The 56,910-nt window shown below is 70.6% G+C and carries 40 protein-coding genes and 13 pseudogenes (1 of these 53 only partly in view); 38 read left to right on the forward strand and 15 right to left on the reverse strand.

Annotated features, from left to right (window positions below; translation table 11 throughout):
- Positions 1-27 precede the first annotated feature (27 nt).
- The 5 genes and pseudogenes from ACHMXE_RS26910 (at position 28) to ACHMXE_RS26930 (ending at position 4,983) form a co-directional block, all read left to right on the forward strand.
- Positions 28-738, forward strand: coding sequence for an SDR family oxidoreductase (locus ACHMXE_RS26910; protein WP_395352398.1), 711 nt, complete (start codon positions 28-30; stop codon positions 736-738).
- Between the two features lie 15 nt (positions 739-753).
- Positions 754-1,216: pseudogene (locus ACHMXE_RS26915) on the forward strand (PaaI family thioesterase).
- A gap of 92 nt (positions 1,217-1,308) precedes the next feature.
- A pseudogene (locus ACHMXE_RS26920) lies at positions 1,309-2,328 on the forward strand (NADP-dependent oxidoreductase).
- Between the two features lie 29 nt (positions 2,329-2,357).
- Positions 2,358-4,008 (forward strand): annotated as a pseudogene (locus ACHMXE_RS26925) (isovaleryl-CoA dehydrogenase).
- Between the two features lie 36 nt (positions 4,009-4,044).
- Positions 4,045-4,983 (forward strand): glutathione S-transferase family protein, encoded by a 939-nt coding sequence (locus tag ACHMXE_RS26930; protein ID WP_203201068.1) that lies wholly within the window; start codon positions 4,045-4,047, stop codon positions 4,981-4,983.
- A gap of 604 nt (positions 4,984-5,587) precedes the next feature.
- Here the strand turns inward: ACHMXE_RS26930 and ACHMXE_RS26935 are convergent.
- Positions 5,588-7,795 (reverse strand): annotated as a pseudogene (locus ACHMXE_RS26935) (ExeM/NucH family extracellular endonuclease); the annotation flags it as partial.
- Between the two features lie 203 nt (positions 7,796-7,998).
- Between ACHMXE_RS26935 and ACHMXE_RS26940 the strand changes: the two are divergent.
- Positions 7,999-8,904, forward strand: a complete 906-nt coding sequence (locus ACHMXE_RS26940; RefSeq protein ID WP_395352400.1) for an SDR family oxidoreductase — start codon at positions 7,999-8,001, stop codon at positions 8,902-8,904.
- Between the two features lie 134 nt (positions 8,905-9,038).
- Here the strand turns inward: ACHMXE_RS26940 and ACHMXE_RS26945 are convergent, their stop codons facing one another.
- Together ACHMXE_RS26945 and ACHMXE_RS26950 are read right to left on the reverse strand one after the other, a co-directional pair.
- A complete protein-coding gene (locus tag ACHMXE_RS26945; RefSeq protein WP_395352402.1) occupies positions 9,039-9,518 on the reverse strand; it encodes a DUF1772 domain-containing protein in 480 nt (159 codons plus the stop codon).
- Positions 9,515-10,000: a hypothetical protein gene (locus ACHMXE_RS26950; RefSeq protein WP_395352404.1), complete on the reverse strand. Its 486-nt coding sequence runs from the start codon at positions 9,998-10,000 to the stop codon at positions 9,515-9,517. Before ACHMXE_RS26950 ends, ACHMXE_RS26945 begins: the two co-directional genes overlap by 4 nt.
- A gap of 1 nt (position 10,001) precedes the next feature.
- Here ACHMXE_RS26950 and ACHMXE_RS26955 point away from each other — a divergent pair, with 1 nt between their 5' ends.
- The gene (locus tag ACHMXE_RS26955; RefSeq protein ID WP_395352406.1) at positions 10,002-10,409 is read left to right on the forward strand and encodes a hypothetical protein; all 408 of its coding nucleotides are present in this window, start codon (positions 10,002-10,004) and stop codon (positions 10,407-10,409) included.
- 29 nt (positions 10,410-10,438) lie between these two features.
- On the opposite strand, the gene ACHMXE_RS26960 is transcribed toward ACHMXE_RS26955, so the two are convergent.
- A complete protein-coding gene (locus tag ACHMXE_RS26960; protein WP_395352408.1) occupies positions 10,439-10,642 on the reverse strand; it encodes a hypothetical protein in 204 nt (67 codons plus the stop codon).
- On the opposite strand from ACHMXE_RS26960, the gene ACHMXE_RS26965 reads away from it, so the two are divergent.
- Positions 10,623-11,123 carry a TetR/AcrR family transcriptional regulator gene (locus ACHMXE_RS26965; protein WP_395352410.1) on the forward strand — a complete coding sequence of 167 codons (501 nt, stop codon included), beginning with the start codon at positions 10,623-10,625 and terminating at the stop codon, positions 11,121-11,123. The genes ACHMXE_RS26960 and ACHMXE_RS26965 overlap by 20 nt on opposite strands.
- Here the strand turns inward: ACHMXE_RS26965 and ACHMXE_RS26970 are convergent, their stop codons facing one another.
- Positions 11,124-12,074, reverse strand: a complete 951-nt coding sequence (locus ACHMXE_RS26970) for a LysR substrate-binding domain-containing protein (protein WP_395352412.1) — start codon at positions 12,072-12,074, stop codon at positions 11,124-11,126. It lies immediately after the preceding gene.
- 127 nt (positions 12,075-12,201) lie between these two features.
- Between ACHMXE_RS26970 and ACHMXE_RS26975 the strand changes: the two genes are divergently transcribed.
- The 10 genes from ACHMXE_RS26975 (at position 12,202) to ACHMXE_RS27020 (ending at position 24,138) form a co-directional block, all read left to right on the forward strand.
- A complete protein-coding gene (locus tag ACHMXE_RS26975; protein WP_395352414.1) occupies positions 12,202-12,912 on the forward strand; it encodes an FMN-dependent NADH-azoreductase in 711 nt (236 codons plus the stop codon).
- 166 nt (positions 12,913-13,078) lie between these two features.
- Positions 13,079-15,892 carry a diguanylate cyclase domain-containing protein gene (locus ACHMXE_RS26980; protein ID WP_395352416.1) on the forward strand — a complete coding sequence of 938 codons (2,814 nt, stop codon included), beginning with the start codon at positions 13,079-13,081 and terminating at the stop codon, positions 15,890-15,892.
- Positions 15,893-16,160: 268 nt separating this feature from the next.
- Positions 16,161-17,597: an MFS transporter gene (locus ACHMXE_RS26985; protein ID WP_395352833.1), complete on the forward strand. Its 1,437-nt coding sequence runs from the start codon at positions 16,161-16,163 to the stop codon at positions 17,595-17,597.
- A 264-nt stretch (positions 17,598-17,861) separates the two neighbouring features.
- A complete protein-coding gene (locus ACHMXE_RS26990) occupies positions 17,862-18,038 on the forward strand; it encodes a hypothetical protein (RefSeq protein WP_395352418.1) in 177 nt (58 codons plus the stop codon).
- Positions 18,039-18,211: 173 nt separating this feature from the next.
- On the forward strand, positions 18,212-18,637 hold the full coding sequence (locus ACHMXE_RS26995) for a hypothetical protein (RefSeq protein ID WP_395352420.1): 426 nt from the start codon (positions 18,212-18,214) through the stop codon (positions 18,635-18,637).
- Positions 18,595-20,319 carry an alkaline phosphatase family protein gene (locus tag ACHMXE_RS27000; protein WP_395352422.1) on the forward strand — a complete coding sequence of 575 codons (1,725 nt, stop codon included), beginning with the start codon at positions 18,595-18,597 and terminating at the stop codon, positions 20,317-20,319. The genes ACHMXE_RS26995 and ACHMXE_RS27000 overlap by 43 nt, the downstream gene beginning before the upstream one ends.
- 178 nt (positions 20,320-20,497) lie before the next feature.
- The gene (locus tag ACHMXE_RS27005) at positions 20,498-21,898 is read left to right on the forward strand and encodes a cytochrome-c peroxidase (protein ID WP_395352424.1); all 1,401 of its coding nucleotides are present in this window, start codon (positions 20,498-20,500) and stop codon (positions 21,896-21,898) included.
- Positions 21,895-22,527: a hypothetical protein gene (locus ACHMXE_RS27010; RefSeq protein ID WP_395352426.1), complete on the forward strand. Its 633-nt coding sequence runs from the start codon at positions 21,895-21,897 to the stop codon at positions 22,525-22,527. Before ACHMXE_RS27005 ends, ACHMXE_RS27010 begins: the two co-directional genes overlap by 4 nt.
- A gap of 38 nt (positions 22,528-22,565) precedes the next feature.
- Complete coding sequence (locus ACHMXE_RS27015; RefSeq protein ID WP_395352428.1) at positions 22,566-23,219, forward strand: hypothetical protein; 654 nt, start codon at positions 22,566-22,568, stop codon at positions 23,217-23,219.
- 13 nt (positions 23,220-23,232) lie between these two features.
- A complete protein-coding gene (locus ACHMXE_RS27020; RefSeq protein ID WP_395352430.1) occupies positions 23,233-24,138 on the forward strand; it encodes a 2OG-Fe(II) oxygenase in 906 nt (301 codons plus the stop codon).
- On the opposite strand, the gene ACHMXE_RS27025 is transcribed toward ACHMXE_RS27020, so the two are convergent.
- Both ACHMXE_RS27025 and ACHMXE_RS27030 read right to left on the reverse strand, forming a co-directional pair.
- Positions 24,113-25,171 carry an aldo/keto reductase gene (locus ACHMXE_RS27025; RefSeq protein WP_395352432.1) on the reverse strand — a complete coding sequence of 353 codons (1,059 nt, stop codon included), beginning with the start codon at positions 25,169-25,171 and terminating at the stop codon, positions 24,113-24,115. The two genes, ACHMXE_RS27020 and ACHMXE_RS27025, sit on opposite strands and share 26 nt — an antisense overlap.
- A 33-nt stretch (positions 25,172-25,204) precedes the next feature.
- Complete coding sequence (locus tag ACHMXE_RS27030; RefSeq protein WP_395352433.1) at positions 25,205-26,395, reverse strand: MFS transporter; 1,191 nt, start codon at positions 26,393-26,395, stop codon at positions 25,205-25,207.
- A 102-nt stretch (positions 26,396-26,497) separates the two neighbouring features.
- Between ACHMXE_RS27030 and ACHMXE_RS27035 the strand changes: the two genes are divergently transcribed.
- Complete coding sequence (locus tag ACHMXE_RS27035) at positions 26,498-27,460, forward strand: LysR family transcriptional regulator (protein ID WP_057594799.1); 963 nt, start codon at positions 26,498-26,500, stop codon at positions 27,458-27,460.
- Here the strand turns inward: ACHMXE_RS27035 and ACHMXE_RS27040 are convergent.
- From ACHMXE_RS27040 to ACHMXE_RS27050, 3 genes and pseudogenes are all read right to left on the reverse strand, one after another.
- Complete coding sequence (locus ACHMXE_RS27040) at positions 27,409-28,200, reverse strand: fumarylacetoacetate hydrolase family protein (protein ID WP_395352436.1); 792 nt, start codon at positions 28,198-28,200, stop codon at positions 27,409-27,411. The genes ACHMXE_RS27035 and ACHMXE_RS27040 overlap by 52 nt on opposite strands.
- 13 nt (positions 28,201-28,213) lie before the next feature.
- A pseudogene (locus ACHMXE_RS27045) lies at positions 28,214-29,190 on the reverse strand (Bug family tripartite tricarboxylate transporter substrate binding protein).
- A 194-nt stretch (positions 29,191-29,384) separates the two neighbouring features.
- Positions 29,385-30,628, reverse strand: a pseudogene (locus ACHMXE_RS27050) (pyridoxal-phosphate-dependent aminotransferase family protein).
- A 131-nt stretch (positions 30,629-30,759) separates the two neighbouring features.
- On the opposite strand from ACHMXE_RS27050, the pseudogene ACHMXE_RS27055 reads away from it, so the two are divergent.
- From ACHMXE_RS27055 to ACHMXE_RS27070, 4 pseudogenes are all read left to right on the forward strand, one after another.
- Positions 30,760-31,468: pseudogene (locus ACHMXE_RS27055) on the forward strand (GntR family transcriptional regulator).
- A gap of 31 nt (positions 31,469-31,499) precedes the next feature.
- Positions 31,500-34,573: pseudogene (locus ACHMXE_RS27060) on the forward strand (FAD-binding and (Fe-S)-binding domain-containing protein).
- 72 nt (positions 34,574-34,645) lie between these two features.
- A pseudogene (locus ACHMXE_RS27065) lies at positions 34,646-35,870 on the forward strand (YbfB/YjiJ family MFS transporter).
- A gap of 352 nt (positions 35,871-36,222) precedes the next feature.
- Positions 36,223-36,441: pseudogene (locus tag ACHMXE_RS27070) on the forward strand (methylated-DNA--[protein]-cysteine S-methyltransferase); the annotation flags it as partial.
- Here the strand turns inward: ACHMXE_RS27070 and ACHMXE_RS27075 are convergent.
- Both ACHMXE_RS27075 and ACHMXE_RS27080 read right to left on the reverse strand, forming a co-directional pair.
- Positions 36,438-36,758 carry a hypothetical protein gene (locus tag ACHMXE_RS27075; protein WP_395352438.1) on the reverse strand — a complete coding sequence of 107 codons (321 nt, stop codon included), beginning with the start codon at positions 36,756-36,758 and terminating at the stop codon, positions 36,438-36,440. The pseudogene ACHMXE_RS27070 and the gene ACHMXE_RS27075 sit on opposite strands and share 4 nt — an antisense overlap.
- 148 nt (positions 36,759-36,906) lie before the next feature.
- Positions 36,907-37,944 (reverse strand): annotated as a pseudogene (locus tag ACHMXE_RS27080) (PLP-dependent aminotransferase family protein); the annotation flags it as partial.
- 63 nt (positions 37,945-38,007) lie between these two features.
- Between ACHMXE_RS27080 and ACHMXE_RS27085 the strand changes: the two are divergent.
- Positions 38,008-39,687: a M24 family metallopeptidase gene (locus ACHMXE_RS27085; RefSeq protein WP_395352440.1), complete on the forward strand. Its 1,680-nt coding sequence runs from the start codon at positions 38,008-38,010 to the stop codon at positions 39,685-39,687.
- A 98-nt stretch (positions 39,688-39,785) separates the two neighbouring features.
- Positions 39,786-40,184: a hypothetical protein gene (locus tag ACHMXE_RS27090; RefSeq protein ID WP_395352442.1), complete on the forward strand. Its 399-nt coding sequence runs from the start codon at positions 39,786-39,788 to the stop codon at positions 40,182-40,184.
- Here ACHMXE_RS27090 and ACHMXE_RS27095 read toward each other — a convergent pair.
- Both ACHMXE_RS27095 and ACHMXE_RS27100 read right to left on the reverse strand, forming a co-directional pair.
- Positions 40,177-41,411: pseudogene (locus tag ACHMXE_RS27095) on the reverse strand (MFS transporter). The gene ACHMXE_RS27090 and the pseudogene ACHMXE_RS27095 overlap by 8 nt on opposite strands.
- Positions 41,412-41,552: 141 nt before the next feature.
- Positions 41,553-42,452, reverse strand: a complete 900-nt coding sequence (locus ACHMXE_RS27100; RefSeq protein ID WP_395352443.1) for a LysR substrate-binding domain-containing protein — start codon at positions 42,450-42,452, stop codon at positions 41,553-41,555.
- 78 nt (positions 42,453-42,530) lie between these two features.
- Between ACHMXE_RS27100 and ACHMXE_RS27105 the strand changes: the two genes are divergently transcribed.
- The 3 genes from ACHMXE_RS27105 (at position 42,531) to ACHMXE_RS27115 (ending at position 44,707) form a co-directional block, all read left to right on the forward strand.
- Positions 42,531-43,733 carry an MFS transporter gene (locus tag ACHMXE_RS27105; protein WP_395352445.1) on the forward strand — a complete coding sequence of 401 codons (1,203 nt, stop codon included), beginning with the start codon at positions 42,531-42,533 and terminating at the stop codon, positions 43,731-43,733.
- Entirely contained in the window at positions 43,730-44,353 is a 624-nt protein-coding gene (locus tag ACHMXE_RS27110; RefSeq protein WP_395352447.1) for a pyridoxamine 5'-phosphate oxidase family protein, read from the forward strand. The genes ACHMXE_RS27105 and ACHMXE_RS27110 overlap by 4 nt, the downstream gene beginning before the upstream one ends.
- Positions 44,354-44,467: 114 nt before the next feature.
- The gene (locus tag ACHMXE_RS27115; protein WP_395352449.1) at positions 44,468-44,707 is read left to right on the forward strand and encodes a hypothetical protein; all 240 of its coding nucleotides are present in this window, start codon (positions 44,468-44,470) and stop codon (positions 44,705-44,707) included.
- Between the two features lie 6 nt (positions 44,708-44,713).
- Here the strand turns inward: ACHMXE_RS27115 and ACHMXE_RS27120 are convergent, their stop codons facing one another.
- A complete protein-coding gene (locus ACHMXE_RS27120) occupies positions 44,714-46,012 on the reverse strand; it encodes an MFS transporter (protein ID WP_057597463.1) in 1,299 nt (432 codons plus the stop codon).
- A gap of 282 nt (positions 46,013-46,294) precedes the next feature.
- Here ACHMXE_RS27120 and ACHMXE_RS27125 point away from each other — a divergent pair, with 282 nt between their 5' ends.
- From ACHMXE_RS27125 to ACHMXE_RS27170, 10 genes and pseudogenes are all read left to right on the forward strand, one after another.
- Positions 46,295-47,104 (forward strand): SDR family NAD(P)-dependent oxidoreductase, encoded by an 810-nt coding sequence (locus ACHMXE_RS27125; RefSeq protein WP_203201041.1) that lies wholly within the window; start codon positions 46,295-46,297, stop codon positions 47,102-47,104.
- 17 nt (positions 47,105-47,121) lie between these two features.
- Positions 47,122-47,991: a CmcJ/NvfI family oxidoreductase gene (locus tag ACHMXE_RS27130; RefSeq protein WP_395352451.1), complete on the forward strand. Its 870-nt coding sequence runs from the start codon at positions 47,122-47,124 to the stop codon at positions 47,989-47,991.
- A 32-nt stretch (positions 47,992-48,023) separates the two neighbouring features.
- On the forward strand, positions 48,024-49,319 hold the full coding sequence (locus tag ACHMXE_RS27135) for an LLM class flavin-dependent oxidoreductase (RefSeq protein WP_395352835.1): 1,296 nt from the start codon (positions 48,024-48,026) through the stop codon (positions 49,317-49,319).
- Between the two features lie 70 nt (positions 49,320-49,389).
- Positions 49,390-50,607 (forward strand): multidrug effflux MFS transporter, encoded by a 1,218-nt coding sequence (locus ACHMXE_RS27140; protein ID WP_395352453.1) that lies wholly within the window; start codon positions 49,390-49,392, stop codon positions 50,605-50,607.
- Positions 50,607-52,046 carry an MFS transporter gene (locus ACHMXE_RS27145; protein WP_395352455.1) on the forward strand — a complete coding sequence of 480 codons (1,440 nt, stop codon included), beginning with the start codon at positions 50,607-50,609 and terminating at the stop codon, positions 52,044-52,046. Before ACHMXE_RS27140 ends, ACHMXE_RS27145 begins: the two co-directional genes overlap by 1 nt.
- Before the next feature lie 20 nt (positions 52,047-52,066).
- Positions 52,067-52,711: a paraquat-inducible protein A gene (locus ACHMXE_RS27150; RefSeq protein WP_395352457.1), complete on the forward strand. Its 645-nt coding sequence runs from the start codon at positions 52,067-52,069 to the stop codon at positions 52,709-52,711.
- Entirely contained in the window at positions 52,708-53,421 is a 714-nt protein-coding gene (locus ACHMXE_RS27155) for a paraquat-inducible protein A (protein WP_395352459.1), read from the forward strand. The genes ACHMXE_RS27150 and ACHMXE_RS27155 overlap by 4 nt, the downstream gene beginning before the upstream one ends.
- Positions 53,418-55,069, forward strand: a pseudogene (locus ACHMXE_RS27160) (intermembrane transport protein PqiB). The gene ACHMXE_RS27155 and the pseudogene ACHMXE_RS27160 overlap by 4 nt, the downstream one beginning before the upstream one ends.
- On the forward strand, positions 55,066-55,698 hold the full coding sequence (locus tag ACHMXE_RS27165) for a membrane integrity-associated transporter subunit PqiC (RefSeq protein WP_395352461.1): 633 nt from the start codon (positions 55,066-55,068) through the stop codon (positions 55,696-55,698). The pseudogene ACHMXE_RS27160 and the gene ACHMXE_RS27165 overlap by 4 nt, the downstream one beginning before the upstream one ends.
- Before the next feature lie 91 nt (positions 55,699-55,789).
- Positions 55,790-56,910, forward strand: partial view of an MFS transporter gene (locus ACHMXE_RS27170; protein WP_395352463.1) — the 5' portion only. 475 nt of this gene lie beyond the right edge of the window; only the first 1,121 of its 1,596 coding nucleotides appear in the window; it begins with the start codon at positions 55,790-55,792; its stop codon lies off the right edge, out of view.

The raw sequence follows: 56,910 nt of genomic DNA on the forward strand, positions 1-56,910 counted from the left end.
GCGGCTCGCGGCGGCCTGGGCCTGCAGATGGCCCATGCGCTCGGCGAGGCCGGCGCGAAGATCATGCTGAGCTCGCGCAAGGCCGACGATCTCGAGCAGGCCGCGGCCGAGCTGCAGGCCGCCGGCATCGACGCGCGCTGGATCGCCGCCGACTGCGCGAAGGAGGAGGACACCCGTCGCCTGGCCGAGGAAACGCTGCAGCGCCTGGGCGCGATCGACATCCTCGTGAACAACGCCGGCGCGAGCTGGGGTTCGCCGGCCGAGAGCCACCCGGTCGAGGCCTGGGACAAGGTGATGAACCTCAACGTGCGCGGCGATTTCATCCTGTCGCAGCACGTGGCCAACCAGTACATGATCCCAAGAAGAGCGGCCGCATCATCAACATCGCCTCGATCGCGGGCCTCAACGGCAACCCGCCCGAGATGCAGACCCTGGCCTGACAACACCTCCAAGACCGCGGTCATCGGCTTCACGCGCACGTTGGCGGCCGAATGGGGCAAGTACAACATCACCGTCAACGCGATCTGCCCGGGCTTCTTCATGACGAAGATGGCGGCCGGCCTGATCAAGTCGCTGGGCGAGGAGAAGATGGCCGCGCAGGCGCCGCTGGGCCGCCTGGGCGACGACGAAGACCTCAAGGGCCTGACGCTGCTGTACGCGAGCGATGCCGGCAAGCACATCACCGGCCAGTGGCTGGCGGTCGACGGCGGCGTGAGCGTGGTTCTCGGCGCGGCCTGAACACGTTCTGAAGCAATGACCCAAGACTCCGACGACATCAACATCTGCTCGTACACGAGCCAGATCCCGTTCGCGCGCCACCTGGGCTTCGAGCTCGTGAAGTTCGAGAACGGCGAATCCGAGATCCGCTACACGGCCAAGCCCGAGCACCTCAACACCTTCGACGTGACGCACGGCGGCGCCTGCATGACCTTGCTCGACATCAGCATGGCCGCGGCCGCGCGCAGCGTGACACCCGAGACCGGCGTGGTCACGATCGAGATGAAGACCAGCTTCATGCAGCCCTCGGTCGGCCCGCTGCACGCGCGCGGCACGCTGATCCACCGCACCGCCACGCTGGCCTTCACCGAGGCCAAGATCTACGACGAGCAGGAGCGCGTGTGCGCCCGATGCCACCGGCACCTTTAAGTACGTGAAGCGCCGGCTGCCGACCGGTCCGGCGAGCGCCAACGCGATGCGCCCGCCGTCGACCGACTGACGGCGAACAGTCCAGGGGCGGCGGACCGCGTTCCGCCGCCGCAGTCCGAAGGCGCCTCGCGCGCCGCCAACCAGCTTCCAGGAGAACCGACCATGCCGACCAACAAGCAGCAGATCCTCGACAACCGCCCCGAGGGCGAAGCCGTCGCAAGCAACTTCAAGCTCGTGACCGCGGAAACCCCGGCGCTCAAGGACAACCAGGTGCTGGTGCGCCACCACTGCATGAGCCTCGACCCCTGACATGCGCGGGCGCATGAACGACGCCAAGAAGCTATGCCCAGCCGCAGCCGCTGAGCCAGGTGATGCAGGGCGGCACCGCGGGCGAGGTGGTCGAGAGCAAGCATCCGAAGTACGCCGTGGGCGACAAGGTGGTGGGCTTCGGCGGCTGGCAGGAGTACAGCGTGGTCGATGCCTCGCAGCCCGGTGCGCTCAAGAAGGTCGACACCACCCACGTGCCGCTGTCGCACTACCTGGGCGCGGTCGGCATGCCGGGCGTGACCGCCTGGTACGGCCTGGTCAAGATCATCGCGCCCAAGGCCGGCGAGACCGTGGTCGTCACGGCCGCCAGCGGTGCCGTGGGCAGCGCCTTCGGCGCGCTGGCCAAGGCGCGCGGCTGCCGCGTGGTGGGCATCGCGGGCGGGCCCGACAAGTGCAAGTACGTGACCGACGAGCTCGGCTTCGACGCCTGCATCGACTACCGCCAGCATCCCGACGTCAAGACCATGAGCGCGGCGCTCAAGGAAGCCTGCCCGACGGCATCGACGGCTACTTCGAGAACGTCGGCGGCTACACTTCTTCGACGCCGTGCTGCTGCGCACCAACGCCTTCGCGCGCGTGGCGCTGTGCGGCATGATCGCGGGCTACGACGGCCAGCCGCTGCCGCTCGCGAACCCCGCGCTGATCCTGATCAACCGGCTCAAGGTCGAGGGCTTCATCGTCAGCGAGCACATGGAGGTGTGGCCCGAGGCGCTGGCCGAGCTCGGCGCGCTGGTGGGCAGCGGCAAGCTCAAGCCGCGCGAGTCGATCGCGCAGGGCATCGAGGCCGCGCCCGAGGCCTTCCTGGGGCTGCTCAAGGGCCGCAACTTCGGCAAGCAGCTGGTCAAGCTGATCTGAGGCACTGAAAAAACGCGAAGGAGCCGGCCATGGACGCGACCCACGAGGTATTCAACCAGCCGGCGCCACTGGCCGGCTACAACCTCTTCGACACCAACCGGCCCCTGCGCGATGCGTTGAACTTCAATGCGCCGCAACTGCCGACCGATGCGTTGCGGCAACTGGGCGAAACGCTGGGCTCGGCCGACATGCAGACCCATGCGCGGCTGGCCAATGTGCACACGCCCGAGCTGCGCACGCACGACCGCTTCGGGCGGCGCATCGACGAGGTCGAGTTCCATCCGAGCTACCACCTGCTGATGAAGGCGGCGGTGGGCGCGGGCCTGCACGGCACGCCGTGGCGCGCCGAGCCCGGCGCGGCCGCGTCGCCCCATGTGCTGCGCGCCGCGGGCTTCATGCTCTTCACCGAGCTCGAGCCCTCGATGCTGTGCCCGATCTCGATGACCTACGCGGCAACGCCCGCGCTGCGCGACAACGCGGCCGTGCATGCCGACTGGGGCGCGAAGCTCGGCAGTCTCGTGTACGACCCCGCGCTCAAGCCGGTGGCCGACAAGGCCGGCGTGACCATGGGCATGGGCATGACAGAGAAGCAGGGCGGCTCCGACGTGCGGGCCAACACCACCAAGGCCGTGCGCGCGGACAGCGATGGCTGGGGCGAGCGCTACGAGATCACGGGCCACAAGTGGTTCTTCTCGGCGCCGATGTGCGATGCCTTCCTGGTGCTGGCGCAGGCGCCGGCCGGGCTCAGCTGCTTCTTTCCTGCCGCGCGTGCTGCCCGACGGCACGCGCAACGCGATCCGCATCCAGCGCCTGAAGGACAAGCTCGGCAACAAGGCCAATGCCAGTTCCGAGGTCGAGTTCCACGGCGCCAGCGCCTGGCTGGTGGGCGAGGAGGGGCGCGGCATTCCGCAGATCCTAGAGATGGGCACGATGACGCGGCTGGACTGCGCGCTCGGCACCAGCGGGCTGATGCGCCAGGCGCTCGCGCTGGCTTTGAACCACACGGCGCAGCGCAGCGCCTTCGGCAAGCCGCTGATCGCGCAGCCGCTGATGCAGAACGTGCTGGCCGACATGGCGCTCGAGAGCGAGGCCGCCACCGCGCTCGCGATCCGCCTCGCGCGTGCCTTCGACCGGCCCGCCGACGAGCACGAGCGCCTGATGGCGCGGCTCCTGACGCCGGTCGCCAAGTTCTGGATCTGCAAGCGCGGCAGCCTGCTGGGCCAGGAGGCGATGGAATGCCTGGGCGGCAACGGTTACGTGGAGGAGGGCGGGGAGGGCGTGATGGCGCGCGTCTACCGCGAGATGCCGCTCAACTCGATCTGGGAGGGCGCGGGCAACATCATGGCGCTCGACCTGCTGCGCGGCCTGCGCAAGGGCGACGCGGTGGCGGCGCTGGCGCACGAACTGGCGCCCGCGCGCGGCCAGCATGCGGCGCTCGACCGCCTGGCCGACGCGCTGCCCGCGCGCATCGAGGCGATGGCCTCCGAGGTCGAGGCGCGTCGTCTGGCACAGGACGTGGCGCTGGCCGTGCAGGCTTCGCTGCTCGCACAGACCGCGCCGCCAGCGGTGGTGGGCGCGTTCTGCGCCTCGCGCCTGGGCGGCGACTGGGGCCATGCCTTCGGCACGCTGGGCGCGGGCACCGATTTCGATGCGATCGTGCGGCGCGCGCAGCCGGTCTAGAAGAACACTGTCTCCCTCTCACAAGGAAAAACCACGATGGCCGATCTGATCCTGCACCACTACGCCACTTCTCCCTTCTCGGAGAAGGTGCGCCTGATCCTCGGCGCCAAGGCGCTGCCGTGGAAGTCGGTCTTCATCCCGCCGATCATGCCCAAGCCCGACGTGGAGGTGCTCACGGGCGGCTACCGCAAGACGCCGTTCCTGCAGATCGGCGCCGACATCTACTGCGACAGCGCGCTGATCGCCGACGTGCTGGAGCACCTGCAGCCCGCGCCCACGCTGTACCCCGAGCCCGAGAAGGGCATGTCGCGCATCCTCGCGCAGTGGGCCGACACCACGCTGTTCTGGGCGGCGATGGCCTGGAACCTGCAGCCCAAGGGCGCGGCCGAGGTGTTCGCCAAGGCGCCGCCCGAGGCCGCCAAGGCCTTCGGCGAGGACCGCGCGAAGATGAGCGCCGGCAACATGACGCGGCTGCGCCCGGCCGATGCCACCAGCGCCTACAAGTCGTACCTGCGCCGGCTGTCCGACATGCTCGACGACAAGCCCTTCCTGCTCGGCGAGGTGCCCAGCATCGCCGACTTCTCGGCCTATCACCCGCTCTGGTACACGCGCCGCATCGAGGCGGTGAAGGGCATCCTCGACCTCACGCCCGCGGTGGTCGACTGGATGAACCGCATGGCGGCCATCGGCCATGGCACGCCCGAGAAGTTCGGCGCCGACGAAGCCATCGCCGTGGCCAAGGCCGCGACGCCGCATTCGCTGCTGACCGACAGCACCTTCCAGGACGACCACGGCATTCCGCTGGGCAGCGCCGTCACCCTGCGCGCCGAGAGTTTCGGGCTCGAGGAAACGCCGGGCATCCTGGTGGCGGCCACGCGCACCCACTACTCGCTGGAACGCACCGGCGAGCGCACGGGGCGGGTGCATGTGCACTTCCCGCGCATCGGCTATGTGCTGAAGAAGGCCGAGGGCTGAATCCGCCGGGCCGACCGAGCGCCGGCCCGGCGGTCCCGGTCAGTTCACCGTGTGCGAGCCCAGGCCGTCCGAGGTGTTGATCGGGAAACCGTCCCACTGCTGCGCCGGATCGAAGGGCAGCAACGGATTGCGGTCGCCGGCCTTGACGGCGGGCTTGCGGCGCAGCGTCTGGTCGAGCGTGCTCACGCTGCCGCTCTTCCATTCGGCGCCGGGGTCCACGCCGACCTGGCCAATGCGGTCGATGACCGTGCCCGACTTCTCGATCGTCAGCGCATCGTCGCCGTTGTAGTTGACCACGCTGCTGACGAGCGAACCCGCGGGCTTGAAGGGGGCAGTGGCGCCGCTGTTCGACAGCACCAGCGTCGCGCCCGCGGCCAGCGTGCCGCTCGAGCACCTGGGTGTTGGTCGCGGTGCTCGCGCCGTTCGAGTACAGCTTGACGGTGTAGAGGCTCAGATCCAGCGCCGCCGCGGTCGGGTTGTAGAGCTCGATCGCCTTGTTGTTCGAGCTGCCCTCGATGTACTCACTGAAGAACAGGTCGGGCGCGCCGGGCGGAACCACCACGATCTTGCTGACGGCGACGGTTCCGGAGCGCGTGGCCGTCTGGCCCGCCGAGTTGGTCAGCGTGATGACGACGTCGAAGCTGCCCGCGGCCGCGTAGGTATGGGTCACCGTGCCGGCGCCCGGCGCGGTCGTCGGTGCGCTGCCATCGCCCCAGTCGACCGAGAGCGAAGTCAGGGTGGCGCTGCCGCCGGGCAGGGCTTCGGTGATCGTCACGCCGTAGCTTTCGCCGGCCCTGGCGGTCGCGGGGATCGTGCCGCCGAGGATCGGCAGCGTCACCGCCGCATCGGCCGCGAGGTTCAGCCCCACCAGCACCGGGTCGTGGTCCGAGGCGCGGAACGGCGTCGGCGCATAGCGGTCGTCGGTCGTGAAGTCGGTGTTGTAGTCGAGCGCGGTCGGCTCGTCGGCATTGATGTGCCACACGCCCACGCCCGCGACCTGCGCGGCCAGCGAGCCCGAGGCATAGGCATGGTCGAGCGCGCCGGTCTCGCCGCCGAACACGTAGGTATAGCGGTCGTTGGCGGGCATGCGCTTGAGCAGGCTCTCGTTGCCGGCCGACTCGAGCACCTTCGTCGGGTCCTCGAGCAGGTAGCTGTTGAAGTCGCCCATCATCAGCACGTCGGCTTCGCCCTGCGCCTTGAGCTTGGCGACGAAGCTGTTGAGCGCCGTCGCCTGTTTCGTGCGCGCGAGGTTGAAGCAGCCCTGGCCCAGGTCGATGTCGCCCGTGCCCGGGCAGCTGCCCTTGCTCTTCAGGTGATTGACCACGAACCAGAAGCCGCCGTGGTTGCCCACCGCGCTGAAGCGCTGCGCCAGCGGCGGCCGGCCGCTGGGCGCGACGTACTCCGTGAGGTCGGTGCCGGTGGGGAACACCAGGCCGCCGACACGCTGCACCTTCGCGGGCTTGTAGAGGATGTCGACCTTGATCGCGTCGGTGCCGAAGCTGCCGCTGCGCACCGAGGCGTAGGTGCCCGCGCCCAGTTTGGCATTGAGCGCGGCCACGAGGTTGTCGGTCGCCACGTCGGTGTTCTGGATCTCCATCAGGCCGATCACGTCGGCATCGAGGCCCGCGATGGCGGCCACGATCTTGGCCTGCTGGCGGTCGAACTCGGCGCGGTTGTTGGCGCCGCGGCAGTTGCCCGCGCTCGGGGCCTCGCTGCCCAGCGTGCAGCCCTGGCCGGTCTGGCCCGCGGCGTTCTCGCCGTTCTGGAAGGTGGTGAAGTAGTTCAGCACGTTGAGGCTCGCCACCTTCAGCGCGCCGCCGACCGCGGGCGCGGTGGCCGGGCGCGGATTGGCCTGCGCGAAGCTGGTCGCCTCGGTCGGCTGGATCCGGTAGGCCGCGAAGTTGTGGCTCAGGATGCCCGTGACCTTCTGCGTCGTGTCGCCCATGCGGCGCGTGCCCTCGTTGCCGGCCGCGCTCAGGTAGGGAATGGGGTTCGGGTTCTGGCGCGAGCCGCCGTCGTCGAGCACGATGCGCGCGAGCAGGTTCTGTTCGTGCGTCGCGGCCGCATTGCCGTTGGTGGGATTGAACTGGCGTCCGTTGAGCGCCAGCACCAGTTGGCCGTAGCGGCCCAGCTCGAACAGCTCCGACACGGCCAGCGGCTGCGCGATCTCGACCAGCATGCCTTCGTAGCGCTCGAGCGTGGATTCGTCGGCCACGGGCAGCGTGATCGGCGTCGGCGCGATCGCGAGGCCCGAGCCGCAGATGGAAACCGCCACGGGCTTGTCGCTGCTGCCCGCGATCTGCGTGAGGCTGTCGGGCTTGGCACCCGCACCCGCGGTCTGGCCGAACTCGGTGACCGTGCCCGAGACCTGCACGTAGTCGCCGACCGCCACGCGCGTGGCGTTGGCTGGCGCATAGACGAAGAGGCCTTCGGAGGTCAGCGGATCGGCATCGGGCACGCGCGACTGCACGAAGAAGCCGTTGAGCCGGGGATCGCCGGTGCCGGTGGCCTGGAAGTCGCCGACCACCACGCCGCGCACGGTCACGGCCTGCTCGGCCATCGGGCTCAGGTGGCCCGTGCCCTGCACGGCGGGAATGGCCGCGAGCGGCGCATCGGCCGGAATCGCGGCGGCGCAGGTCGGTGCCGGCGGCGGTGGCTGCACGGGCGGCGGCGCGGTGTCGGTGGGCGGCGGGGGGACGAAGGGGAAGACACCTCCGCCGCCACCGCCGCCGCCGCACGCGCTCAACGCGACGACCGCTGCGAGTACCAAAGTTCGGAGTTGCCAGGCCGGCCTCGGCACTGCGTGGATCATGGGTGTTCTCTCGATGGATGAAGGACCGGCGAGCGGGCTGCGGCGGTTTATAGGCAGCTTGTATGTAGCTTCGGAGACATCCTTCGGCCCCGTCGGCCCATGCGTAAACCAAAGGCTTCGCGCTGCGTCGCACGAACGACAGCCGCGTGCGCGCCGACGCGCTCTAATGCTCGGCGCAGAGCCATTCCAAAGGAACGTATCCAATGATTCAGGACTTCAAGGGCAAGACCGCCGTGCTCACCGGCGCGGGCTCGGGCTTCGGACTCGAATGCGCGCGCATCGGCGCGGCGCGCGGCATGAACCTCGTGCTGGTCGACGTGCAGCAGGACGCACTCGACAAGGCGCAGGCCGAGATGGAAGCGGCCGGCGCGCAGGTGCTGGCGCGCAAGGTCGACGTGTCGGACGCGGCGCAGATGGAAGCGCTGGCTGCCGCCGTGAAGGAGCGCTTCGGCGCGCCGCACTTCGTCTTCAACAATGCCGGCGTGGGCGCGGGCGGCCTGGTGTGGGAGAACACCGTGGCCGACTGGGACTGGGTGCTCGGCGTCGACCTCTGGGGCGTGATCCACGGCGTGCGCCTGTTCGTGCCGATGATGCTCGAGGCCGCCGCGAAGGACCCCTTGTACCGCGGTCACGTGACCAACACCGCGAGCATGGCCGGCCTGCTGACGCCGCCGAACATGGGCATCTACAACGCCGCCAAGGCCGCGGTCGTGAGCCTCACCGAGACCATGTACCAGGACCTGAACCTGGTCACCGACCAGATCGGCGCCAGCCTGCTGTGCCCGTACTTCGTGCCCACCGGCATCACCAGCAGCGAACGCAACCGGCCCGACGCGCCCGCGCAGAGCGAACTCACCAAGAGCCAGCTGATCGGCCAGGCCATGAGCAACAAGGCGGTGAGCAGCGGCAAGATCACGGCGGCCGAGGTCGCGGCCAAGGTCTTCGAGGCGATCAGCGACAACCAGTTCTACGTCTTCAGCCATCCGAAGGCGCTGGGCAACGTGCGCAGCCGCATGGAGAACATCGTCTCGATCACCAACCCCGCGGACCCCTTCCTCGAGCGGCCCGAGATCGGCGCCAAGCTGCGCGAGCAGCTGCGCGCGCCTTGAATTCGGACGGCCGAACGCAGAAGGAATACCAAGGAGCGCAGAAGTCGCAGAAGAACATCCATTTTTTGGTTGTTCCTTCTGCGACTTCTGCGAAACTCTTCGCGTCCTCTGCGTCCGGCTGCCCGCTCCCGCTTTCAGCCCGCGGCCTGCCGCAGCGCCACCGTCACCAGCACCGCCGACGACAGCGTGGCCGCGGCGGTGCGCACGCTGTTCCACAGGGTCCAGGTCTCGAGGTAGCTGTGCCACGGCACCTCGGTGGGCGCGGCGGCCAGCTGGTCGTTGAGCGGCACGTTGAAGACCATGGTCACGCCGAAGCAGCCGACCAGGTAGAGCAGGGCGCCCAGCAGCACCAGCTGCGAGTCGGTCTGCGCGATCGAGAACAGCGACCAGATGGCAAGCCCGATGCCGAGCACCGCCGTGCCCATGAACAGCACCATGAAGCTCGGCGTGATCACCGTCACGTTGATCGCGTTCATCGCGCGCATGCCCTCGGCCGGCGGCACGCGCGCCAGCGCGGCCATGATGAAAGACGAGAACGCGTAGAACATGCCGGCGACCAATGCGCTCGACAGCGCGCCGGCCAGCACCAGCGCGGTCAGCAGCTTGCCGCTCACGACGCGGCTCCCCAGACGCCGGTGGGCGCGGTGCGCGCGAGGTAGTCGGCGAAGCTGCGCGGCGGCCGGTCCAGCGCGCGCTGCACGCCGTCGGCCACCGGCGTGTTGCGCCCGTCGAGCACGGTCTTGAACAGGTAGATCACGAGCCACGCGAGATCGCTCGGCAGGCCGGCCTGGCCCAGCGCGGCGGCGTAGTCGTCCATGGTCACGATGCGGCATCCGATGCCGCGCTGCGCGGCCTGGCCGATGCGGCGTATCGCCTCGGGGAAGTCCAGCGCCTCGGGGCCGGTCAGTTCGTAGAGCTGGCCGCCATGGCGCCCGCCCTCGGGATCGAGCAGCGCGGCGACCGCGATCTCCGCGATGTCGTCGGCATCGACGAAGGGCTCGGGCGCGAGGCCCTCGGGCAGCGTGATCTCGCCGGCGACGATCTCCTCGAGGAAGTAGTTCTCGCTGAAGTTCTGGAAGAACCAGCTGGCGCGCACGATGGTCCAGTCGAGCGCGCTGGCGCGCAGCGCGTTCTCGGCGTCCTCGGCCTCGGGCTCGCCGCGGCCCGAGAAGCACGGTCTTGCGCACGCCGGCCTGCGCGATCGCCTCGCAGAACGCGCGCACGGTCTCGACCGCGCCGGGCACGCAGAGGTCGGGCTGGTAGGCGATGTAGACCGCGCGCACGCCCTCGAGCGCCGGGCCCCAGGTGGCGCGGTCGTTCCAGTCGAAGGCGGGGCGGGCGTTGCGCGAGCCGGCGCGCACCGCATGGCCGGCGGCCTGCAGCAGGGCCATGACGCGCGCGCCGGTCTTGCCGTGGGCGCCCAGTACGAGAATGGGTCTTGCGTCGTCGCGCGCCTGCGACCGGGTCTGATCGATTGCCATCGGGGACTCCTTGGGTTAATGTGAGGATTGCTCATGTAAAAAATGATATTCCCTCACATTTCGAGCGTCAACCGTTTTTTCGAGTCGTCCCCGCCATGAACCAGATCGCCACCGCCACCCCGGGCGCCCGCAAGAACCCCACGCAGGAGCGCAGCAAGGCGCGCGTCGAGCTGATCCTCGAATGCGCCTCGGCGCTGATCGAGCACGGCGGCAGCGACGCACTGAAGATCGAGCGAGGTGGCCGCGCGCGCCGGCATTTCGATCGGCTCGCTCTACCAGTACTTCCCCGACAAGAGTTCGCTGATCCGCGTGCTGGCCGAGCGCATCAACCTGCACAGCCGCGGCTGCATCGAGGAGGGGCTGCGCGAGGTGCACGACCTTGCGAGCCTGCGGCTAGCGTTCTCGGCGCTGGTCGACCGCTATTTCGAGATCGTCAGCGCGCGGCCCGTGATGCGCGACATCTGGAGCGGCATGCAGGCCGATCGGCAACTGCTCGGGCTGCAGATCGCCGAGAGCCGCATCGCCGGCGGCATGCTGGCCGAGGCGATGCGCAAGGTGCACGGCGATGCGCAGCGCGAACGCATCGCCGAGATCGAACAGTCCGCCTTCCTGATCTGGGAGCTCGGCGAGGCCACGATCCGCCTCGCGATCGGCGTGGCGCCGGCAGAGGGCGCGGCGCTGGTCGCGGCCTACAAGCGCATGGCGCTGCGCGAGATCGCCGAGCCCTTCGAGGATTGATCAGCCGGCCTGGGACACGATCCAGTCCCAGACCGCGCGCACGGCAGGCTCGTCCTCGCGCCCGCTCGCGGTGGCGAGGAAGTAGCGCCCGGTATCGAGCGCCGGCCCGAAGAGCTGCACCAGCGCGCCGCTGCGCAGCTCCTCGGCCGCGAGCGTAAGGCTCAAGAGCGCCACGCCATGGCCGCCGAGCGCGGCCAGGATCGCATGGGTCTCGTCGGAGAACGAGAGCTCGGCCTCCTGCGCGGTTGGCGCGGCCGGCGCGGCCTGCTTCGCCGAGCGGCCGCGCGGCGGTGCCAGCCCCGCTTCCTCGAACCAGCGCGGCCACAGCGCCGGCGCATGGGCCTGCGGCTGCCAGTCGCAATGGATCAGCCGGTGCCGCGCCAGATCCTCCACGCGCGCCAGCCCGAGCATCGGGCTGCACAGCGGCGCGTAGCGCTCGGGCATCAGCGCGCGCGCCGCCAGGCCTGGCCAGCGGCCGCTGCCCAGGCGCACCGCGATGTCGGCCTCGCCGCGCGCGAGGTCGACCACGGTGTCGCTCGCATGCAGCCGCAGCTCGATGCCGGGGCAGGCCGCGCGAAAGGCCGCCATGCGCGGGATCACCCAGCGCGCGGCGAAGGCGGTGTTGGTGCTCAGCGTCACGGCCTGCGTCGCGGCCGGCCGGCGCAGCCGCTCGACGCCGGCCTCGAGCGCGTCGAAGCCCTGGCGCAGGTCCTCGAACAGCCGCGCGCCCGCGGGCGTGAGCGCCAGTTGCCGCGTGAGGCGGCGAAACAGCGGCTGGCCCAGCGTGTCCTCGAGCGCGCGCACCTGGTGGCTGATGGCCGAGGGCGTGACCGACAGCTCGTGCGCCGCGCGCAGGAAGCTGCCATGCGCCGCCGCGGCCTCGAAGGCGCGCAGCGCGAGCAGCGGCGGCAATCGCCGAGGCGCCCTGACGGATGAGTCTGGCTCTTTCATTGGAGGAAAAACGATCGTTTGTGATGCCATGCCGAGGCCCATAGATTCTGGGTACGCCTCGGCCGACCGCCATTCTGGCACCGCGAGACGAAAGACATCCATTCACTCATTGCAAGGACCAACGACCATGTCCCTCCGACTGCTCCATATCGACGCCAGCGCGCGCCCGGGCCGCTCCGGCACCGATCCCCATGGCTCCCACTCGCGCCGCCTGTCGGCCCGCTTCGTCGAGCGCTGGCAGGCGCTGCGGCCCGGCGACGCGGTCGAGCACCTCGACGTCGGCCAGCAGCCGCCGGGCTTCGTCGACGCTCGCTGGATCCATGCCGCCTTCACCGCGCCCGAGCAGCGCGAGCCCTGGATGGCCGAGCGCCTGGCCGAGAGCGACCGCCTGGTCGACCAGCTGCTGGCGGCCGACCTCGTGGTGGTCGGCCTGCCCATGTACAACTTCGGCGTGCCGGCGCAGTTCAAGGCCTGGATCGACAACGTGGTGCGCGTGGGCCGCACCTTCGGCTTCGACCGCGCGCGCGGCGCCGTGCCGTACTGGCCGATGCTGCCGCCCGGCAAGCGGCTGGTGCTGCTGGGCGCGCGCGGCGACCATGGCTACGGCCCGGGCGGGCGCATCGCGCACATGAACCATGCCGAGGCGATGGTGCGCACGGCGTTCGCGTACATCGGCCTGACCGAGGTGCACGAGGCCGCGGCCGAAGGCGACGAGTTCGGCGGCGCGCTGCTGGCCGATTCGCTGGCCCGGGCCGAGGCCGAGGTCGACGCGATGGTGGATGCGCTGGCCGGTGCGGTGACGGCCCCGGCGGCCGGCCAGCCGCTGGTCGCGGCTTGACGGGTGCGCGCGGCGGCTGCATCCGTTCGGGTGCCCGCCGCGTATGGGCAAGCGGAGGTGTATGACGTTTCTCACCTTCCGCCGACCGACAAACGCACCGATACTCGCCCCAGGTTGCACGAGCCGGCACGGAACCCCGGCGCGCCCTGGCCCCTTCATCCCATTCATGACCCCTTCGCGACCGTTCCATCGCCGTTTCGGACTCCACACCCGCGTCAGCCTCGGCGTCGCCGCCGTGGTGCTGGCCGCCACCGTCGCCATCGCGATGGTCGCGTTGCAACTGGTGCGCGGCAGCCTGCGGGCCTCGATCACCGGCGAGCAGTTCGCGCGCGTGTCCTCGATCGCGACCGGCGTCGACCAGAAGTTCGGCAGCCGCCGCATCCTGCTGCAGACCTTCGTCGACAGCGTCGAGGCGCAGAACTTCCAGGACGGCCGGCCGCTGCAGGCCTTCCTCGAGCGCCACAAGTCGCTGCGCCTGGCCTTCGACAACGTGGCCTTCATCGACCTCGAGGGCAACCTGGTCGCCAACTTCAGCAACGCCAGCCAGGTCGGCACCATCAACATCCGCGACCGCGCCTACTTCCAGCAGACGGTGCAGTCCGGGCTGGGCCTCATTTCGCGGCCCTACCGCAACCGGCTCAACGGCCTGGCGCAGATCGCCATCACCGAGCCGGTGCTCGACGCGCAGGGCAAGGTGCGCTTCGTGGTGTCGGGCGCGCTCAACCTGAAGGACCGCAACATCCTCGGCGACCTGGCCGACGTGCGCTTCGGCAAGACCGGCTACCTGTTCATCCTCACGGCCGACGGCGTGGTGGTCGACCACCCCGACGCGGCGCGCATCCTGACCCGGCTGCCGACCGACAACGGCGCCAACCCCGAGATCCGGCGCGCCATCGCGGGCTTCGAGGGCACCAGCGAGGGCATCGACGAATCGGGCGTGCAGGGCCTGTTCGCGTTCCAGCGCACCGACCAGACCAACTGGATCGTCGGCGCCATGTACCCGAGCAGCGAGGCCTTCGCGCGCATCGACGCGATCGAGCGCGTGGCGCTGGGCGGCGGGCTGGTGGCGGCGCTGCTGGCGGGCGCGCTCGCGCTGGGCTTCGTGCGGCGGCGCCTCACGCCGCTGGCCGCGCTGCACGGGCGCATGCAGTCGGCGCAGGATCCGGCCGTCGGCGTGCCCGAGCCACCGGAGCGCTACGCGCAGGACGAGATCGGCGAGCTCGCGCGCAGCTTCGATCAGCTGATGGCCCAGCAGCGCGCCAGCGAACTGCGCCTGGCGCGCTCCGAGGCCCAGGTGCGCACCATCGCCGACAACATCCCCGCGCTGGTCTCGCACGTCGATGCGGCGCTGCGCTACACCTTCGTCAATGCGCACGTGAAGGCGATGCACGACGACGGCGAGCTGGTCGGCCGCGCAATGCCCGAGGCCCGTGGCGCCGAGGACTTCGCGGTGGTCGCGCCGTACTACGAGCGCGCGCTGCGCGGCGAGGCCGTGATCATCGAGAAGGCCGGCAACCCGGCGCGCGGTGTCGGCGACCGCACCTACAAGGCCCACTACATCCCCGACCGCGACACCGAGGGCGTGGTGCGCGGTGTGTTCGCGATGACCTTCGACATCACCGACGAGGTGAACGTGCGCAAGGCGCTGACCGAGCAGGAGCGCCGGCTGCGCGACGTGACCAACAGCATCCCGGCGCTGGTCGGCTACTTCGACCGCGACGAGAACTGCCTGTTCGCCAACAGCCGCGCGCGGAAGCTCGCCGACCTGTTCGACGGCCCGCTCGCGGGTGTGAGCCTGCGCTCCTCGCTCGGCGATGCGGTGTACGCACAGATCCGGCCGCACCTGCCCTCGGTGCTGGCCGGCAAGAACGCGCACTTCCCGGTCGATGCCCCGATCCACGGCAGCGACGGCCATTTCCAGACCCACCTGATCGCCGACATCAGCCTCGAGGGCGAGGTGCTGGGCTTCTACCTGATGGCCTTCAACATCACGGCGCTGAAGGAGGCCGAGCTGCGCGCCGCCGAGAGCGAGCTGCGGCTGCGCGCCATCACCAACAGCATGCCGGCGCTGATCACCTACATCGACCGCGAGGAGCGCATCACCTTCGCCAACGCCACCAGCCACGCCTGGCTGGGCCTCGGGCCCGCGCAGGTGGAAGGGCGCCATCTCGAGGAGGTGGCGGGCCGCGAGGTCTACCTGACGCGCCGCCCGATGCTCGCGCGCGCGCTGGCCGGCGAGAAGGTGGAGTTCGAGGCGCGCACGCAGCGCGCGGGCTACGACCGCGTGACGCAGGTGATCTACGTGCCCGACACGCGCAGCGACGGCAGCACGCACGGCATCTTCTCGCTGGCGCTCGACATCACGGCGCTCAAGCTGGTGGAGCGCCAGCTGATCGAGCTCGCGCGCATCGACACCCTGACCGGCCTGCCGAACCGGCTGGCCTTCAACGAGTTCCTGCCCGACGCGGTGCTGCGCGGGCGCATCACCGGCCATTCGCTGGCCGTGATGTTCCTCGACATCGACCGCTTCAAGGCCATCAACGACACGCTGGGCCATGCGGTGGGCGACGCCGTGCTGGCCGAGTACGCGCGCCGGCTCAAGGCCTGCGTGCGCGCCAGCGACATGGCGGCGCGGCTGGCCGGCGACGAGTTCGTGCTGGTGATCGAGAACCTCAAGCAGCGCGAGGCGGTCGCGGCCGTGGCCTCGAAGATCGTGGCGCAGATCAACCACCCGGCCTTCCGCGTCGACGGCCAGCGCATCGAGGTCGCGACCAGCATCGGCATCGCCTTCCACGGCCCGGCCGAATCGGCGGTCACGGCGGCCGAGCTGCTCGCGCGCGCCGATGCCGCGCTCTATGCCGCCAAGGCCGCGGGCCGCAACCGCTATGCCTTCTTCGTGCCGGGCGAGGGCAGCCAGGGCAAGGCGGCCTTCCCGCATTCGCAGCCGTCCTTCCTCGAGCCGCCCGAAGGCGAAGGCTGACGAGGCGAGGGCGCGGGGCAGGGCGCCCGCGCACTTCGGTTGCACTTGCACTCGCACTCGCACTTGCCTGATCCTGCGAAGAGTCCGAGCAGCGGACAGGGGCTCGTGATGGCTATAGCATGCAGCCCTTCGCAATCCGTGCCCGTGCCCCGTGCGCTTCCCGCGCCCCGATGTGCCCCGACGCACCGCGCTCCCCAGGAAGTCCCGCGTGACACCCGAAGCCCCTCCCACCAAGACCACCCACCGCCCGCTGGTCATCGCATCGATCATGGCGTCGATGGCCATGGTCGCGATCGAGGCGACCATCGTCTCCACCGTCATGCCGCAGATCGCCTCCGAGCTCGGCGGGCTGCATCTCTACAGCTGGGTCTTCGCCTCGTTCCTGCTCGCGCAGACCGCGATGACCGTGGTGTTCGGCAAGCTCTCCGACCTCTACGGGCGCAAGCCCGTGATGTTCGTGGGCATCGCCATCTTCCTCGTCGGCTCGCTGCTCGCGGGCTTCTCGTGGTCGATGCCCGCCATGATCTGCTTCCGGCTGATCCAGGGCATCGGCGCCGGCGCCATCCAGCCGGTGGCGCTGACCATCGTGGGCGACCTCTATCCGGTGCGCGAGCGCGGCAAGGTGCAGGGCTACCTCGCGAGCGTGTGGGCCGTGTCGGCCGTGCTCGGGCCGATGCTCGGCGCGCTGATCGTGCAGAAGCTCTCGTGGGCCTGGATCTTCTGGATCAACGTGCCGATCGGCCTCGCGGCCGCGCTGGGCTTCTGGGCCTTCCTGCACGAGACGCCGGCCACGCGCCGCGCCTCGATCGACATCGTGGGCGCGGTGCTGTTCGCCGCCGGCATCGCGGCGCTGATGATCGCGCTCACCGAGTTCGGCATCGGCAACGACGCCTCGGCCTGGGGCTGGAGCGCGGCCTTCGTGCTCACGGTGCTGCTGTTCGTGTGGCAGGAGCGCCGCGCGGCCGACCCGATGGTGTCGTTCAAGCTCTGGGGCGCGCGCGTCATCGCCACCGTCAACGGCGCGGCCCTGCTCGCGGGCATGGTGCTGATCGGCATCACCACCTTCCTGCCGATGTACGTGCAGGTGGTGCTCGAGCGTTCGTCGGTCACCGCGGGCCTCACCCTGACCATGGTGATGCTGGGCTGGCCGATCGGCGCCACGCTGACCTCGCGCATCTTCCAGCGCGTGGGCCTGTGGCGCATCCTCGTGGCCGGCGCGGCCCTGATCCCCGTGGGCTGCGCGAGCTTCGTGCTGCTCGCCGCGGGCAGCACGCCGGTGCTCGCGGGCGTGGGCTCGTTCGTCATCGGCCTGGGCATGGGCCTGCTGAGCCTGAGCTCGCTGATCCTGATCCAGGAGTCGGTCGACGTCGCGCAGCGCGGCAGCGCCACCGCGTCCAACGTGTTCTCGCGCAACCTCGGCAGCGCGCTGGGCGCGGCCTTCTTCGGCGCGGTCTTCAACTTCGGCCTCACGCGCGCCGATGGCCGCCTCGCCTTCACCGACGAGCAGTTGCGCCTGCTGCTGCAGGGCCCGGCCTCGCCCGCGGCCGGCGACGTGGCGCTGCGACTCGCGCTCGGCGGCTCGCTGCACCTGACCTTCGTGATGATGCTGGTGGTGGGTCTCGCCGTGTTCGCGCTCTCGCTGTGGCTGCCGCGCGAAGCCACGCAGATGCATGCGCTCGCACGGCGCGAAGCCGCGCCGAAATAGCAGCCGCCCCGGCTCGCTGACCGCGCCCTGACCACGGGGCGCGAAACCGCAGATCCGTTGCTTTTTACGGCGTGCCGCGCACGCCGCGCGTGCGCCTGCGCGCGCTGTTTCCGAGCGTGGAAGAAAACGCTAATGCGCACCTAAGTCTGCTGCCTTCGGACTGACATTTGGCAAAACCACCATCGACCGGTCCTTGAATCAAGGGCCGCCGGATTCGGCGAATCCGTGCGTCCGTTCGCATTCCCCAACGATCGAGAGTCGACTTTGAAACCCATCCACAAGATCAAGACCGGCCTGCTGTGCCCCGCGCTCACGGTGCTCGCAGCCTCCGTGCTCACCGCCTGCGGTGGCGGTGGCGGCAGTGGCTTCGCGTTCCTGCCGCCCGGCGACGGCAGCGGCAACGCCGTCACCCTCAGCGGCGTGGTCGCCGCCAGCGGCTGACGTGCCCGGCAGCAACACCGGCAACCCGACGCTCAAGGCCGGTTACTACGCGAAGGCCACGGTCTTCGTCGATGCCAACGGCAACGGCGTGCTCGACAGCGGCGAGGTCTCGACCACCACCGACGCCAGCGGCAAGTTCACGCTGACCACCACCACCCCAGACCGGTCAGCTCGTGGCCGACATCGGCAGCTCGGCGACCAACACGGCCACCGGCGCCAAGGTCGCGAGCCACCTGATCCTGCGCGCCTCGGCCGACCAGATCGCCGACCAGGGCGCGGCGAAGATCGTCATCAGCCCGCTGTCGAGCGAAGCGCAGCGCCTGGTGGAAGCCAACGGCAGCAGCTACAAGGCCGAGAAGGCCAACCTGCTCGCGCGCCTGAACGTGCCCACCTTCAACCTCGGCACGGCCGCGCTCACCGATCCGCTGGCCGACGTCAACGGCCTGAAGGGCACCGACCAGTACGCGGCCCTGTACCAGGACAACGAACTGACCAACCGCTACACCTACGCCACGGCCAAGCTCGATCGCAAGGACATGTTCCCGACCACCTCGCTGTGGCGGGCGGCGACCCGCGCCTGGTGGGCCTGTCGGGCGTGACCCTCAGCAACAAGGATGGCAGCAGCGTCGCGCGTTCGCAGCCGCTGCAGAAGCAGGCGCCGATCACCTTCGCGCAGGCGCAGCAGGCGGCCTTCAACGTCGAAGGCGTGCCGGCCTACGACAACATCTTCGTGATCATCGAGGAGAACAAGTCGACCGACGTGATCGTGGACAACCCGCGCGCCGTCAACATCAACTACATCCTCAAGAAGTACAACCAGCTCAGCACCTACTACTCGACCGGCAACCCGTCCGAGCCCAACTACAGCGCGCTGGGCGGCGGCGACGACTTCGGCATCACCGACGACAACTGGTTCGGCTGCGGCGTGGTTCCCGACGGTCCCTACAAGATCACCGACGTCGAATTCAAGGGCGGCACGGCGTCTGACGGCCAGCCCCTGCCCACGCAGGACAAGCTGCCGCCCGCGAACAGCGCCACCCGTGCCGGCTACAGCACGACCGCCGGCGCGGCCTGCAGTGATACGCCGACCACCGGCACCGTGCACAACATCCCCGGCGACAACCTGTTCACGCTGATGTCGAAGACCGGCCGCACGATCCGCACCTACAGCGAATCGATGAACCCCGGCCAGGACGTGCGCGCCGACAGCATCGCCGATGCGAAGGTGGCCGCCACCTACGACGCAACCAAGCTGGGCGTCACCAACCTCGACGGCTCCACCCCCAGCCTCAAGGGCTCGGACAACTACGCGGTGGGGAACGGTCTCTACAAGGTCAAGCACGGTCCGTCGATCGCCTTCCAGGACGCGCGCAACCTGCCCGAGTTCGTGGCCACCAACCGCACCATCTTCGGTACGCAGTACCAGGAAGCCGACTGGCTCAAGACCTCGGTCTACGGCATCCCCAGCGGCTGGATCTACGACCAGTTCAGCAAGGACCTGGAGACCGGCGACGTGGGCAACATCAACTTCGTGGTGCCCGACCAGTGCGACGACATGCACGGCGTCGGCCAGGACACCAGTTGCGTGAGCGCCAACAACGGCCAGGCCAACGGTGTGCAGCGCGCCGACATCTATCTCGGCATGGTGGTCAAGAAGATCCAGAGCTCGGCGCTGTGGAAGAACCCGAACAAGCGCGTGGCGATCGTCGTGATGTACGACGAAGGCGAGGGCGGCAGCAACGGTTCGTGCTGCGGCTGGAATGCCGGCGGCCCGAATTCGAAGACCACGCCGCTGACCGTGGACGCGAGCGGCAAGGGCCTGCCGATCGCGCCGCCGCTCAACTACAGCAACGGCAACTTCGGCCACGGCAATTCGATCTTCGGGATCATCAGCAACCAGCAGGACCTGGGCAACGCCAAGAAGCAGGTGGTGGACAGCGATGCCTACAGCCACTTCTCGTTCGTGCGCACGCTGCAGGACATGTTCCAGATCGCCGACCCGGCCGTCGATGCGAGCTACCTGAACCGCGCCAAGTACACCGAAGCCTTCATCACGGCCAACATCGCGGCACTGCCGGAGTACTCGGGCAGCGCGGACACGCACTTCGACTCGGTGCGGCCGATCAACCATGCCTACGTGATCCCGAGCGGCTACACGCAGAAGCTCTACCCGGGCGACATCGTCGGCGTGAAGGATCCGGTCACGGGCCAGACCGTGGGCCAGATCACGCCGCAGGTGGGACCCGACGCGAGCCAGGTCAACGTCTGGGCGACGAAGTAACCCGAAGGACGATCCGCAGGGCGAGGCGCATCGCTTCGCTCCGCGGATCTTTCCCCTCAGGCCATTCCAGACGGGATCCGTTGCGGACCGCCTGGAATCCGGCGTTTCAGGTTTCCGAAATCCCGCAAGGTGGCGCGGCCGCCTTCGCGGGATGCAACGTTGAATGATGAACTTGGCAATGGAAAAGACGGTCGCGCTCGGCATGGTGCTCGCGGCCGCCCTGTGGGCCCTGGTGGCCTGCAACAGTAGCGACCCGGCGACGGCCAAAGCTGCCGCCGCCGCGCGCACGCCGGTGCTGAGCCTGCCGGCCCAGATCGGCCAACTGGCCTTCTTCGACAAGCGGCTCTCGGGCGGCGGCAACATGTCGTGCGCGAGCTGCCACGACCCGCAGTACGCCTACGGCCCGCCGAACAGCATCTCGGTGCAGCTCGGTTCCGACATCGCGCAGACCGGCGCGCGCGCCGTGCCTTCGCTGCGCTACCGCGAATCGACGCCGGCCTATGACGACAACGCACCGAATCCCGACGGCGTGACCTCCGAGTCGCCGGGCGGCGGCTTCATGTGGGACGGCCGCGCGGCCACGATGGCGGCGCAGGCCGCGCTGCCGCTGCTCAACCCGGTCGAGATGAATGCCGCCTCGAAGGAGGCGGTGGTGAAGGCGGTGCGCGAGGGCAGCTATGCGGCGCTGTTCAAGCAGGCCTTCGGCGCCCAGGTCTTCGACGACACCGATGCCGCCTTCGACGACCTCGGCAAGGCGATCCAGGCCCTCGAGACCGAGGACCTGAGCTTCCATCCGTACAGCAGCAAGTACGACCTCTATGTCTTCAACAAGATCGGCGGCGCGCTGACGCCCGCCGAGCGGCGCGGCGAGGTGCTGTTCCACAGCAGCGGCATCGCCAACTGCTCGGGCTGCCACTACACGGGCGCCAACTTCAACGGCAACACCGGATTGATGACCGACTTCACCTACCAGGCGCTGGCCGCGCCGCGCAACGACCGCTCGATCCCGAACAATCCCGATCCGATCCCGGCCAACGACGATCCGAAGTACTTCGACATGGGCCTGTGCGGTCCCTTCCGCACCGATCACCTGCCCGCCACGCCGGGCACGGCGGCCCCGTACTGCGGCATGTTCAAGGTGCCGGTGCTACGCAACGTGGCGACGCGCGGCAGCTTCTTCCACAACGGCGTGTTCCATTCGATGGAGCAGGTGCTCAACTTCTACAACACGCGCGACACCCATCCCGAATACTGGTATCCGGCCGACAAGGACGGCAGCGGCGCGCCGCAGGCGAATCCGGCCTGGGCGCTGCAGCCCACGGCCGTGCCGGGCGCGACGGTGCGCAAGTACAACGACCTGCCGCGCGCGCAGCAGGGCAACGTCGACGAGGAAGTGCCGCTGGGCACGGGCGAGGGTGGCGAGAAGACGCTGGCCAGCGGCACGAAGCCGCGCGCGCCGGGCTCGGCACCGGCCATGACGGCCGAGCAGATCGCCGACCTGACCTGTTTCCTCGGCACGCTGAGCGACGGCTACCAGCCGTCCGCCACGCCGGCGGCTTCCGGCCGGTGCACGAAATGACGGTCACGCGCTCCAGCCCCTGGCGGCGCTTCGGCATCGCCGCGTGCCTCGCGTTGCCGATGGTCGTGCTGAGCGCCTGCGGCAACGAAGAGGCGCGCTTTCCGAACCGCGACAACTTCACCGCGACCGCCAACGACTACCTCGCGCAGCGCGGGCATGTGTGCCTGGCCAAGTACGACTGGCCGATCAAGGTCGCGACCGGATCGAACGCGCCCGACGCACAGCAGATGCCGCTGCTCGAGAAGCTGGGCTTCGTGACCGGCAAGGACGTCGCGGCCGCGCGCGAATACGCGCTGACCGACGCCGGGCGCGAGCACTACCTGCAGCTGCCCGTGGTGGTGCGCACCACCACGCAGACCGTCGTGCACCCGGCCGACCTCTGCGCGGCCACCCTGAGCCTCGATCGCCTGGTCGGCTGGGACCCGCCGCAGACCCGCGACGACCGCACCACGACTTCGCTGCTCTTCACCTACCGCATCGCGCTCGATCCCTGGGCCACCGCGCCCGAGGTGCAGCAGGCCTTCCCGTTGCTCGCGCGCGCGATCCAGCGCGAGGGAACGATGCAGATGCGCCTCGGCGTCCACCTCACGCGGCGCGGCTGGGTCGCGGACGAACTCGACCTGCACTGAGCCCCGCCTTGGCTATCCGATACCTCCACCAGAACCCCATGACTCTCCGTTCCTCGCTCCAGACCCTGACGACCCTCACCGCGATGGCCGCGCTCTGCGCGCTCGCCGCCTGCAGCGCCGGCCCCGACGCCAGCGCCCCCACCGCCGAGAACCTCGCGGCCCCGCTCGATGCCTACCTGGCCGAGCGCGGCGACATCTGCCTCGCGATGTTCGACTGGCCGATCGACCTGACCGAAGCCGAGGCCGGCTCCGGCGCGCGCCACGCGGTGCAGTTCCCGGTGATGGAGAAGCTGGGCCTGGTGCGCAGCACCATCGTCGCCGCGCCCAAGAGCGCCGAGAACCCCGACGGCGCGGTCAAGCGCTTCGAGTTGACCGAGGAGGGCCGCAAGTTCTACAAGCCGCATTCGCACGCCACCCGCGATGCCGAACATGCCAACGACTTCTGCGTGGCGCACCTGCAGCGCGAGAAGATCGTCGACGTGAAGCTGGCCGGCACCGACGCCAGCCATCCGATGGCCGTGGTGAGCTACACCTACCGCATCGAGCCGGCGCCGTGGATGCAGGACCCCGACGCGCAGCGCGTGTTCCCGATGGTCGCGCGCATCATGAATGGCGCCAACGGCCCGCTGCAGCTGCGCCAGGGCTTCACGCGCGGCGACAAGGGCTGGGTGCCGCACCTGGGGCCCGTCTGAGCGGCGGCCGGCCATGAGCACCGTCGTGCGCTTCTCCCCCGAGCTGGGGCGCTGGCTCCAGGGCATGCTCGATGCCGGCCAGATGCCGCAGGCGCTGGTCGCCACGATGCGCGGCAAGGGCATGAACGAACGCGCCGCGCAGGCCATCGTCGCGGCCCATGTGGATGCGCGGCAGCGCGGCGCGCCGATGCCGGCCGATGCCATCGAGCTGCCGGACGCGGCCGCCGCCCGGCCCGCGATGCGGCTCGCGCCGGGCACGCGGATCCAGGCCATCGACCGCGAGATCGTCGTGCATGCGCGTGGCGAGGACCCGGTCCATGCCTCGCTGGGCAATGTGATGGATGCCGAGGAATGCCGGGCGCTGATCGAGATGGCGCGTCCGCGTCTCGCGCCTTCCACTCTGGTCGATCCGATGAGCGGGCGCGACGTGGTCAGCGACCGGCGCGCGAGCTGGGGCATGTTCTTTCGCCTGGCCGAGAACGAGCTCGTGGCCCGCCTCGACCGGCGGCTGTCGGCGCTGATGAACCTGCCGCTGGAGAACGGCGAGGGCCTGCAGCTGCTGCACTACCCCGAGGGCGCGGGCAGCGAGCCCCACCACGACTACCTGGTGCCGGGCAACGCGGCCAACCGCGAGTCGATCGCGCGCAGCGGCCAGCGCGTGAGCACGCTGGTGACCTACCTGAACGACGTGCCCGAGGGCGGCCAGACCGTCTTTCCGCAGCTGGGCCTGGCGATGTCGCCGATCCGCGGCAATGCCTGCTACTTCGAATACGGCGACGACGAGGGCCGCGTCGATGCGCGCTCGCTGCATGCGAGCGCGCCCGTGACGCGCGGCGAGAAGTGGGTCGTGACCAAGTGGATGCGCGCGCGCCGTTTCGTGTCGGCCGGCGAAGTCAAGCGGCCGTTGCCGGCGCGCTGACCGGCACCGCCACGGGGCTGCGCTCCGCGAACTGCCCGTTCCAGTACGGGTAGTAGGGATAGGGCGGCGCGATCGCGCTGGCCGCATCGAGCCGCGCCATCTGCGCGTCGCTCAGCTGCCAGCCGAGCGCGCCGAGGTTCTGCGTCAGCTGCTCCTCGTCGCGCGCGCCGATCAGCACGCTGGCCACCGTGGGCCGCTGCAGCAGCCAGTTGAGCGCGATCTGCGCATGGGTCTTGCCGGTTTCCTCGGCCACGATGTCCATCGCATCGACGACGCGGTAGAGGCGCTCGTCGTCCACCGGCGGCGCGAAGCCGGCGGTCTCGTGCAGCCGGCTGCCCGCGGGCAGCGGCTGGCCGCGCCGGATCCTGCCCGTGAGGCGGCCCCAGCCCAGCGGGCTCCAGACGATCGCGCCCACGCCCTGGTCCAGGCCCAGCGGCATCAGCTCGAACTCGTAGTCGCGCCCGACCAGCGAGTAGTAGGTCTGGTTCGCCACGTAGCGCTCGAGGCCCAGCCGGTCGGAGGCCGCGAGCGACTTCATCAGCTGCCAGCCCGAGAAGTTCGACATGCCGATGTAGCGCACCTTGCCCGACTTCACGAGGGCGTCGAGCGTGCCCAGCACCTGCTCGACCGGCGTCATCGCGTCGAAGGCATGCAACTGCAGGATGTCGATGTAGTCGGTGCCCAGCCGCGTCAATGCGGCCTCGGTCGCGCCCACCAGGTGGTGGCGCGAGGCGCCGACCTGGTTCGGCCCGTCGCCCGCGCGCAGCGAGAGCTTGGTCGAGACGATAGCCTTGTCGCGCCGGCCCTTGAGCGCGGCGCCGAGGATGGTCTCGGAGGCGCCGTCCGAATAGACGTCGGCGGTGTCGAACAGGTTCACGCCGGCATCGAGCGCGATGTCGACGATGCGGCGCGCGCCGTCGGTGCCGGTGTTGCCCCAGGCGCTGAACAGCGGACCCTGTCCGCCGAAGGTGCCGGCGCCGAAACCGAGGGCGGGCACCTTGAAGCCCGAGCGGCCGAGAAAGCGTTGTTCCATGAGAACTTCTCCTTTGTTTGAATGAGCGATGGATCAGGCGCGCACCGAGGCGCAATCGTCGGGCAAGGTGCGGTCGCCGCGGCGGTCGAGCGCGCGGCTCCACAGCGCGATCGCGAGGCCCGCCACGGTCAGCAGCGCGGCGGCCCAGCCCAGCGCGCGCAGGCCCGGGCCATGGTCGATCACCACGCCGCCGGCCCAGGCGCCGAGCGCGTTGCCGAGGTTGAAGGCGGCGATGTTGAGGCTCGAGGCCAGGTTCTGGCCGGCGCCCGAGGCCTTCTCGAGCACGCGCAGCTGCATCGGCGCCACCGTGGCGAACGAGGCCACGCCGAGCAGGCCGACGAAGACCACCGCGGCGATCGGCGTGCCGATCGCGAACTGCATGGTGCCGAGCACCACCGCGAGCACGGCCAGCGTGCCGAGCACCGCGGGCATCACGGCGCGGTCGGCCAGCCGGCCGCCGACGATGTTGCCCACGGCCAGGCCGCCGCCGAACACCAGCAGGATCGGCGACACGGCCGATTCCGACAGGCCCGTGACCTGGGTCAGGAGCGGCTGGATGTAGGTGAAGACGGCGAACACGCCGGCGAAGCCGAGCACCGTCATCGCCAGGCCCAGCAGCACCTGGGGCCGGGCCAGCACGGCGATCTCCTCGCGCAGCGGCGCGGGCCTGGCCTCGCCCTCGACGCGCGGCACGAACACGGCCAGCACCGCGAGCGCCACCACGCCGATCAGCGCCACGGCCCAGAAGGCCGCGCGCCAGCCGAAGTGCAGGCCCAGCCAGGCGCCGAAGGGCACGCCCAGCAGGGTGGCGGCGGTCAGGCCGGTGAACATGATGGCGATGGCCGAGGCGCGGCGCTCGGGCGCCACCAGGCCGGTGGCCACCACCGAGCCGACGCCGAAGAAGGTGCCGTGCGCGAGCGAGGTGATGACGCGCGCGCCCATCAGCAGCTCGTAGTTGGGCGCCAGCGCGCAGGCGATGTTGCCGAGCGTGAAGATCGCCATCAGCGCCAGCAGCACGGTCTTGCGCGGCAGCCGGCGGGTGGCGATGGTGAGCAGCGGCGCGCCGACCGCGACCCCGAGCGCATAGCCCGAGATCAGCAGGCCGGCGGCCGTGATCGAGACCTGGAGATCGGTCGAGACCTGCATCAGCAGGCCCATGATGACGAATTCGGTGGTGCCTATTCCGAAGGCACCGGCGGTGAGGGCGAGTAGAGCGATGGGCATGATGCCCTGTACTGTGCGGACGAAGCCGCTCGTTGACTAGAATGCCGCCGGTCAACGCACTTGTGAATTCAACTCACAAATCGATTCCCTGGAGAACACGCCATGCCGCGCATCGAGGTCAACCGTTCGGGCGAGATGGAGGCCTTCGTGCAGGTGGTCGACGCGGGCGGCTTCTCGGCCGCCGCGCGGCTGCTGGGCATGACGCCCTCGGCCGTCAGCAAGCTGGTGGCGCGGCTCGAGGCGCGGCTGGGCATCCAGCTCGTGCACCGTTCCACGCGCAAGCTGCAGCTCACGCCCGAGGGCCTGCATTTCTACGAGCGCAGCCACCGCGTGCTGGCCGACATGGACGAGGCCGAGCGCTGCGCGGCCGCCGGTGCCGCGCCGCGCGGGCGGGTCAGCATCAACGCCAGCGTGTCCTTCGGCCACCACATGCTGGTGCCGCTGGTGCCGAAGCTGATCGAGCAGCATCCGCAGATCACGCTCGACATCGCGCTGACCGACCGCATCGTCGACCTGATGGACGAGCGCGCCGACATCGCGATCCGCTGGGGCCAGCTGCCGGCCTCCGACCTGGTGGCGCGGCGCATCGGCGACACCAGCCAGACCCTCCTGGCCGCGCCGTCCTACCTCGCGAAGTACGGCACGCCGCGCACGCCGCAGGAACTCGAGGCGCACAGCCGCCTGGGCTGGACCTACCGGCGCAGCGCGCCCGACTGGCCGTTCCGCATCGACGGCAGGACGATCCTGCTGCCGGTGGCCGGCCCGGTGCGCGCAGGCGATGGCGAGACCCTGCGCCACCTGGCGATCGCGGGCGCGGGCATCACGCGGCTGTCGCTCTATCACACGCAGCACGACATCGACGCGGGCCGGCTCGTGCCGCTGCTCGAGGAGTTCAACCCGAACGAGGTGGAGCCGATCCACGCGGTCTACATCGGCAAGGCCGGCACCCTGCCGGCGCGGGTGCGCGCGGTGCTCGACTTCCTCGTGGCCTGCTCGGGCGTGGGCGGCGGGCGCTACACGCGCAGCCGCACGGCGCCGATGCCGGGGAAGTCGGCCGTCACCTGATCGCCGCGCGCGCAGGGCAGGAGGCCGATCCAGGAGCCGGTGGTGACCACCGTGCCGGCCGGCACGGCCTGGCCACGGCGCGTGAGATGGCGCAGCCAGATCGGCAGCAGCCAGGCCGGATCGCCGAGCGGATGGCTGCCTTCGCGCACCACCGTGTCGGCGTCGCCGATCTTCGTTTCGCAGCGCTGCGAGGCCCAGTCGATGGCGGCGAAGGGTCGCCATTCGCCGAGCACCAGCGCGCCGTGCACCTGCGAGTCGGCCAGCCGCAACAGCGGCGTGGCGGCCTCGCGGTCCTGCCAGCGCGCATCGCAGACCTCGATCGAGACGGTCATGGCATCGACCAGCGAGGCCGCGTCTTCATGCGCGAGCGAGGCGGCCAGGGCCGGCGTGACCTCGCGGCCCAGGCGCAGCGCGATCTCGGCCTCGATGCCGGGCTGGTGGAACACCAGGTCGCTGTAGTCGGCCGGGCTCCGGCGCACGCCGGCGGGCGGCAGCGGCGCATGCGTGAGCGTCGCAGTGCGCGAGCCGCCGCCGGATTTCCAGCAGCCGGGCAGGGTGCCCGCGTCGAACCAGCCGAGTGCCGCGGCCACCGCGTCCTGCACCGCATAGGCCTCGGCGGGCGCGTGCAGCATGTCGAGCCAGGGCACGGCATCGAGCGTGCGGTCGGCGCGGCGCGCGGCGACGAGGGCGTCGGCCAGCGCGGAAAGAGCAGGGGGCAGGGTGGTCGTGTGTGCGTTCATGCCGCCGATCTTCTCAAGATTCGACGCGCACGTTGCCGTCCTTCACCACTTTGGCCCACTTGGCGATCTCGGTGTGGATGAACTGCCTGAACTTGTCCTGCGAGCCGCCGCCGTCCTCGGCGCCGTAGGTGTCGAGCTTCTCCTGCACGTCGGGCATGGCGAGCACGGCATTGACGTCGCGGTTGATCTTCTGCGCGATCGGCGCCGGCAGCTTGCCCGGGCCCGCGAGGCCGTACCAGGTGGTGGCCTCGAAGCCCTGGAAGCCCTGTTCCTGCATGGTCGGCACGTTCGGATGGCCCTTGGCGCGCTGGGTGCGCGTCTGCGCCACCGCGAGCACGCGGCCGCTCTTCACATGCGGCGTGGCCGCGGTCATGGTCTCGAAGCTGTACTGGATCTGCCCGCCCATCAGGTCGGCCAAGAGCGGCCCGCTGCCCTTGTAGGGCACGTGCAGCGCATCGACGCCCGCCTGCAGCTTGAACATCTCGAGCGCCAGGTGCTGCGCCGAGCCCGCACCGGCCGAGCCGAAGCTCAGCGTGCCGGGCGCGGCCTTGCAGGCAGCCACGATGTCCTTCACCGTGAGCGCCTTCTGCGCCGGGCTCGCGATCAGCAGGTTGGGCGTGACGCCCACCAGCACGATCGGCACGAAGTCGCGCTCCACGCTGTAGCGCAGCTTGGGCTGCAGGCTGGGCGCGAGCGCATGGCTGTTGATGTGGGCCATCAGCAGCGTGCTGCCGTCGCTCGGCTGCTGCGCCACGTAGTCGGCCGCGAGCACGCCGGCCACGCCGGCCTTGTTCTCGACGATCACCTGCTGGTTCCACATCACGGTGGCTTCTGCGCCACCACGCGCGCCAGCGCATCGGTGCCGCCGCCCGGCGGGAAGCCCACCACGATGCGCACCGGCGCGTTGGGCCAGTCCTGCGCGAACAGCCGGGGCACGCCCAGCGTGGCGGCCGCGGCGGTCGCGGCCTGGATCAGGGAACGTCGTTGCATCGTGCTTGTCTCCGTGGGTTGTGATATCGGATGAAGGCCGAAGCCGCGAGTCCCGTGCCTGGACCTTCCTTGGCCATCCGCACCCTTCCCGGAAACCGTTCGGCCTGAGCTTGTCGAAGGCGGGGCGCGGCTTCGACAGGCTCAGCCCGAACGGGTGGGGGGAGTGCGTTCTGATCTGCTGCGCGCAGGCTCCCTTACGCGGCCTTCTTCAGCGCCACCGGCGCAGCCGGATGGCTCGCGAAATGGTCCATCGCCGCCTGCACGCCGCTGCCCGCGAGCCCGATGCCCGTGAGCTTCATGCCCATCTCCACACCCGCGACCATGGCCACCAGCGTGAGGTCGTTGCTGTCGCCGAGATGGCCCATGCGGAACATGCGGCCCTTGAGCTTGCCCAGGCCCGTGCCCAGCGAGAGGTCGAAGCGCTGGTGGATCAGCCGGCGCAGCGCATCGGCGTCGACACCCTCGGGCGTGATCACGCCGGTGAGCACCGGCGAATAGACGGCCGGGTCGGCGCACTGGATCGGCAGGCCCCAGGCCTGCACCGCGGCGCGCACGCCCGCGGCCCAGCGGCGGTGGCGCGCGAACACGTTGTCCAGCCCTTCGCCCAGCAGCATGTCGAGCGATTCCGAGAGGCCGTAGAGCAGGTTGGTGTTGGGCGTGTAGGGCCAGTAGCCATCCTTGTTCATCTCGACGATCTCGTCCCAGGCCCAGAAGGCCTTGGGCAGCTTCGCGCTCTTCGAGGCCTCGAGCGCGCGCGGCGAGAGCGCGTTGAAGCTGATGCCCGGCGGCAGCATCAGGCCCTTCTGCGAGCCGCTGACCGTGACGTCCACGCCCCATTCGTCATGGCGGAAATCGGCGCTCGCGAGGCCCGAGATGCTGTCGACCATCGAAGAGCGCCGGATGGCCGGCCGCGTCGATGGCCTGGCGCACCGCGGCGATGTCGGAGGTGACGCCGGTCGAGGTCTCGTTGTGCACCACGCACACGGCCTTGATCTTCGTCTCCGTGTCCTTGCGCAGCCGCGCCTCGATCAGCTCGGCCTGCACGCCGCGGCGCCAGCTCGGCGCGTTCGGCAACTGGTCGTCGCTGCCCGCATAGGCGAGAACTCGGTCGATACGCCCAGGCGCGTGGCCATCTTCTGCCACAGCGAGGCGAAGTGGCCGGTCTCGTACATCAGCACGTGGTCGCCCGGGCTCAGCGTGTTGGCGAGCGCGGCCTCCCAGGCGCCGGTGCCCGAGGCCGGGTAGATCGCGACCGGGTGCTTCGTCTTGAAGATCTGCTGGATGCCGCCGAGCACCTTCAGGCCCAGCGTGCCGAACTCGGGCCCGCGGTGGTCGATGGTGGCAGGCTCATGGCCCGCAGGATGCGGTCGGGCACCGGGCTGGGGCCGGGGATCTGGAGGAAGTGACGGCCGGTGGGATGGAGATCGAGTTGCAGCATGGCGGGTCCTTTCGGCGCCAGTTTTGCATTCAAAATTCATTTTGTTCTGCTGGTTTACCCTGAATATCAAAGGTTGTAGCCCTTCTTTTTTGCATTCAAAATGCAATCACGAGGCCCCAAGAACGCATCCCATGACCGCCGAAATCATCGAAATCTCCCGTCTCTCGCTGCACGACCAGGTCGCGGCGCGGCTGCGCACCATGCTGGTCGAAGGCCTGATCGCGCCGGGCGCCAAGCTCAACGAGCGCGAGCTCTGCCTGCAGCTGCGCGTCTCGCGCACGCCGCTGCGCGAGGCGATCAAGCTGCTCGCGGCCGAGGGCCTGGTCGACCTGCTGCCCCAACCGCGGCGCGGTGGCCGTGAAGCTCACCGAGGCCGACGTGATCGACACCTTCGAGGTGCTGTCGATGCTCGAGGGCATGTCGGGCGAACTGGCGGCGCGCCGCATCACCGAGGAGCAGTTGTCCGAGGTGCGCGCGCTGCACTACGAGATGCTGGCCTGCTATGCGCGCCACGACCTCTCGGGCTACTACCGGCTCAATGCGCGCATCCATTCGGCGATCAACGAGGCCGCGGGCAACCCGGTGCTGTCGAACACCTACCGCTCGATCAATGCGCGCGTGCAGTCGCTGCGCTTTCGCACCAACCAGAACGAGGCCAAGTGGAAGAACGCGGTGGCCGAGCACGAACAGATGATCGAGGCGCTGGCCGCGCGCGATGCCGCCGCCATGCGCAAGGTGCTGGTCGCGCACGTGCTGCGCAAGCGCGACACCGTGCTCGAGCTGCTGCGCGATGGCGAGATCTATCCGCCCGCGAAGAAGACCCGTTCCAAGGCGCCCTGAGCGCGCTTCCCCCCAAGCAAGAAAACCCACGATGCTCATCGAACCCGCCAGCCGCATCCAGCCCGCCGGAACCGTCCTGCCGCCGAACGACACCTGCGAGGCGCTCGCGCGCCGCCTGCGCGCCGAGACGCAAGGGGAGGTGCTGTTCGACGCGGGTTCGCGCGGCCGCTACGCCACCGACGCCTCGATCTACCAGATCACGCCGGTCGGCGCCTTCGTGCCGACGACCGAGCGCGACATCGCCACCGCCATCGACGTGGCGCGCGACCTCAAGGTGCCGGTGCTCGCGCGCGGCGGCGGCACCAGCCAGTGCGGCCAGACCACGGGCGCGGCACTGGTGATCGACAACAGCAAGCATTTCCGGCGCGTGCTCGACCTGGACCTCGAGGCCGGCACCGCCACCGTCGAGCCCGGGCTGGTGCTCGACCACCTCAATGCGCAGCTCAAGCCGCACGGCCTGTGGTATCCGGTCGACGTGTCGACCAGCGCCCAGGCCACCCTGGGCGGCATGGCGGGCAACAACTCCTGCGGCTCGCGCTCCATCGCCTACGGCAACATGGTGCACAACGTGCTCGGCGCGAGCGCCTGGCTGTCGAGCGGCGAGCTGGTGGACTTCGGGCCCGTGGGCTCGCTGGGCGTGCGCGCCGCGGGCATCGCGCAGTTCGTGCGCGGCCTCGCGCGCCAGCACCGCGAGGCGATCGCGGCGAACTGGCCCAAGGTGATGCGCCGCGTGGCCGGCTACAACCTCGACATCTTCGACAACCAGAGCGAGAAGCCCTACACGGCCGACGGCAGCGTGAACCTCGCGCACCTGCTGATCGGCGCCGAGGGCACGCTGGCCTACACGCGCAGCCTCACGCTCAAGCTGGCGCCGCTGCCGCGCGCCAAGGTGCTGGGCATCGTCAACTTCCCGACCTTCCACGCGGCCATGGATGCCGCGCAGCACATCGTCAAGCTCGGGCCCACCGCGGTCGAGCTGGTCGACCGCACGATGATCGAGCTGAGCCTCGCGAACCCGGCCTTCAAGCCCACGGTGCAGACCGCGCTGATCGGCAAGCCGGCCGCGATCCTGCTGGTGGAGTTCTCGGGCGCCGAGAAGGCGCCGTTGCTGCACGCGCTGGCGCGACTGGTGGAACTGATGGGCGACCTGGGCCTGCCGGGCAGCGTGGTCGAGATGCCCGACGAGGCGCGCCAGAAGAACCTCTGGGAGGTGCGCAAGGCCGGTCTCAACATCATGATGAGCCTCAAGGGCGACGGCAAGCCGGTGAGTTTCATCGAGGACTGCGCCGTGCCGCTCGAGCACCTGGCCGAATACACCGACGCGCTGACCGAGGTGTTCGCGCGCCACGGCTCGCGCGGCACCTGGTATGCGCATGCCTCGGTCGGCACCCTGCACGTGCGGCCGATCCTCGACATGCGCGCCGATGGCGGCGCCAAGATGCGCGCCATCGCCGAGGAGGCCTCGGCGCTGGTGCGCAAGTACAGAGGGCGCCTTCAGCGGCGAGCACGGCGACGGCCTGTGCCGCGGCGAATGGATCGAGTGGCAGTTCGGGCCCGCGATCAACGAGGCCTTTCGCGCGATCAAGCACAAGCTCGACCCCATCGGCCTGTTCAACCCCGGCAAGATCATCGACCCGCCGCGCATGGACGACGGCGCGCTGTTCCGCTTCGCGCCGCCGACCGCGCCCAAGCCCTATCGCCGCATCGAGCTCAAGCCGGTGCTCGACTGGTCGGCCTGGAACGTGAATGCCGACCCGGTGACCGAGGAGACCTCCGCGCCCGGCACCGGCGGCGACAGTACCGGCGGCCTGGCCAAGGCGGTCGAGATGTGCAACAACAACGGCCACTGCCGCAAGTTCGACGCCGGCACCATGTGCCCGAGCTACCGCGTCACGCGCGACGAGCAGCACCTCACGCGCGGCCGCGCCAACACGCTGCGGCTGGCGCTGTCGGGCCAGCTCGGCCCCGATGCCTTCACCGGCGAGGCCCTGCACGAGACCATGGACCTGTGCGTGGGCTGCAAGGGCTGCAAGCGCGACTGCCCGACCGGCGTGGACATGGCGAAGATGAAGATCGAGTTCCTGGACCACTACAAGCGGCGCCATGGCCACACGCTCAAGGACCGGCTGGTGGCGCAACTGCCCGACTACGCGCACCGCGCGAGCCGGCTGCCGTGGCTTCTGAACCTGCGCAACAGCGTGCCGGGCGCCGCCTGGCTCGGCGAGAAGCTGCTGGGCTTCTCGGCGAAGCGCTCGCTGCCGGCCTGGCGCGGCGACACCTTCTGGCGCGCCAAGGATGGCGAGCCCGGCCTGTTCGCCGACCGCGACACGGTGCTGGCGATCGCGCGGCGCGGCGGCAAGGCCGCGGTGCTGTTCGTCGACACCTTCAACGGCACCTTCGAGAGCGAGAACGCGCTCGCGGCCGCGCGCGTGCTGCAGGCCGCGGGCTATGTGCTGCACACGGTCGAGAAGCGCGGCGCGCACCACTGCTGCGGCCGCACCTATCTGGCCAGCGGCATGGTGGAGGAGGCCAAGCGCAAGGCCGAGGCGCTGATCGATGCCTTGCTGCCGCTGGCGCGCGCGGGCGTGCCGGTGGTGGGCCTGGAGCCCTCGTGCCTGCTCACGCTGCGCGACGAGACGCTGGTGATGGGCTTCGGCGAGAAGGCCGAGACCGTGGCCAAGCAGGCGCTGCTGTTCGAGGAGTTCGTCGCGCGCGAGGTCCGCGCCGGGCGTTTCGAACTCGCGCTCAAGCCGGCCGAGGCACCGATCCTGCTGCACGGCCACTGCCACCAGAAGGCTTTCGGCGCGGTGAGCCCGGTGCTCGAGGTGCTGAAGCTGATCCCGGGCGCCGCGCCCCGAACTGATCGAGAGCTCGTGCTGCGGCATGGCCGGCAGCTTCGGCTACGAGGCCAGCCACTACGAGGTCTCGATGCGCATGGCCGAAGCCAGCCTGCTGCCCGCGATCCGCGCCAAGCCCGGCGCGATCGTGGTGGCCGACGGCACGAGCTGCCGGCACCAGATCGCCGATGGCGCGCAGCGCGAGGCGGTGCACGTGGCGGTGCTGCTCGAGCGGCTGCTGGTGCAGGCGGAAGCCGGCGTGCACTGAACGGCGGATTCACGCGCGACAGCGCGGCGGCGCGGCCTGCCGCAAAATGGTGCATCCCCCGCGCACCGCCCGATGTCGACCACCCTGACTTCCTCCGCCCCCGTGCCGCCCACCTTGCGGCTGGCCTTCGCCCTGTCGATGGGCGCGGCCGTCTCGCTCGGCATCACGCGCTTCGCCTATGCGCTGCTGCTGCCGCCCATGCGCGACGACCTGGGCTGGAGCTATGCGCTCGCGGGCGGCATGAACACCGCCAACGCGGTCGGCTACCTGGTGGGCGCGCTGGTCACGCCGGCGCTGATGCGGCGCTTCGGCGTGAGCCGGTTGCTGGTGGTGGGCGCGGTGCTCGCGAGCCTGTTCATGGCCGGCAGCGGCTTCGTCACGGCGGCGCCCGCGCTGCTGCTGCAGCGGTTGCTCGCGGGCATCGCGAGCGCCTGGGTGTTCGTGGCGGGCGGCCTGATGGCCGCGCGACTCGGCGAGGCCGATGCCTCGCGCGGCGGCCTGCTGCTGGGCATCTACTACGGCGGCACCGGTTTCGGCATCCTGGCCTCGGCGCTGCTCGTGCCGCAGGTGCTGCAGGCCGCCGCGGGCGAACCGCATGGCTGGGCCTGGGCCTGGTGGGCGCTGGCGGTGGCCAGCGGCGTGGCGACGGTGCTGCTGGCCTGGGCCGGCCGCGCGCTGCCAGACCGACCCGCGCCCGTGCCCACCGCTTCGGCTTCCGGTGCCGCACCCGGCGCGCCGGTCGCGCTGCGGCGCTTCGGCTGGGCGCTCGCGGGCTATGCCTTCTTCGGCATCGGCTACATCGGCTACATGACCTTCGTGATCGCGCTGCTGCGCGAGCAGGGCGCGAGCGCGGGCTTCGTCACACTGTTCTATGCGTTGCTGGGCATCGCCTGCATCGCCTCGTCGCGGCTGTGGGCCGGGCTGCTCGACCGCTACCGTGGCGGCCAGCCGCAGGCGCTGCTCAACGGGCTGCTGGGCGTCGCGACGCTGCTGCCGGTGCTCAGTGCCTCGGCGCCCATCGCGCTGGTCTCGGGGCTGCTGTTCGGCGGCGTGTTCCTCTCGGTGGTGGCCTCGACCACCGCGCTGGTGCGTCACAACCTGCCGTCCTCCGCGCTGGGCGCAGGGCATCAGCGTCTTCACCATCGTGTTCGCCTTCGGCCAGATCGTGGGCCCGACCATCACCGGCTGGATCTCCGACGGACCGGGCGGACTGGCGCGCGGCCTCGTGGGGTCGGCGATCGCGCTGTGGCTCGGCGCCGTGCTGGCTTCGCGCCAGCATGCGCTGGAGCCCGCATGAACGAGGCGCTTGCGCTCGCCGACGAGGCCGCCACGCCCGGCTTCGCCGTGTTCGATACCGCGCTCGGCGTCTGCGGCGTCGCCTGGGTCCGCAAGGATTGGTCGGCGTGCAACTGCCGCAGGACGACCCCACCGAGCAGCCCGCGCGCCGTCGCATGCGGCAGCGCTTTCCCGAGCTGCCCGAGGCCGAGCCGAATGCCGAGGCGCGACGCGCGATCGCCGCCGTGCAATCCCTGCTCGAAGGCGCGCAGGACGACCTGCGCGACATCGCGCTCGACATGCGCGGCCTGTCCGATTTCCATCGGCGCGTCTACGAGCTCGCACGGCGCATTCCGCCGGGCCACACGCGCACCTACGGCGAGATCGCCGAGGAACTGGGCGACAAGACGCTGGCGCGCGCGGTGGGCCAGGCCATGGGCCTCAACCCCTTCGCGCCCGTGGTGCCGTGCCACCGCGTGCTCGCGGCCGGCAACAAGCCCGGCGGCTTCTCGGCCGGGGGCGGGGCGCTGACCAAGCTCAGGATGCTCGACATCGAGGGCGCGCGGCCGAACGGGATGGCGTCGCTGTTCTAGCGCGACTCGGCGATCAGCCGCCGCAGTTCGTCCACGTGCCGGCGCAGCGCGGCGTCGTCCATCGCCGTGTAGCCGATCACCAGCCCTGGCGGCAGGTCCTTGCGCCGGCAGAAATCGGAGATCGCCTGGAAGCGCAGTCCGCGCTGCGCGGCCGCGCGCAGGAACGGCGCCAGCGCCATGTCCGGCGGCAGCCACCACACGAGGTGGAAGCCCGCGTGTTCTCCGGTCACATGCAGCCGCGCGGGCTCGAGCGCGGCGCGCAGGCCGCCGAGCACGAGGTCGCGCCGCTGCGCATAGACCAGGCGCGCGCGCCGCACATGGCGCGCGAAAAGCGCCGCTCTCGAGGAAGCGCGCCAGCGCCATCTGCTCGATCACGCCGGTGGAGCGCCCGGCGATGTGGCGGGCGCGGCGAAAGTCGGCGACCAGCGCGCGCGGCAGCACCATGTAGCCGATGCGCAGCGCGCCGAACAGGGTCTTGTTGAAGCTGCCGCAATGGATCACGCGGTCGGCCGCATCGAGGCTCTTGAGGGCGGGCAGCGGGGCGCTGTCGTAGCTGAACTCGCTGTCGTAGTCGTCCTCGACCAGCCAGGCCCGCGCGGTCTCGGCCCACGTCAGCAGTTCGAGCCGGCGCGATACCGGCATCGTGATGCCGCTGGGCGATTGGTGTGCGGGCGTGACATGCGCGAGCCGCGCGTCTGCATGCGCGCGTGCGTGCGCGACCGGGAAGCCCTCGGCATCGATGGGCAGGGGAACCGCCTGCCGCCCGTGCTGGCCGAAGATCGGCGCGGCATGCAGGTAGCCCGGGTCCTCGAGCAGCACCTTGTCGCCGGGCGCGAGCAGCAGCCGCGCGCAGAGGTCGAGCCCTTCGCGGATGCCCGAGACGACCACGACGCGTTCGGCCTCGCAGGCGATGCCGCGCGCCACCCCGAGGTAGCGGGCGATCTGCTCGCGCAACTCGGGCAGCCCGAAGGGATCGTCGTCGGTGAGCTGCGCCGCCGTCACGCGCCGCGCGCCGGCCTGCAGCGTGCGGCGCCAGAGATCGAGCGGGAACAGGGCGGGGTCGGCCACGCGCGCCATGAACGGCTGGTAGGCCTCGGTGGCCGCGAGCGGCGCCATGTCGGTCTTCCAGGCGGGCCGGGAACGTGGCGCGGCCGGGCGCCGCTTCGCTTCGCCGGCCTCGAGGAAGCGGTCGGGCACCTGCGCCGCCACATAGGTGCCCGATCCGGCCCGGCTGACCAGGTAGCCCTCGCTGCGCAACTGGTCGTAGGCCGCGTCGACGGTCACGCGCGACACCTGCCAGCGCTGCGCGAGCTGCCGCGTGGAGGGCAGGCGCGCGCCCTTGGCCAGCGCGCCGTCGAGGATGCGCGCTCGGATCTGGCGGTAGATCCAGGCCTGCTTGGCCTCGCCCTCGCGCGGCGGCTCGGTCGCGAGATCGAGGCTCGATGGCGTGCGCCGGACCTGCGGGGGCTGGAAAGTGGCCTTATCGTTTTCTCCAGAATGGATCTACAGACAAGGCCACATTCTATTTAGATTCGCGTCCAAGGCATTCCATCCACGAAGCTCCCCATGACGACGAACCCCACGCATTTCTTCTGCACCCTCGCGCCCGACGGCCCGCGATTCCCCCTCGACGACGCGGGCAGCCTGCTCGACGCGGCGCTGGCGCAGGGCGTGGCCGTGCCGTTCTCGTGCAAGCGCGGCGAATGCGGCTCGTGCCGCGCGCAACTGCTCGAAGGCAGCGTCGAGCGCATCGCGCCGCCCTCGGAGGCGGCCTACCAGGTCGACGCGGGCGAGCTGCTGATGTGCCAGTGCCGCGCCACCAGCGACCTGCGGCTGCGCTTCCCACACTGGAGCGCGGCGGCGCTCGCGCCATCGCGGCATTCGGCCAAGGTGCTGGTCTGCGAACCGCTCACGGCCAAGGTCACGCGGCTCGTGGTCGAGCTGCAGAGCGCCGAGCCCTTTCGCTGCGCGCCGGGGCAGCATGCGCAGTTCGTGCTCGAGGACGGCGAGCGCCGCAGCTTCTCGATCGCCAACCGGCCGACGGAAGACGGCGAAGCGAACCGGCTCGAGTTCCATATCCGCCGCATGCCGGGCGGCCTGTTCACCGAGCAGCGTCTCGCGGCGCTTCGACCCGCGGACCTGCTCGAGCTCGAAGGGCCCCACGGCGCCTTCGTCTGGCAGGCACCCGCCGACGGGATCGAGCACCTCGTGCTGCTGGCCACCGGCACCGGCTTCGCGGGCGTGCGGCCGATCCTGCAGGCGGCGCTCGCGAGCGGCGCGTTTCGCACGGTGTCGCTCTACTGGGGCGTGGCAGAGGCCGGCGACTGCTATGCGGCCGCATGGCTCGACGAGATGGCGAGCGTGCACGCGGGCTTCCGCTGGACCGCGGTGCCGTCTTCGCGCGCGGAGGTCAAACAGCATGTGCAGTACGCGGCATCGAGGGCCGCGCACGACTGGGCGCGCACGATCGTCTATGCCTGCGGCAACCCGGCCATGGTGCGCGACGCGCGCGCGCTGCTGCAGGCCGAGGGGCTGCCGAAAGCGCGCTTCGGCTCCGAGGTGTTTCTGCCGAGCACGAAGCAGGTCGTGCGCCATCCCTGGGAGAAGGTGGGCGCCACGTTCACGCGCGATGGCATCCTCGAGGCGCGCCGCCGCTCTATGGAGGCGCTGCCGCAGATCGCCGCGCTGATCGAACCCGGCATGACCACGGGCGAGGCGATCGCGGTCGCCGACCGGCATCTGCGGCGACTCGGCGCCGCCTACAACTGGCATCCGACCTATGTGCGCTTCGGGCCCGACACGCAGCGCACCTCGCGCGAGCCGGTCGATCGGCAGCGGCGCCTGCGCGAGGACGACGTCTACACCGTCGACCTCGGCCCGGTGTGGGACGGCTACGAGGGCGACTACGGCGATACCTTCGTTCGCGGCGCCGATGCCGACCACGCGCGCGTCACGCGCGCGGCACGCGACATCTTCGAACGCGCGCAGGAGGCGTGGCGGCGTGGACTGAGCGGCGCCGCGCTCTACGACTTCGCGAGCGAGCTTGCAGGCACGCATGGCTGCGCACTGGTGCGCGAGACGGCCGGCCACCGGGTCTCGGACTTCCCGCATGCGCTCTACGGCAAGCGCCGCCTGGCCGAAGCCGACTTCGTTCCAGGCGACGGCATCTGGGTGCTCGAGGTCCAGGTGCGCGACCGCGAACGGCCGATCGGCGCCTTCTTCGAGGACGTGCTTCTTAAGAATTGATTCAGAACATTGCTAGCTCCGCGACCTAGAGTTCGGCAATGACTGTGAACCGTATCGAACCCCGACCGCTTTTTCTTCTTCGCACCTTCCGTTCTTCCGTGCCGCGCCTCGCGCTCGTGGCCGTTGCCGCGGGCACGCTGCTCGCCGGCTGCGTGACGCCCGGCGAGCATGCGCGCGAACAGCGCATGCGCGACGAGCAGAACTGCATGGCCTATGGCTTCCGCCCCGAAAGCCCGGCCTACGCGCGCTGCCTGCAGAACGAGAACCTCTCGCGCCAGGACCGCGACAACCTGCAGGACATCGAATCGCGCCGCCGCTCTGAAGACCCGCGCCGCTATGGCGGCGGTGGCGGCGGCTGGGAGCGCGAACGCGACCGGGACCGCGATCGCTACGACCGCATGAACGACAACCAGCGCCAGGCGCTGCGCAACTGCGACCTGCTGCCGCCCGCCAACCAGCCGGGCTGCCGCGCGATGGTCTGGTCGACGCTCAAGTAGGGCTGCGCAACGCCGCATCCGAGGGTGCGGCATCGAGCTTCGCGAGCGCGATGACCGCCGCCTGCAGCACGAAGCCCGCGAGCGCGAGCAGCAGGCAGCCGGCCTCGCCCCAGAGCGCGCCGGCCGCCGCACCGAGGGCGGCACCCACGGGCCGCGCGCCGGCATTCACCGTGAGGAACACGGCCGAGACGCGGCCCAGCATGCCCGCGGGTGTCACGCCCTGGCGCAAGGTGGTCGAGTTGATGGTCCACACCATCGGCCCGGCGCCGAACACGAACAGCGAGAAGGCCGCGAGCGCGGCGCTGGGCCAATGCAGCGTCGACGCCATCAACACCGCGGCCAGCACCGCGCTGAAGGGGCCGACGCGGATCGCGCGGCCCGGGCTCGTGCGCGCCGCGATGCGCGGCGTGAGCAGCGCGCCCGCGACCATGCCCGCGCCATACATCGCGAGCGTGAGCCCCACGCCCTGCGCGCCGAGCCCGAGCGCGCGCACCGCGTGCGGCACATAGCCGGCCTGCAGCACGAACCACGCGATGTTGAAGACCGCGCCGGTCAGCAGCATCGGCCGCAGCCAGGCATGGCGCAGCACGAAGCGCGCGCCTTCGCGCAGCTCGGTCCAGGGATGGCGTGCGGCGGGCATGCGGCGCGCCGGCTCGGGGAGCTTCCACAGCAGGGCCACGGCCGCGGCCGACAGCGCCGCCGCCAGCACGAAGGCCGCGCCCGCGCCGGTCCACGCCACGAGCGCGCCCGCCACGGCGGGGCCGGCCGCGAAGGCCGCGCTGCGCGCCAGCTCGATGCGGCCATTGGCGCGCGCCAGCGCCTCGCGCGGCACGAGTTCGGCACCAGCGCCGGGGCCGCGACGCTGAAGGCCACGGTGCCGATCGCGCCGATGAAGCCCAGCAGCGCCATGCCCGCGATGCCCATGCGCGCGGACCACGGCGCCGCCAGCACGGCGAGCATCAGCACGAGCGACAGCGCGCGCAGCACTTCGGCGCGCAGCATCAGGCGCCGGCGCGGCATGCGGTCGGCGAGCAGGCCCAGCGGCATCGCGAGCAGCAGGAAGGGCAGCGTCTGCACGGCGGCGAGCAGGCCAGTTTCGGTGGCGCCCGCGCCATAGGCCATCACGGCGACCAGCGGCACCGCGGCCAGGCCGAGTTGTTCGGCCGACTGCGCCGCGAGGTTGGCGTGGGCCAGGTGAAGAAAGGGACGGGGCAGGGCGGAGGGCATGAGGCGATGGTCGCGGACCGCCCCGCATCGGGCTGGCCAAAAACGGACCCGCAAAAACAGACTCTTTCTGGAAGTCCTTCCGCGACTTTCGCGAAACCTTCGCGCCCTCTGCGTTCGGCCGTCCGCCTTCCGCTCCGTCGATCAGCCCGCGCCGGCCTGCTGCGCGAGCAGCATGTCCTCGAACCAGTCCGCCACCTGCCGCGCCTCGGGCGCCGCGCCCGGCGCGAGCCCGTAGTAGTAGCGCTCGAGCCGCATGCGCAGCGCGGGCAGCGGCGACTGCAGCCGGCCCGAGGCGAGGTCGTGCGACACCAGCGAGGTCGGCGCGAGCGCGATGCCCAGGCCGTCGACCGCGGCCTGCAGCACGAAGTGCAGGTGGTCGAACTGCAGCCGGCCGGCCGGCCGCACGCGCGGCGCGCCGACCTGCTTCTTCCAGGCCTCCCAGTCCTCCTTGCGCGTGCGCGCCGACAGCTGCACGTGCGCGGCCAGCGCGCGCAGGTCGCGCAGCGGATGGGCCTTGAACAACGCGGGCGCGCCGACCACCAGCACCTCGTCCTCGAGGAAGGGCTGCACCGCGATCGCGCCCGGCCAGCCCTCGAGCCCGCGGCGCACCGCGATGTCGAAGCTGTCGGCCACCTGCTCGGGCATCACGGTGCTCGTGACCACCTGCGGCTCGATGTCCGGATGGCGCTCGACGAAGGAGGGCAGGCGCGGGATCAGCCAGCGCACCGCGAACGAGGGCCGCACGTTGATGCGTACCGTGCGCGCCGCGCCCTGCGCCTGCAAGGCACGCGCGGCGGCGCCGATCTGCGCCAGCGCGGGCTCGACCTCGGCGAAGAACTGCTGGCCCTCGGCGGTCAGCGCGACCTGGCGGATGCGGCGCTCGAACAGCGCGACACCGAGGAAGGCTTCGAGGCCCTTGATCTGGCGGCTGATCGCGCTGTGGGTGACGTGCAGTTCGTGCGCCGCGCGCGTGAAGCTCAGGTGGCGCGCCGCGGCCGCGAAGGCGCGCACGGCGTTCAGGGGAGGCTCGCGGGACGGCATGCGTGCGATTTTGTCACGCATGCGGCGCGTTAATGTCGTTTGTCGGCTCGGCCTTCGCGGGCGCACGATGCGGGCTCGATGTCATCTTCCTCCAGCCGCTCCGCTTCCGACCCCGCCACCCTCGCGGCCTCCGTCTCCACCACCGACCGCGACTCCCGCCATGCCGCGCTCTCGCTCGGGCTCGCGCTGCCGGGCGACGTGGTGCTCTACCTGCTGCTGCCGATGTATGCCGCGCAGTTCGGCGTCACGCTCGCCGAGGCGGGGCTGCTGCTCGCGGCCAACCGGCTGGTGCGCATCGCCGGCTATGGCTGGGTGGCCGACTTCTATGCGCGCCATGGCGACCGCCGCACCTGCACGCTGGCCGTCGCGGGCGCGGTGCTGTGCTGCCTCGGCTATGCCACGCTCTCGGGGCTGTGGTTGCTGCTGCCGCTGCGGCTGGTCTGGGGCCTGTGCTTCGCGGCCTTCAACCTCTCGACGCAGGCGCTGGCCACGGCCGACCCCGTGGGCGCCGCGCGCCGCAGCGGCCGCTCGCGCGCCTTCATCGCGCTCGGACCGGTGGTGGCGCTGCCGCTGGGCGCGCTGCTCGCGCACTGGAGCGGGCCGCGCACCATCTTCTGGCTGCTGGCGGGCGTGGCGCTGCTCGGGCTGCTGGCCGCGCGCCGGCTGCCGAAGGCGCCGCATCCGGTCGCGGTGGCGGCCAAGCGCTTCCAGCGGCCGAACAGCCTAGACGGCTGGTCCTTCATGGAAGGGCTGGCGCTCGACGGCCTGTTCATCGTCGGCCTGTCGTACCTCGGCAAGGACCTGCTGCCGGGCGCGGCGGTGGTGGTGGCTGGCGTGCTGATGGCGCTGCGCTACTTCTCCGAGATCGCGCTCAGTCCCGTGGGCGGCCGCATGGCCGAGCGCTTCGGCGCCGAGCGCCTGCTGGTGAGCCTGTCGCTGCTCACGGCGCTGGCGCTGGTGGGCTTCGGCCTGGGCTGGCTCTGGAGCTGCGCGGCGCTGATCGTGGTGCTGCGCGCGCTGCAGCTGCCGCTGATCGCGCCCATCGTCGCGCACCGCACGCCCGGACCCGAGCGCGTGCAGGCGCTGGCCGCGCGCTCGACCTGGCGCGACATCGGCGCGGGGGCCGGGCCGGTGCTGGCCGGGCTGCTGCTGCCCATTGCCTCGTCGGCCTGGGTCTACGGCGTGGCGGCGGCGCTGCTGGCCGGCATGGCCATCGCCTGCGGGCGCAGTGCCGCGAAACTCGAGGACTCCCCGGATTCCCTTCACCATCGACCGTCATGACCCACGACCCGCACGCGATCCAGACCCTGGCCCAGCTCCAGGCCCTGTTCGGCCAGCCCGGCGAAGCCGCGCTCAGGAAGGAGATCGACTGGCTGCATCCGTCCTACCGGGCGCTGATCGCGGCCTCGCCGTTCGCGGTGCTCGCCACTCTCGGGCCGGACGGCCTCGATGCCTCGCCGCGCGGCGACCCGCCGGGCTTCGTGGCGGTGAAGGACGAGAAGACGCTGTGGATGCCCGAGCGCCGCGGCAACGACCGCATCGACAGCCTGCGCAACATCGTGGCCGACCCGCGCGTGGCGCTGCTGTTCCTGATCCCGGGCGTGGGCGAGACCCTGCGCGTCAACGGCCGTGCGCGGATCACGGCCGATCCCGCGCTGCTCGCGCGCTTCGCGGTGGAGGGCAAGGCGCCGCAGTGCGTGATCGAGATCGCCGTGGACACCGTGTTCTTCCAGTGCGCGCGTGCGATCCAGCGTTCCCGGCTGTGGGCGCCGCGGCCCGACGAGGCGCGGCCCGACGTGCCCACGCCCGGCGCGATCCTGTCGGCGCTGACCGATGCCGCCTTCGACGGCGCGAGCTACGACCGCGAGTTGCCGGCGCGGCAGAAAGCCACGCTGTACTGAAAGGCGCGGCGAAAAATATTTCGCCGGAGATTGAGGGTTCGGGGCCCGTCGTTCGTCTTCAGGAGGTCGGTCCCGTTCCGATCGTCGAAGACAGCGAAGAAAGCCCCGCCCGCCATGCACCCCGCTACGTCCCCGTTCCAATCCCTGCAGCCGCCCGCCGCGCCGCGCCGCCGTTCCAGGTCCTTCGTGCTGCGCTGGTGCGGCAACGGCTGCGGCGAGGTGGCGGTGGTCGGGCCGCTGGGCTGGTGGCCCTGCTGCTCGAAGGCGTGCTGGGAGGCCTGGCGCGAGCTCGAGGCGGCCAAGGCCGCGGGGGCGGCGACCCTGGCCGGCGCGGCGGTGCGCGCCGGCGCCTGAACGATCTCAGGCCCGTCCGGGCGCCGCGGCCTGCTCGGTGCGCGCGTCGTGGCCGATGATCAGCACCAGCACGAAGGCCACGGCCGCCAGCAGCGCGAGGAAGATCACCGCGTAGATGTCGTTGCCCATGCGGTCCTTGAGCGTGCCGAAGATGGTCGGGCCGATGTAGCCGCCGAGGTTGCCGATCGAGTTGATCCAGGCGATGCCCGCGGCCGCGGCGGTGCCGCTGAGGATCGCGGTGGGCAGGGTCCAGAAGGTGGGCAGGGCGCTGAAGATGCCGAAGGCCGCGAGCGTCACGGCCGCCATCTTCGGCACCGGCGCGCTGGTCTCGGCCGCCAGCACCAGGCCGACGAAGATGCAGGCCAGCGGGATCAGCAGGAACCACTTGCGCTCCTTGCGCGCGTCGGAGGCGCGGGTCCAGAACAGCATCGCGATCGCACCCACCAGGTAGGGGAAGGCGTTGATGAAGCCGATCTCCACGTTGCCCAGCCCGCCGAAGCCCTTGATGATCTGCGGCAGGAAGAAGCTCAGGCCGTACAGCGGCACCGTGATGCCCATGTAGACGAAGCCCAGGCCGATCACGCGCGGGTTCAAGAGCGACTGCTTCCACGAGATCTGGTTGATCGACTCGCGGTTGCGCCGCTCGGCGTCGAGCGTGCCCTGCAGCCAGGTGCGTTCCTCGTTCGTGAGCCACTTCGCGTCCTTCGGACCGTCGGGCAGGTAGAACAGCACGAAGAAGGTCAGGATCAGCGAGGGGATCGCCTCGAGGATGAACAGCCACTGCCAGCCGTGCATGCCGCCCATCCCGTCCATGTTGAGGATGAAGCCCGAGATCGGCGAGCCGATCACGGTGGAGATCGGGATCGCGAACATGAACCAGCCGACGATGCGCGCGCGGTAGGCCGAGGGGAACCACAGCGTGATGTAGAAGATGACGCCCGGGAAGAAGCCGGCCTCGGCGATGCCGAGCAGGAAGCGCACGACGTTGAAGCTGGTCGAGCCGCCGACCCAGGCCTGGGCCGCCGACAGGATGCCCCAGCTGAACATGATCCGCGCGATCCAGCGGCGCGCGCCGAAGCGCTCGAGCGCCATGTTGCTCGGCACCTCGAACAGGAAGTAGGCGATGAAGAAGATGCCGGCCGCGCTGCCGAACACGGCCGCGCTGAAGCCCAGGTCCTTCGACATGGCGGCGCCGGCGAAGCCGAGGTTCACGCGGTCGAGGTAGGCGATGAAGTAGCTGACCATGAGCAGCGGCAACAGCCGCCAGCTCATCTTCGAGATGGTTCTCTGCTCGATCGGATTCACGTGTTGTCTCCTGTTGTGTGTGTGATATGGGAGGCGTTGAGGAAAGCCGCGGCCGTCGCCGGCCGCCGGACCATGTTAGGCCGCTCGGCCCGGCATTCCTGACACGGAAATGACCGAGGCGGGAAAGCACGGGGCAGGGTGCTTGTGCACCTTCCGCGGCCGGCCTGCATCGGGCCCGGGACTCGACCGGTTCGCGCATATGGTTATCGCTTTTCCATCGTTCCGGCCCCCGGGGCGCGGGTATAGCCTTCGTGACGATCCACGCTTTGCCGAGCCGTCCCGATGTCCACGAACGCCGCTTCCTCCCCGTCTTCCTCCCCCACCGAACCCACCGCCTCCCGTGGTCCCTCCGTCGCCTGGATCGCGGGCGTCGGCGCGAGCGCGGGCCTCGGTGCCGCGCTCGCGCGGCGCTTCGCGCAGGAGGGCCTGGTCGTCGCGCTGACCGGCCGCACGCCGCAGCAGCTCGAGGCCGTGGCCGCCGAGATCGCGGCCGCGGGCGGCACGGCCCATGCCTTCGCGGCCGACGTGGCGAGCGAGGCCGAGGTGCACGGCGTCGGCCAGCGCGTGCGCGCGCTCGGGCCGTTGTCGGTGGCGGTGTTCAATGCCTCCAGCGCGGCGCGCGCGCCCACGCTCGAGATCTCGGTCGAGCAGTTCACCCAGGCCTGGCGCACCAGCACGCTCGGCGGCTTCGTGTTTGCGCGCGAGGCGCTGCGCGGCCTGCTGGCCAATCCCTTCGACGGCGCGGTGCCCGCGGGGCGCGGCAGCCTGCTGTTCACCGGTGCCACCGCCGCGTTGCGCGGCAAGCCGCCTTTCGCGGCCTTCGCGGCCGCCAAGGCCGGGCTGCGTTCGCTGAGCCAGAGCCTGGCGCGCGAGTTCGGGCCGCAGGGCATCCATGTCGCCCATGTCGTGATCGACGGCGGCATCGACGGCGAGCGGCTGCGCAGCGGCTCGCCGCAGCGCGCGGCGCAGGCCGGCGAGGACGGGCTGCTGCAGCTCGATGCCATCGCCGAGAGCTACTGGCAGCTGCATGCCCAGCATCGCAGCGCCTGGACGCAGGAACTCGACCTGCGGCCGTTCAAGGAACCCTTCTGATTCAGAACGAGGAGCGCATGAGTTCCGCATCGCCATTCAGTCCGCACGAGCATCCGCTCATCGCCACCCTGCCGTCGGTCGAGGCCGAGCTCCACTACTTGAAGCCGGGCCAGGGCCGGCCCGCGAGCTACACCTTCGAGCCGCCGCCGGGCACGCCCTGGGTCACGGGCGAGCTCGAGGCACGGCGCGTGGCCATCCGCGACGGCCGCCCGCTGGTGGCGCTGCGCGAGCTCTCGCTCGACCGCAGCGGCTTCACCCAGATCGCGCACCGCAGCGTGCTGGCCGACTTCTCGCAGGACGCGACCATCCGCGACATCTACTACCGCGAGTCGGAAGCGCTGCTGCGCGACGTGACCGGGGGCGAGAAGATCGTGGTGTTCGACCACACGCTGCGCGACAGCGCCCAGGGTTCGCGCCGCACCTCGGAGCTGCGCGAGCCGGTGCGCCGCGTGCACGACGACCAGACGCCGGCCTCGGCGCGGCGCCGCGTCACCGATCACCTGCCGGCCGACGAGGCGGCCGAGCGGCTCACGAAGCGCTTCGCGATCGTCAACCTGTGGCGGCCGCTGGCCACGGTGGAGCGGCTGCCGCTCGCGCTGTGCGACGCGCGCTCCATCGATGCCGCGGACCTGGTGCCCAGCGACCTGATCTATCCCGACAAGGTGGGCGAGACCTATTCCTTCACCTGGAACCCGAAGCACCGCTGGTACTGGTTCCCGCGGCTGCGGCCCGACGAGGCGCTGCTGCTGAAGATCTTCGATTCGCGCGAGGACGGCACGGCGCGGCTCACGGCCCACACGGCCTTCGAGGACCCGACCGGCTCGCCCGAGGCGCCGCCCCGGCGCAGCATCGAGCTGCGCGCGCTGGTGTTCTGGGACAAGCCGTGAGCGCGCGCAAGCAGCTGCGCCTGGGCGCCTTCATGCGCCCGGTCAGCATCCATACCGGCGCCTGGCGCTACCCGGGCGCCTGGCCCGACGCCAACTTCAACTTCGAGCGGCTCAAGCAGCTCGCGCAGACGCTGGAGCGCGGGCGCTTCGACGCCTTCTTCATGGCCGACCACCTCGCGCTGCTCAACATGCCGATCGAGGCCTTGCAGCGCAGCCACACGGCGACCTCGTTCGAGCCCTTCACCTTGCTGTCGGCGCTGGCGCAGCACACGCAACACCTGGGGCTGATCGCCACTGCCTCGACCACCTTCGACGAGCCGTTCCACATCGCGCGCCGCTTCGCCTCGCTCGATCACCTGAGCGGCGGCCGCGCGGGCTGGAACATCGTGACCACGTCCAATCCCGACGCGGCGCTGAACTTCGGCCGCGAGGACCACATGGAGCACGACGCGCGCTACGACCGCGCGCGCGAGTTCTACGACGTGGTGACCGGCCTGTGGGACAGCTGGGCCGACGACGCCTTCGTGCGCGACGTCGACAGCGGCCGCTTCTTCGATCCGGCCAAGCTGCACGTGCTGGCCCACAAGGGCGAGCACCTGTCGGTGCGCGGGCCGCTGCACATCGCGCGGCCGGTGCAGGGCTGGCCGGTGATCGTGCAGGCCGGCGCCTCGGAGGCCGGCCGCCAGCTCGCGGCCGAGACGGCCGAGCTGATCTTCGCGGCACCGGGCACGCTGGCGAATGCGCGCGCCTTCTATGCCGACGTCAAGTCGCGCATGCGCAAGCTCGGGCGCGATCCCGAGCACCTCAAGATCCTGCCGGGCGCCTTCACCATCGTGGCCGACTCGGTCGACGAGGCGAAGGCGATCCGCGCGAAGCTCGACAGCCTGGTGCACTACGACAGCGCGATCGCCTCGCTGTCGATCGCGCTGGGCCACGATGCCTCCACCTTCGACCCCGACGGCCCGCTGCCCGAGGTGCCGCCCACCAACGCGAGCCAGAGCGGACGCGAGCGCGTGATCGAGCTGGCCCGGCGCGAGAACCTCACGGTGCGCCAGCTCGCGCAGCGCCTGGGCGGCTATGGCGGCCTGGCCTTCGTCGGCACCGCCCGGACCATCGCCGACGAGATGCAGGAATGGCTCGAGAGCGAGGGCTCGGACGGCTTCAACGTGATGTTCCCGTGGCTGCCCGGCGGGCTCGATGCCTTCGTCGACCGCGTGGTGCCCGAACTGCAGCGCCGTGGCATCTTCAGGCAGGAATACGAAGGTCGTACCCTGCGCGAGAACCTCGGGCTGCCGCGGCCGGTCAACCGTTTCTTTTCCGGAAATTAGCGGGGCCGGGGCGAGGGGACACTGGGCGCGCCGCCGGCGCGCGGGCGGCGCATTGGCGACAATCGCTCCAATGCGTTCCTCTCCCTTCTTCCGCATGGCCCTGCTGCTGGGCCTGCTCTCCGCCATCGGTCCCTTCGCCATCGACATGTACCTGCCGGCCCTGCCGGCGATCGGCCAGAGCCTGCGCGCCGACATCGGCGCGGTCCAGATGAGCCTCACGGCCTTCTTCATCTCGCTGGGCGCGGGCCAGCTGCTGTACGGGCCGGTCTCCGACATGGTGGGCCGCAAGCCGCCGCTGTACGCGGGCCTGGCGGTGTTCGCGATCGCGAGCGTGGGCTGCGCGCTGGCCACCGACATCCAGACCCTGATCGCGCTGCGCTTCATCCAGGGCCTGGGCGCCGCGGCCGGCATGGCGATCCCGCGCGCGGTGGTGCGCGACCTGCACACCGGCACCGATGCCGCGCGGCTGATGTCGCTCTTGATGCTGGTGTTCAGCATCTCGCCGATCCTCGCGCCGCTGGTGGGCAGCGGCGTGATCGCGGTCACCGGCTGGCGCGGCGTGTTCTGGGCCGTCACCGTCGCGGCCGTCGCCGGCCTCGCGATGATGGCCACCTTGCTGGCCGAGACCCGGCCGGCCTCGGAGCGCGTCGAGAGCAGCATCGGCAGCGCGCTCGCGGCCTACTGGCTGCTGCTGCGCGACCGCCACTACCTCGGCCTGGTGTTCATCGGCAGCTTCGCGATGGCGGGCTTCTTCACCTACCTCGCGAACTCCTCGTTCGTGATGATCGACCACTACGGCCTGTCGCCCGCGCTCTACAGCGTGGCCTTCGGCGTGAACGCGGCCGCCTTCTTCGGCGCCTCGCAGTTCAACGGCACGCTCGGCGAGCGCTTCGGCCTGGCGCGGCTGGTGAAGTTCGGCGTGGCCGGCTGCGGCGTGGCGATGGTCGCCATGTTCGCCTACTACGCCATGGGCGGCGACAGCCTGTGGGTGATGATCGTGCTGTACTTCATCGCCTCGGGCTTCATGGGCTTCGTGATCCCGACCACCGGCGTGCTGGCGCTCGAGATGCACGGCGCCATCGCCGGCACCGCCTCGGCGCTGCTGGGCACGCTGCAGATGCTGACCGGCGCGGTGGCGATGGCGGTGGTGGGTGCCTTCACCGACGGCGGCCCGCTGCCGATGGTGACCGGCATGGCCGCGGGCGCGCTGATCGCCGGCGTGCTGACCTGGCTCACGCTGGGCGGCGACCGCGGCACGCAACCGGCGCGCCGGGTGCAGGAGGCCTGATGAGCAGCGTGGCGGCCAGCGTGGGCACCGAGGGCGGCGCGCGCGTCATCGACGGCCTCGACCAGCCCGCGCGGCGCTGGTCGATGCTGGTGATCATCCTCGGGCTGATCGTCTCGGTGCTCGACGGCACCATCGTCAACCTCGCGCTGCCGGGCATCGCGCGCGAACTCAACGCCAGCGCCTCGCAGTCGATCTGGGTGGTCAACGCCTACCAGATCGCCATCCTCGTGATGCTGCTGCCGCTGGCCTCGCTGGGCGACCTGGTCGGCTACCGCCGCGTCTACCTGGTGGGCATGGCGGTGTTCACGCTGTCCTCGGCGGCCGCGACCTTCGCCAACTCGCTGACCACCTTGATCGCCGCGCGCGCCTTCCAGGGCCTGGGCGCGGCCGGCATCATGAGCGTGAACGCGGCGCTGGTGCGGCTGACCTATCCGTCCTCGCAGCTCGGCAAGGGCATGGCGATCAACTCGCTGGTGGTCGCCACCTCCTCGGTGGCCGGGCCCTCGGTGGCGGCGGCGATCCTGTCGGTGGCCTCGTGGCCGTGGCTGTTCGCCATCAACGTGCCGCTGGGCATCGTCACCTTCGCGCTCGGCATGAAGGCGCTGCCGTTCAACCGCGTGGCGCCGGCCGCGGGTCTGCGCTTCTCGCCGATCGACGTGACGCTCAACGTGCTGATGTTCTCGCTGGTGTTCCTCGGCGTCGACCGCCTGGGCGTGCGCGAGGGCGGGGTGGAGGCGGGCGGCCCGCCGCTGAGCGCCTGGCTCACGCTGCTGGCCGGCGTGGCGGTGGGCTTCGTCTACCTGCGCCGGCAGCGCTCGCTCGCGGTGCCGCTGTTTCCGATCGACCTGCTGCGCATCCCGGTGTTCGCGCTCTCCATGGGCACCTCGGTGGCGGCCTTCTGCGCCCAGATGCTGGCCTACATCGCGCTGCCGTTCCTGCTGCTCGAGGTCTACGGCCGCAGCCATTTCGAGGCCGGCCTGCTGATCACGGCCTGGCCGCTGGGCATCGTGGCGATGGCGCCGCTGGCCGGCCGCCTGATCGGCCGCTATCCCGACGGGCTGCTCGGCGGCATCGGCCTGGGGCTGATGGCCGCCGGCCTGTTCTCGCTGGCGCTGCTGCCGGCGCACCCGGTCAATGCCGACATCGCCTGGCGCATGGCGCTGTGCGGGCTGGGCTTCGGGCTGTTCCAGTCGCCGAACAACCACACCATCGTGACCTCGCCGCCCGCGCACCGAAGCGGTGCAGCCAGCGGCATGCTCGGCACGGCGCGGCTCACCGGCCAGACGCTGGGCGCGGTGGTGCTGGCCGGCGTCTTCAGCCTCTGGAGCCCGCATGGCGGCCACGGGCCGGTGGTGGCGCTGGTGCTGGCCGGCTGTTGTGCTGGTATCGCCGCAATCTTCAGCAGCTTGCGGCTCAGGACGACGGGACACGCGGGCTGAATAGGTTAGGGTACGGCCCCATGAAGGAAGTACCTGACACGGTGGTATGCCCGGGCTGCGACGCGGTCTATGCCCGCGCCGAACTGCAGCCGCGCGAGGTCGCCCATTGCGCGCGCTGCGGCACCGAGATCGGCCGCCATCCGGGCGCGCAGGAGAGCCGCATCCTGCCGCTGACCGTGACCAGCCTCATCATGTTCGCGATCGCCAACCTGTTCCCGATCGTCGAGATCGAGCTGCAGGGCCTGCGCAGCCAGACCACGCTGGCCGGCGCGGTGGTGGTGCTCGGGGCCGAGGGGATGTCGGTGGTGGCGCTGCTGGTGCTGGCCACCACCATCCTGTTCCCGCTGCTGCAGCTGTGCATCCTGGTCTATTTGCTGATCCCGCTGCGGCGCGAGCACCGCCCGCTGGGCTTCGCGATCCTGGTGCGGCTGATGCAGTCGCTGCGGCCCTGGGGAATGATCGAGGTGTTCCTGCTCGGCGTGCTGGTGGCCGTGGTCAAGCTCTCGAGCATGGCGACGGTGGTGCCCGGGCCGGCGCTGTGGGCCTTCGTGGCGCTCACGGTCACGCTGACGGCGGTGCTGTCGTTCAACCCGGGCGCGTTCTGGGAGATGACCTTCCGCGCCGCCGGCGACGAGGACGAAGGCGAGGAGAGGGCTTCCGCATGAAGTTCCCGTCGTTGCGCAGGCCGCCCCCGCCCGAACCCGAACCCGCCGCCGACACGCCGGTGGTCACCGCCGCCTCGCTGGGCCTGCTGGCCTGCCCGCACTGCGCGGCGGTCTGGCAGGACGCGCAGGAGGGCGAGGCCTGCGGGCGCTGCGGCACCCATCTGCACACGCGCAAGCCGCAGAGCCTCACGCGCACCTGGGCCTTCCTGATCGCGGCCTGCATCATGTACATCCCGGCCAACCTGCTGCCGGTGATGATCACGCGCACGCTGTTCGGCGCGCAGTACGACACCATCCTCAGCGGGGTGATCTATTTCTGGGTCTCGGGCGCCTACGGGCTCGCGGCCATCGTCTTCATCGCGAGCTTCCTGGTGCCGCTGTTCAAGCTGGCGGTGCTGTTCCTGCTCGTGGTGATGGCGCAGCGCGGCAGCAGTTGGCGGCAGCACGAGCGGGCCAAGCTCTATCACATCATCGAGATCATCGGCCGCTGGTCGATGCTCGACGTGTTCGTGGTGTCGCTGCTGACCGGGCTGGTGCAGATCCAGGGCTTCGCGGTGATCACCGCGGGCGTGGGCATCGCGGCCTTCGGTTCGGTGGTGGTGCTGACCATGCTGGCCTCGCTGAGCTTCGATCCGAAGCTCACCTGGGACAGCCAGCAGGCACAGGCGATGCAAGAGAGTTTCGAGAACAGGGAAGAACAAGCAGCATGAGTGAAGAAGACCAACCGCAAGACCGACCGGCGCCGTCCGCGCCGCCATTGCCGAGGCCGCAGGTCAAGCGCCGCCGCGAGTGGCTGCCCTCGCTGATCTGGCTGATCCCGATCGTGGCCGCGCTGGTGGGCGTGATGCTGGTGGCGCGCATCCTGATGGAGCGCGGCCCCGAGATCGTGCTGACCTTCAAGACCGCCGAGGGTCTCGAGGCCGGCAAGACCGCCGTCAAGTACAAGGACGTGCAGATCGGCCTGGTGCAGAGCCTGCGCCTGGCGCGCGACCGCTCGCACGTGCGCGTGCTGGTGCAGCTCAACAAGGAGGCCGAGGGCTTCACCTCCGAGGACTCGCGCTTCTGGGTGGTGCGGCCGCGGCTCGACACCTCGGGCATCTCGGGCCTGAACACGCTGCTGTCGGGCGCCTACATCGGCGCTGACGCCGGCGTGTCGAAGGAGAGCGCGGGCGAGTTCAAGGGCCTGGAAACGCCGCCCATCGTCACGCGCGACGACTCGGGCCAGCAGTTCCTGCTGCGCGCCGCCGACATCGGCTCGCTCGACGTCGGCTCGCCCGTGTACTTCCGCCGCATCAAGGTGGGGCAGGTGGCGGCCTACGAGCTCGACGGCGACGGCCGCGGCGTGACGCTGCGCGTGTTTGTCAACGCGCCCTACGACAAGTTCGTGGGCGTCAATTCGCGCTTCTGGCAGGCCAGCGGCATCGACGCGCAGCTCAGTGCCAGCGGCTTCACGCTGCGCACCCAGTCGCTCGCGACCATCCTGCTCGGCGGCATCGCGTTCCAGGCGCCCGACGACGCCATGGGCCCGCTCGCGAAGGAGAACACCGCCTTCATGCTCGCGCCGACGAGGTCACGGCGATGAAGGAGCCCGACGGCCCCTCGCAGACCCTGCTGATGTATTTCAACCAGTCGCTGCGCGGCCTGGTGCCGGGCGCGCCGGTCGATTTCCGCGGTGTGGTGATCGGCGAGGTCAAGTCGATCGGCGTGGAGTTCGACCGCGCCGAGCGCGAGTTCCGCATGCCGGTGCTGGTGCAGATCTATCCCGACCGGCTGCGCCGCCGCAGCGTCGAGCGCACCGACGAGAAGGAGCCGCGCTTCTCGCAGCAGGAGCGCCTGCGCTTCCTCACCGAGAAGGGCCTGCGCGCGCAGCTGCGCAACGGCAACCTGATCACGGGCTCGGTCTATGTCGCGCTCGACTTCTTCCCGAAGGCGCCGCCCGCGAAGATCGACCTGAGCAAGAGCCCGATCGAGCTGCCGACCATGGCCAACAGCCTCGACGAGATCCAGTCGCAGGTGCAGGAGATCGCGAGCAAGCTCAACAAGGTGCCCTACGAGCAGATCGCGCAGGACCTGCGCACCACGCTGGCCACGCTCAACAAGACGCTGACCGCCGCCGAGCAGACGGTGAACCGTATCAACAACGACGTGACGCCCGAACTGGCCGCGGCCATGAAGGACGTGCGCAAGACCGTGAACTCGGCCGAGCGCACGCTGGCCGACGACTCGCCGCTGCAGCAGGACACGCGCCAGATGCTGCAGGAACTCACGCGCGCCGCCGGTTCGGTGCGCGTGCTGACCGACTACCTCGAACGCCATCCCGAATCGCTGCTGCGCGGCAAACCGGACGACAAGAAATGACGAAGCACAGCAGAACCTTCCTCGCCGGCATCGCGGTGCTGGCCGCGCTCGCGGCAGGTTGCGCGAGCAAGCCCGACAGCTACTACACGCTGGCCAGCAGCGTGCCCGCGGACCAGATCGCCGCGCCCGCCGCCAGCGGCACCGTGCCGCTGGCCATCGAGCTCGCGCCCGTGGCCGTGCCCGAGCGGCTGGCGCGGCCGCAGATGGTGGTGCGCAAGCCCGGCGGCAGCGTGCAGGTCGAGGTGCTCGAGCAGCACCGCTGGGCCTCGTCGTTCGAGAACGAGCTGCGCGACGCGCTGGCCAGCGGCATCGCCACGCGTCTGGGCGCGCTCGATGTCAGCAAGGGCGGCCGCCCGAACGTGCAGCCGGTGTGGCGCATCGCGGCGCAGCTCAAGCAGTTCGACGCGGTCGACGGCGGCCGTGTCGAAGCGGCCTTCAGCTGGACCCTGCGGCGCGCCGACGAGCCGCGCACGCTGGTGTGCAGCTTCGAGGCCGGTGAACCGGTGGGCACCGGCATGGACGCGGTGGCGCAGGGCGCCCAGCGCGTGACCGCCGCCGTGGCCGCGGCGATGGCCCGCAGCATGGCCGCGGCGCGCGCGAATCCGTCGGCGACCGCCTGCGCCATTTGAACGTGGCCGTTGCGCGTTAGCCGCGGGGCAGGGTGGGCGTGGCGGATGAAGCTCTGGACTGGGTGATACCAAGAAGAAGCGGAGACCAGCGATGACACAGATCGGCAAGACGCCCTGCGACGACACGCTGATCCGGCACGGCGTCGACGCCGTCGACGACACCGGCTGTCCCGAAGCCTTCAGGCCCTGGGTGCTGGCCGCGGCCATCGTCGGCTCGAGCATGGCCTTCATCGACGGCACCGTCGTCAACGTCGCGCTGCCCGCGATCCAGGCCGACCTGCGCGCCACCGCCTTCCAGGCGCAGTGGGTGGTCGAGTCCTATGCCTTGCTGCTGGCCGCGCTGCTGCTGGTGGGCGGCGCGCTCGGCGACCACTTCGGGCGGCGCCGCGTGTTCGCGATCGGCGTCGCGATCTTCGCGCTCTCGTCGGTGGCCTGCGCGCTCGCGGCCAGCGTGCAGCAATTGATCGCCGCGCGCGCGGTGCAGGGCATCGGCGGCGCGCTGCTGGTGCCGGGCAGCCTGGCGCTGATCAGCGCGGCCTTTCCCGAGAAGGCGCGCGGCAAGGCCATCGGCACCTGGTCGGGCTTCAGCGGCATCACGGCGGCCGTGGGGCCGGTGCTCGGCGGCTTCCTGGTCGATCATTTCTCGTGGACCTGGGCCTTCCTGGTCAACGTGCCGATGGCGCTGCTGGTGCTGTGGATCTGCTGGCGCCACGTGCCCGAGAGCCGCGGCGCCTCGGCCGGCGGCGGTCTCGATCCCTGGGGCGCGCTGCTGGCCACGGCCGGGCTCGGCGGCATCGTCTATGCGTTCATCGAGGCGCCCACGCAGGGCTGGACCTCGGCGGCCGTGCTCGCGGCACTGGCCATCGGCATCGCGGGCAGCGCGGGCTTCGTCGCCGTCGAGCGCCGCGTGCGCGCGCCCATGCTGCCGCTCTCGCTGTTTCGCAGCGGCAATTTCAGCGGCGCCAACCTGCTGACCTTGCTGCTCTATGCCGCGCTCGGCGGCGGCCTCTATTTCTTCCCGCTCAACCTGATCCAGGTGCAGGGCTGGTCGGCCACGGCGGCCGGCGCGGCGCTGCTGCCCTTCATCCTCATCATGTTCGCGCTCTCGGGCTGGGCCGGCCAGCTGGTCGACCGCTTCGGGCCGCGGCTGCCGCTGGTGATCGGGCCCGCGATCGCGGCCGTGGGCTTCGCGCTGTTCGCGCTGCCGGGCGT

This window comes from Variovorax sp. UC122_21, from assembly GCF_044056785.1.
Lineage (GTDB): Bacteria > Pseudomonadota > Gammaproteobacteria > Burkholderiales > Burkholderiaceae_C > Variovorax.

Bases quoted from the DNA above. Each gene is read 5' to 3' on its own strand.
- ACHMXE_RS26910 (WP_395352398.1), top strand. From the start codon at position 28: ATGGCCCATGCGCTCGGCGAGGCCGGCGCGAAGATCATGCTGAGCTCG.
- ACHMXE_RS26930 (WP_203201068.1), top strand. From the start codon at position 4,045: ATGGCCGATCTGATCCTGCACCACTACGCCACTTCTCCCTTCTCGGAG.
- ACHMXE_RS26940 (WP_395352400.1), top strand. From the start codon at position 7,999: ATGATTCAGGACTTCAAGGGCAAGACCGCCGTGCTCACCGGCGCGGGC.
- ACHMXE_RS26955 (WP_395352406.1), top strand. From the start codon at position 10,002: ATGGTCCAGTCGAGCGCGCTGGCGCGCAGCGCGTTCTCGGCGTCCTCG.
- ACHMXE_RS26960 (WP_395352408.1), bottom strand. From the start codon at position 10,642: ATGCCGGCGCGCGCGGCCACCTCGCTCGATCTTCAGTGCGTCGCTGCC.
- ACHMXE_RS26970 (WP_395352412.1), bottom strand. From the start codon at position 12,074: ATGAAAGAGCCAGACTCATCCGTCAGGGCGCCTCGGCGATTGCCGCCG.
- ACHMXE_RS26975 (WP_395352414.1), top strand. From the start codon at position 12,202: ATGTCCCTCCGACTGCTCCATATCGACGCCAGCGCGCGCCCGGGCCGC.
- ACHMXE_RS26980 (WP_395352416.1), top strand. From the start codon at position 13,079: ATGACCCCTTCGCGACCGTTCCATCGCCGTTTCGGACTCCACACCCGC.
- ACHMXE_RS26985 (WP_395352833.1), top strand. From the start codon at position 16,161: ATGGCGTCGATGGCCATGGTCGCGATCGAGGCGACCATCGTCTCCACC.
- ACHMXE_RS27005 (WP_395352424.1), top strand. From the start codon at position 20,498: ATGGAAAAGACGGTCGCGCTCGGCATGGTGCTCGCGGCCGCCCTGTGG.
- ACHMXE_RS27010 (WP_395352426.1), top strand. From the start codon at position 21,895: ATGACGGTCACGCGCTCCAGCCCCTGGCGGCGCTTCGGCATCGCCGCG.
- ACHMXE_RS27015 (WP_395352428.1), top strand. From the start codon at position 22,566: ATGACTCTCCGTTCCTCGCTCCAGACCCTGACGACCCTCACCGCGATG.
- ACHMXE_RS27020 (WP_395352430.1), top strand. From the start codon at position 23,233: ATGAGCACCGTCGTGCGCTTCTCCCCCGAGCTGGGGCGCTGGCTCCAG.
- ACHMXE_RS27025 (WP_395352432.1), bottom strand. From the start codon at position 25,171: ATGGAACAACGCTTTCTCGGCCGCTCGGGCTTCAAGGTGCCCGCCCTC.
- ACHMXE_RS27030 (WP_395352433.1), bottom strand. From the start codon at position 26,395: ATGCCCATCGCTCTACTCGCCCTCACCGCCGGTGCCTTCGGAATAGGC.
- ACHMXE_RS27035 (WP_057594799.1), top strand. From the start codon at position 26,498: ATGCCGCGCATCGAGGTCAACCGTTCGGGCGAGATGGAGGCCTTCGTG.
- ACHMXE_RS27040 (WP_395352436.1), bottom strand. From the start codon at position 28,200: ATGAACGCACACACGACCACCCTGCCCCCTGCTCTTTCCGCGCTGGCC.
- ACHMXE_RS27085 (WP_395352440.1), top strand. From the start codon at position 38,008: ATGACGACGAACCCCACGCATTTCTTCTGCACCCTCGCGCCCGACGGC.
- ACHMXE_RS27100 (WP_395352443.1), bottom strand. From the start codon at position 42,452: ATGCCGTCCCGCGAGCCTCCCCTGAACGCCGTGCGCGCCTTCGCGGCC.
- ACHMXE_RS27105 (WP_395352445.1), top strand. From the start codon at position 42,531: ATGTCATCTTCCTCCAGCCGCTCCGCTTCCGACCCCGCCACCCTCGCG.
- ACHMXE_RS27110 (WP_395352447.1), top strand. From the start codon at position 43,730: ATGACCCACGACCCGCACGCGATCCAGACCCTGGCCCAGCTCCAGGCC.
- ACHMXE_RS27115 (WP_395352449.1), top strand. From the start codon at position 44,468: ATGCACCCCGCTACGTCCCCGTTCCAATCCCTGCAGCCGCCCGCCGCG.
- ACHMXE_RS27125 (WP_203201041.1), top strand. From the start codon at position 46,295: ATGTCCACGAACGCCGCTTCCTCCCCGTCTTCCTCCCCCACCGAACCC.
- ACHMXE_RS27130 (WP_395352451.1), top strand. From the start codon at position 47,122: ATGAGTTCCGCATCGCCATTCAGTCCGCACGAGCATCCGCTCATCGCC.
- ACHMXE_RS27135 (WP_395352835.1), top strand. From the start codon at position 48,024: ATGCGCCCGGTCAGCATCCATACCGGCGCCTGGCGCTACCCGGGCGCC.
- ACHMXE_RS27140 (WP_395352453.1), top strand. From the start codon at position 49,390: ATGCGTTCCTCTCCCTTCTTCCGCATGGCCCTGCTGCTGGGCCTGCTC.
- ACHMXE_RS27145 (WP_395352455.1), top strand. From the start codon at position 50,607: ATGAGCAGCGTGGCGGCCAGCGTGGGCACCGAGGGCGGCGCGCGCGTC.
- ACHMXE_RS27150 (WP_395352457.1), top strand. From the start codon at position 52,067: ATGAAGGAAGTACCTGACACGGTGGTATGCCCGGGCTGCGACGCGGTC.
- ACHMXE_RS27155 (WP_395352459.1), top strand. From the start codon at position 52,708: ATGAAGTTCCCGTCGTTGCGCAGGCCGCCCCCGCCCGAACCCGAACCC.
- ACHMXE_RS27165 (WP_395352461.1), top strand. From the start codon at position 55,066: ATGACGAAGCACAGCAGAACCTTCCTCGCCGGCATCGCGGTGCTGGCC.